Source organism: Fibrobacter sp. UWCM, from assembly GCF_900129735.1.
In the GTDB taxonomy this organism is placed as follows: domain Bacteria; phylum Fibrobacterota; class Fibrobacteria; order Fibrobacterales; family Fibrobacteraceae; genus Fibrobacter.
In genome coordinates, this window is the sequence record NZ_FQWR01000016.1 from 1 (window position 1) to 57,671 (window position 57,671).

Annotated in this window: 51 protein-coding genes; 38 read left to right on the forward strand and 13 right to left on the reverse strand. The window is 54.9% G+C overall.

The features are described 5' to 3' along the window. Positions 1–132 precede the first annotated feature (132 nt). The 8 genes from BUB22_RS10750 (at position 133) to BUB22_RS10785 (ending at position 7,956) form a co-directional block, all read left to right on the forward strand. Positions 133–795: a hypothetical protein gene (locus tag BUB22_RS10750; protein WP_139258969.1), complete on the forward strand. Its 663-nt coding sequence runs from the start codon at positions 133–135 to the stop codon at positions 793–795. 110 nt (positions 796–905) lie between these two features. Then, positions 906–2,759, forward strand: coding sequence for a polysaccharide deacetylase family protein (locus tag BUB22_RS10755; protein WP_073115130.1), 1,854 nt, complete (start codon positions 906–908; stop codon positions 2,757–2,759). A 3-nt stretch (positions 2,760–2,762) separates the two neighbouring features. After that, entirely contained in the window at positions 2,763–3,452 is a 690-nt protein-coding gene (locus tag BUB22_RS10760) for an STAS domain-containing protein (protein WP_072812453.1), read from the forward strand. After that, positions 3,442–4,128, forward strand: coding sequence for a transglycosylase SLT domain-containing protein (locus tag BUB22_RS10765; protein WP_139258970.1), 687 nt, complete (start codon positions 3,442–3,444; stop codon positions 4,126–4,128). Before BUB22_RS10760 ends, BUB22_RS10765 begins: the two co-directional genes overlap by 11 nt. 68 nt (positions 4,129–4,196) lie before the next feature. Next, positions 4,197–5,561 carry a TolC family protein gene (locus tag BUB22_RS10770; protein WP_073115132.1) on the forward strand — a complete coding sequence of 455 codons (1,365 nt, stop codon included), beginning with the start codon at positions 4,197–4,199 and terminating at the stop codon, positions 5,559–5,561. A 9-nt stretch (positions 5,562–5,570) separates the two neighbouring features. Continuing rightward, the gene (locus tag BUB22_RS10775) at positions 5,571–6,149 is read left to right on the forward strand and encodes an MlaC/ttg2D family ABC transporter substrate-binding protein (RefSeq protein ID WP_073115133.1); all 579 of its coding nucleotides are present in this window, start codon (positions 5,571–5,573) and stop codon (positions 6,147–6,149) included. After that, the gene (locus BUB22_RS10780; RefSeq protein WP_073115134.1) at positions 6,149–7,252 is read left to right on the forward strand and encodes a hypothetical protein; all 1,104 of its coding nucleotides are present in this window, start codon (positions 6,149–6,151) and stop codon (positions 7,250–7,252) included. The genes BUB22_RS10775 and BUB22_RS10780 overlap by 1 nt, the downstream gene beginning before the upstream one ends. Next, entirely contained in the window at positions 7,252–7,956 is a 705-nt protein-coding gene (locus BUB22_RS10785) for a pseudouridine synthase (protein ID WP_083535505.1), read from the forward strand. Before BUB22_RS10780 ends, BUB22_RS10785 begins: the two co-directional genes overlap by 1 nt. Positions 7,957–8,067: 111 nt before the next feature. Here the strand turns inward: BUB22_RS10785 and BUB22_RS10790 are convergent, their stop codons facing one another. Then, positions 8,068–8,415 (reverse strand): HU family DNA-binding protein, encoded by a 348-nt coding sequence (locus BUB22_RS10790; RefSeq protein WP_073115135.1) that lies wholly within the window; start codon positions 8,413–8,415, stop codon positions 8,068–8,070. A gap of 136 nt (positions 8,416–8,551) precedes the next feature. On the opposite strand from BUB22_RS10790, the gene BUB22_RS10795 reads away from it, so the two are divergent. The 5 genes from BUB22_RS10795 to BUB22_RS10815 all read left to right on the forward strand — a co-directional run bounded on the left by BUB22_RS10795 (position 8,552) and on the right by BUB22_RS10815 (position 15,106). Beyond that, complete coding sequence (locus BUB22_RS10795; protein WP_073115136.1) at positions 8,552–9,784, forward strand: tRNA dihydrouridine synthase; 1,233 nt, start codon at positions 8,552–8,554, stop codon at positions 9,782–9,784. Between the two features lie 88 nt (positions 9,785–9,872). After that, positions 9,873–10,706, forward strand: a complete 834-nt coding sequence (locus BUB22_RS10800; protein ID WP_073115137.1) for a TIGR02147 family protein — start codon at positions 9,873–9,875, stop codon at positions 10,704–10,706. A 12-nt stretch (positions 10,707–10,718) separates the two neighbouring features. Beyond that, positions 10,719–11,684, forward strand: a complete 966-nt coding sequence (locus BUB22_RS10805; protein ID WP_073115138.1) for a hypothetical protein — start codon at positions 10,719–10,721, stop codon at positions 11,682–11,684. A gap of 113 nt (positions 11,685–11,797) precedes the next feature. Beyond that, positions 11,798–14,764 (forward strand): glycoside hydrolase family 44 protein, encoded by a 2,967-nt coding sequence (locus BUB22_RS10810; protein ID WP_073115139.1) that lies wholly within the window; start codon positions 11,798–11,800, stop codon positions 14,762–14,764. 3 nt (positions 14,765–14,767) lie between these two features. Next, positions 14,768–15,106: a DUF1232 domain-containing protein gene (locus BUB22_RS10815; RefSeq protein WP_073115140.1), complete on the forward strand. Its 339-nt coding sequence runs from the start codon at positions 14,768–14,770 to the stop codon at positions 15,104–15,106. Between the two features lie 23 nt (positions 15,107–15,129). On the opposite strand, the gene BUB22_RS10820 is transcribed toward BUB22_RS10815, so the two are convergent. Beyond that, a complete protein-coding gene (locus BUB22_RS10820) occupies positions 15,130–15,678 on the reverse strand; it encodes a hypothetical protein (RefSeq protein WP_073115141.1) in 549 nt (182 codons plus the stop codon). A gap of 282 nt (positions 15,679–15,960) precedes the next feature. On the opposite strand from BUB22_RS10820, the gene BUB22_RS16740 reads away from it, so the two are divergent. Next, the gene (locus tag BUB22_RS16740; RefSeq protein ID WP_175547285.1) at positions 15,961–16,128 is read left to right on the forward strand and encodes a hypothetical protein; all 168 of its coding nucleotides are present in this window, start codon (positions 15,961–15,963) and stop codon (positions 16,126–16,128) included. Positions 16,129–16,202: 74 nt separating this feature from the next. Here the strand turns inward: BUB22_RS16740 and BUB22_RS10825 are convergent, their stop codons facing one another. From BUB22_RS10825 to BUB22_RS10840, 5 genes are all read right to left on the reverse strand, one after another. Continuing rightward, positions 16,203–16,382 carry a WCX domain-containing protein gene (locus tag BUB22_RS10825; protein ID WP_073115142.1) on the reverse strand — a complete coding sequence of 60 codons (180 nt, stop codon included), beginning with the start codon at positions 16,380–16,382 and terminating at the stop codon, positions 16,203–16,205. A 79-nt stretch (positions 16,383–16,461) separates the two neighbouring features. Continuing rightward, positions 16,462–17,895 (reverse strand): AAA family ATPase, encoded by a 1,434-nt coding sequence (locus tag BUB22_RS10830; RefSeq protein ID WP_073115189.1) that lies wholly within the window; start codon positions 17,893–17,895, stop codon positions 16,462–16,464. A gap of 135 nt (positions 17,896–18,030) precedes the next feature. Next, positions 18,031–18,168 carry a hypothetical protein gene (locus tag BUB22_RS16745; protein WP_175547286.1) on the reverse strand — a complete coding sequence of 46 codons (138 nt, stop codon included), beginning with the start codon at positions 18,166–18,168 and terminating at the stop codon, positions 18,031–18,033. Between the two features lie 140 nt (positions 18,169–18,308). Further along, positions 18,309–19,598, reverse strand: a complete 1,290-nt coding sequence (locus BUB22_RS10835; RefSeq protein WP_072812425.1) for a citrate synthase — start codon at positions 19,596–19,598, stop codon at positions 18,309–18,311. A gap of 33 nt (positions 19,599–19,631) precedes the next feature. Beyond that, positions 19,632–20,924, reverse strand: a complete 1,293-nt coding sequence (locus BUB22_RS10840) for an aminotransferase class I/II-fold pyridoxal phosphate-dependent enzyme (protein ID WP_073115143.1) — start codon at positions 20,922–20,924, stop codon at positions 19,632–19,634. A gap of 282 nt (positions 20,925–21,206) precedes the next feature. Here BUB22_RS10840 and BUB22_RS10845 point away from each other — a divergent pair, with 282 nt between their 5' ends. From BUB22_RS10845 to BUB22_RS10855, 3 genes are all read left to right on the forward strand, one after another. Continuing rightward, entirely contained in the window at positions 21,207–21,785 is a 579-nt protein-coding gene (locus BUB22_RS10845; protein WP_254794725.1) for a fibrobacter succinogenes major paralogous domain-containing protein, read from the forward strand. A gap of 117 nt (positions 21,786–21,902) precedes the next feature. Further along, entirely contained in the window at positions 21,903–22,436 is a 534-nt protein-coding gene (locus BUB22_RS10850; RefSeq protein WP_073115144.1) for an ORF6N domain-containing protein, read from the forward strand. A gap of 135 nt (positions 22,437–22,571) precedes the next feature. After that, entirely contained in the window at positions 22,572–23,594 is a 1,023-nt protein-coding gene (locus BUB22_RS10855; RefSeq protein WP_088638563.1) for a branched-chain amino acid aminotransferase, read from the forward strand. A gap of 180 nt (positions 23,595–23,774) precedes the next feature. On the opposite strand, the gene uvrB is transcribed toward BUB22_RS10855, so the two are convergent. After that, entirely contained in the window at positions 23,775–26,027 is a 2,253-nt protein-coding gene (gene uvrB / locus BUB22_RS10860) for an excinuclease ABC subunit UvrB (protein WP_073115146.1), read from the reverse strand. Positions 26,028–26,108: 81 nt separating this feature from the next. Here uvrB and BUB22_RS10865 point away from each other — a divergent pair, with 81 nt between their 5' ends. After that, positions 26,109–26,378, forward strand: coding sequence for a hypothetical protein (locus BUB22_RS10865; protein ID WP_097036909.1), 270 nt, complete (start codon positions 26,109–26,111; stop codon positions 26,376–26,378). 116 nt (positions 26,379–26,494) lie between these two features. Here BUB22_RS10865 and BUB22_RS10870 read toward each other — a convergent pair whose 3' ends face one another. From BUB22_RS10870 to BUB22_RS10890, 5 genes are all read right to left on the reverse strand, one after another. Next, the gene (locus BUB22_RS10870; protein WP_254794726.1) at positions 26,495–27,700 is read right to left on the reverse strand and encodes an acyltransferase family protein; all 1,206 of its coding nucleotides are present in this window, start codon (positions 27,698–27,700) and stop codon (positions 26,495–26,497) included. Positions 27,701–27,791: 91 nt separating this feature from the next. After that, entirely contained in the window at positions 27,792–28,448 is a 657-nt protein-coding gene (locus BUB22_RS10875) for an MBL fold metallo-hydrolase (RefSeq protein ID WP_073115148.1), read from the reverse strand. Positions 28,449–28,590: 142 nt separating this feature from the next. After that, positions 28,591–30,045 (reverse strand): cysteine--tRNA ligase, encoded by a 1,455-nt coding sequence (gene cysS / locus BUB22_RS10880; RefSeq protein ID WP_073115149.1) that lies wholly within the window; start codon positions 30,043–30,045, stop codon positions 28,591–28,593. Positions 30,046–30,116: 71 nt separating this feature from the next. After that, positions 30,117–31,694: a hypothetical protein gene (locus BUB22_RS10885; protein ID WP_139258971.1), complete on the reverse strand. Its 1,578-nt coding sequence runs from the start codon at positions 31,692–31,694 to the stop codon at positions 30,117–30,119. Between the two features lie 75 nt (positions 31,695–31,769). Beyond that, positions 31,770–32,603 carry a TIGR02147 family protein gene (locus BUB22_RS10890; RefSeq protein WP_073115151.1) on the reverse strand — a complete coding sequence of 278 codons (834 nt, stop codon included), beginning with the start codon at positions 32,601–32,603 and terminating at the stop codon, positions 31,770–31,772. Between the two features lie 346 nt (positions 32,604–32,949). Between BUB22_RS10890 and BUB22_RS10895 the strand changes: the two genes are divergently transcribed. The 20 genes from BUB22_RS10895 (at position 32,950) to BUB22_RS10990 (ending at position 57,570) form a co-directional block, all read left to right on the forward strand. Beyond that, positions 32,950–33,585, forward strand: a complete 636-nt coding sequence (locus tag BUB22_RS10895) for an NADH-quinone oxidoreductase subunit B (protein WP_072812402.1) — start codon at positions 32,950–32,952, stop codon at positions 33,583–33,585. Positions 33,586–33,591: 6 nt separating this feature from the next. Further along, on the forward strand, positions 33,592–34,194 hold the full coding sequence (locus BUB22_RS10900; RefSeq protein ID WP_073115152.1) for an NADH-quinone oxidoreductase subunit C: 603 nt from the start codon (positions 33,592–33,594) through the stop codon (positions 34,192–34,194). After that, on the forward strand, positions 34,191–35,384 hold the full coding sequence (locus BUB22_RS10905; RefSeq protein WP_072812398.1) for an NADH-quinone oxidoreductase subunit D: 1,194 nt from the start codon (positions 34,191–34,193) through the stop codon (positions 35,382–35,384). The genes BUB22_RS10900 and BUB22_RS10905 overlap by 4 nt, the downstream gene beginning before the upstream one ends. Then, positions 35,381–36,442: an NADH-quinone oxidoreductase subunit NuoE family protein gene (locus BUB22_RS10910; RefSeq protein ID WP_073115153.1), complete on the forward strand. Its 1,062-nt coding sequence runs from the start codon at positions 35,381–35,383 to the stop codon at positions 36,440–36,442. The genes BUB22_RS10905 and BUB22_RS10910 overlap by 4 nt, the downstream gene beginning before the upstream one ends. Before the next feature lie 2 nt (positions 36,443–36,444). Further along, positions 36,445–37,752 (forward strand): NADH-quinone oxidoreductase subunit NuoF, encoded by a 1,308-nt coding sequence (nuoF, locus tag BUB22_RS10915; protein ID WP_073115154.1) that lies wholly within the window; start codon positions 36,445–36,447, stop codon positions 37,750–37,752. Positions 37,753–37,756: 4 nt separating this feature from the next. Continuing rightward, positions 37,757–39,349 (forward strand): NADH-quinone oxidoreductase subunit G, encoded by a 1,593-nt coding sequence (locus tag BUB22_RS10920; RefSeq protein WP_073115155.1) that lies wholly within the window; start codon positions 37,757–37,759, stop codon positions 39,347–39,349. Continuing rightward, positions 39,349–40,704, forward strand: coding sequence for a complex I subunit 1/NuoH family protein (locus tag BUB22_RS10925; RefSeq protein WP_072812390.1), 1,356 nt, complete (start codon positions 39,349–39,351; stop codon positions 40,702–40,704). Before BUB22_RS10920 ends, BUB22_RS10925 begins: the two co-directional genes overlap by 1 nt. Then, positions 40,704–41,270: a NuoI/complex I 23 kDa subunit family protein gene (locus tag BUB22_RS10930; protein WP_073115156.1), complete on the forward strand. Its 567-nt coding sequence runs from the start codon at positions 40,704–40,706 to the stop codon at positions 41,268–41,270. Before BUB22_RS10925 ends, BUB22_RS10930 begins: the two co-directional genes overlap by 1 nt. Continuing rightward, positions 41,270–41,812, forward strand: coding sequence for an NADH-quinone oxidoreductase subunit J family protein (locus BUB22_RS10935; protein ID WP_072812386.1), 543 nt, complete (start codon positions 41,270–41,272; stop codon positions 41,810–41,812). The genes BUB22_RS10930 and BUB22_RS10935 overlap by 1 nt, the downstream gene beginning before the upstream one ends. Continuing rightward, positions 41,812–42,126, forward strand: a complete 315-nt coding sequence (gene nuoK, locus BUB22_RS10940) for an NADH-quinone oxidoreductase subunit NuoK (RefSeq protein WP_072812383.1) — start codon at positions 41,812–41,814, stop codon at positions 42,124–42,126. The genes BUB22_RS10935 and nuoK overlap by 1 nt, the downstream gene beginning before the upstream one ends. 1 nt (position 42,127) lies before the next feature. Further along, positions 42,128–44,164: an NADH-quinone oxidoreductase subunit L gene (gene nuoL / locus BUB22_RS10945; RefSeq protein WP_073115157.1), complete on the forward strand. Its 2,037-nt coding sequence runs from the start codon at positions 42,128–42,130 to the stop codon at positions 44,162–44,164. Continuing rightward, entirely contained in the window at positions 44,164–45,966 is a 1,803-nt protein-coding gene (locus BUB22_RS10950; RefSeq protein WP_073115158.1) for a complex I subunit 4 family protein, read from the forward strand. Before nuoL ends, BUB22_RS10950 begins: the two co-directional genes overlap by 1 nt. Beyond that, on the forward strand, positions 45,959–47,434 hold the full coding sequence (locus tag BUB22_RS10955) for an NADH-quinone oxidoreductase subunit N (protein ID WP_072812376.1): 1,476 nt from the start codon (positions 45,959–45,961) through the stop codon (positions 47,432–47,434). Before BUB22_RS10950 ends, BUB22_RS10955 begins: the two co-directional genes overlap by 8 nt. A 206-nt stretch (positions 47,435–47,640) precedes the next feature. Beyond that, on the forward strand, positions 47,641–50,565 hold the full coding sequence (locus tag BUB22_RS10960) for an FISUMP domain-containing protein (protein WP_073115159.1): 2,925 nt from the start codon (positions 47,641–47,643) through the stop codon (positions 50,563–50,565). Between the two features lie 18 nt (positions 50,566–50,583). Further along, complete coding sequence (locus BUB22_RS10965) at positions 50,584–51,168, forward strand: hypothetical protein (protein WP_073115160.1); 585 nt, start codon at positions 50,584–50,586, stop codon at positions 51,166–51,168. Positions 51,169–51,198: 30 nt separating this feature from the next. Further along, on the forward strand, positions 51,199–51,684 hold the full coding sequence (gene ispF, locus BUB22_RS10970) for a 2-C-methyl-D-erythritol 2,4-cyclodiphosphate synthase (RefSeq protein ID WP_073115161.1): 486 nt from the start codon (positions 51,199–51,201) through the stop codon (positions 51,682–51,684). Between the two features lie 233 nt (positions 51,685–51,917). Then, the gene (locus tag BUB22_RS10975) at positions 51,918–53,603 is read left to right on the forward strand and encodes a Na/Pi cotransporter family protein (protein WP_254794727.1); all 1,686 of its coding nucleotides are present in this window, start codon (positions 51,918–51,920) and stop codon (positions 53,601–53,603) included. Positions 53,604–53,801: 198 nt separating this feature from the next. Beyond that, positions 53,802–54,479 (forward strand): response regulator, encoded by a 678-nt coding sequence (locus tag BUB22_RS10980; RefSeq protein ID WP_073115163.1) that lies wholly within the window; start codon positions 53,802–53,804, stop codon positions 54,477–54,479. Further along, a complete protein-coding gene (locus tag BUB22_RS10985; protein ID WP_073115164.1) occupies positions 54,476–55,867 on the forward strand; it encodes a sensor histidine kinase in 1,392 nt (463 codons plus the stop codon). The genes BUB22_RS10980 and BUB22_RS10985 overlap by 4 nt, the downstream gene beginning before the upstream one ends. Then, a complete protein-coding gene (locus tag BUB22_RS10990) occupies positions 55,864–57,570 on the forward strand; it encodes a Na/Pi cotransporter family protein (protein ID WP_073115165.1) in 1,707 nt (568 codons plus the stop codon). The genes BUB22_RS10985 and BUB22_RS10990 overlap by 4 nt, the downstream gene beginning before the upstream one ends. Positions 57,571–57,671 lie beyond the last annotated feature (101 nt).

Genomic DNA, 57,671 nt, shown 5'->3' on the forward strand with positions numbered 1-57,671 from the left:
GCCGATGGTACCTGGCCCCCGGGCCCGGGAGAGTAGGGCGCCGCTGGATTCTCGGGCCCCTTGAGCTAACGCTCGAGGGGCCCTTCTTTTTTATATACCGTTCGCGACAATCATCTAATTATTATTTTATTAGTGATGTTGCTTGCTTTTGCAAAAATTCGGTGTGCCATTCTCCTTGCGCTTGTATGTAGTGCATGCTGTTTTGCTGCGTTTGATCCTTCTCCAGTTCTTTCTGATACTGTTTTCGTAGAGGATTCCAATGCGGTGGAGTATGGCATTTCCGGCTGTGATGAGGGCGCACAGTCTTGCATCGTGGTTGCTCGCGGTTGTCGCGAGGAATATTTTGCGGTAAATGAAAAGGTAGACTCCAACGAACCCAATGAATCTCTGCTTGCGAGAGTGTATGGAGCGGAGCCCTTGCAGGATAGTTCAAAGGTTTACAGCCAATGGGCATCGGACTGCAAACAAGAAGAATCCAGAAGACATACTGGCACGTGGCTATATAGTTTCTTGGTTGGTGGACTTTCTACTGCAGCGGGTATTGGACTGCTTTACGTTGATTACGACAATTCCGCTACAAAGATTTTGGGAAGGGGCACCGGTGTGCTTTTCCTGGTAACAGGGATTGCATTCCTGTCTGTGGACATTATTGCTCCAATCTATTGGTTGTTCAAGTCGCCTGATGAGCGGGTTCAGAAATACGAGGAACGCGAAAAGGCCTGGAAACTCCGCCTTGCACCGGCGATAAACTTGCAGGAACCCGGTGGCGGTTTACTATTGCAACTCGGTTTTTAATCGCAATTGTCATCTCCGACACCCTCAATAAACATCCCGAGACCCACAGTTGCTAATAACCAATGGCTAATGACCAATAACCAGCAACTAAAATTTCTATTCTTCACTACATGAAGCCGACAATTTCCTTTGTCTTGCAACTTTCACCGTCCACTGCCTACGAAAATCTCGAGGCGGTTGCCCGCAACGTGCTTGACGGGCTTGACGTGTTGCTGAATTCGGGGCTCGTCAAGTGTTCCGTGTTCATGGACGGCCCGACTCTCAAGATGCTTCGCAAGGTGGCGAAGCCGCTTGCATTCGGCAAGATAAGGAACGGCATTCGCGAGGGAATACTGGAATTTCTCGGTGGCGGGTTCTATGACCCGATGCTACCGCTCTTCCCGGAAGAAACGCAATCCCAGCAGTTGGACCAGCATCGCGATATCCTCAAGAAGTATTTTGACATAGAGCCGCAGGGCTACTTCAATTCCTCGTTCGTGTGGGAGATGGGCATGACTGCCGTCCTCGAGAAGTCGGGATTCGACTACGCGCTCGTGAGCGAGGCCGCCATCCAGGCTACGGTCGGGCGTTCCACGCCTGTATCGGGCTGGTTTACGGTCGAAGACCGCGGAACGCTCATGCGCGTTGTCCCTGTGGCAGATAGCCTGACGGAAGCCATCGAGAAGGACGACCTGAGGTGGAGGGTGATTGCGGAATCGTACTGCCATGGCGGAAAGTCTGCGGTGGTGGTGCTCGACCTGCCTGCGCAGGCAAGCGAGATTGTGGCGTTCTTCGAGCGTCTTGTTGACTTTGTAGAGACAAATGACGTGCAGACCTGGCCCGTGGGTTACCTGGTGAACCAGCTCCCGCCGGAAGGTTCGCTCAGTTACCTGATGTCGGCAGGCCGTAAACTCGGGCTGCCTTCCTCCGCGATGACATGCCGCGAGACTCTTGTGCGCAGGCCGGAGATTAACTTGTTCCAGAAATCCCTCCTGAACCTGTACCGTCGCGGGCGCGACAAGCTTGCGGGCAAGGACTTCACGGAATTCTGCGACGCGCTGTTGCCGGCGATGTCCCCGATGTTCTTTCGCGACCTCGCGAACGAAGAGGGCATGCGTAGCCTGAAGGTGCGCGAGTGGGGTTTCCGCTACCTGGTGTTTGCGTCCAGCACGCTCGATTCGCTGATGAAATTCAACGGGCTCCGTATCGAGGTTTGCGACTACCTGCTGCAGGGCCGCAAGCAGATATGGGTCGAGAACCCGGACATGTCGCTGTTGCTCGATTACCATGCGGGCGGTGTGCTGCGTTCCCTGTACCACAAGGATTCCGCGGTGAACCTGCTGAACGCCTGGCGCGACGATGCGGAACCGACCTTCGGCTTTTTGGACTGCCTCTTGCCGAATGCGGACATGACCGCGCAGCAGATAGAGCAGGCGCTCTCGATGCGTGAATACCTTTTGCGCGACCCGTACGAGTACCGTATTAAACGCCTTGATTCCGGAGCGGAGATTGAACTCCTGGAAGAGCAGGGTTTTGCCGTGGGGGCAAAACGCGGCGTGTTCCATGTGGACAAGAAGTTCACGCTGAACCCGTCTACATCTGAGATTGTCGCAAATTACCAGCTGGGCAATTCCACCTACATGGATTCCCGTTGCTTCTTCGGTTCCATATTCGAATTCGGCCTGATGGGCGAGACCGGCGGGCGCATCGTGGTGGATGGTTTCGATATGAAGTGGGACGGCAAGAACCCGTTAGTTTATCCGGAAGCCAACAAGCTGGAAATACACGATTATGGCACGAAGTGTACCGTCACGATGTCCTTTGTAAAGCCTGCTGCGGTATTTATCGGGGCAATTTTCGGTGCTTCTTCTTCGGCTGCGCCCGAGTTGTTCCAGGGCGTGAGGGTGTACCCGTTCTGGCGTACGGCGCTTTCCGTTGCCGACGAGATGAACTTCAAAATTACTGTTTCGGTATCGAAGGGGTAACACGTGCGCGCGGACTTGATTGACATACAGGTCGAGGACCACGGCGACGATGTGGAGATTACGCTCTCCGGTTCGCTCGGGTCGTACCAGCTTGCCGCCGTGCGCGAGAAGATAGAAATGCTTGCCGATGGCCCCGGTTGCTTTATCTTTGTGAACCTGGAGCATGCGCATTTCAAGGTGGGCGACTACCTTGACTTGTTCCTAGAACTTTTGAACAAGCTGCAGGCGAAGGATTCCAAGCTGATTCTCATTTTCAAGAACGAGGAACAGGAAGCATACTTCGCGAAGTACAGGAATATCTTCGAGATATACGAGAGCCGCGAGGCCTACAAGGATTCCGGACTTTCTAAGCAGTTGCTGCAGATTGGCGTGCATTACGGCTCCAAGACGGGCATACGCCTGAGCCCGAGCGTGGCTATCGCGCTTTCGCTATTGATTGTCGGCTGGGCAATTACTTTGTTCTTGATAATCGCTGCGCAGGGGCGCGACATTGCCGATAAGCAGGCCCAGATTGTAGCGTTGCAGAGCCAGAAAGACCGCTACGTGCACGAAATCGAGCGCTTGGAAACTTCCATTGGTCCGCTCCGTAAGCTGGGCGTTATTGAAGACACCACGATGCTTACGTCGTTCGGTGTAATTCAGGACTGGGTGTCGTATCTCGAATTCCTGGAGAATAGCCGCCGTGAAAAGTAGCGTGCGGATTCCCGGCCCGCTCGTGATCGCGTTGTTCGCGGTCGCCTTCCTGACGATACTCGTGTTTGCCGACATCTGGCTTGTGAGGCAGCGCCACATGGCGGACCTGGGCAAGCAGGAAATGAGCCTGCGGAGCGACTTGCAGAGGCTCGATACCTGGGGCCGCTGGACCATGGAGTACGTGAAGATAGACAAGGCGCTTGCCTACCTTTCGAAAGGCCGCCTTACCGAGGATACCCGCCGGGAACTTACGGAACAGATTTGGCAGATTTCGCATTCCTATACGACCGACCCGCTCATGATTTTGGCGGTGGTGGCGCAGGAGAGCCACGGGAACCCGAATGCCCGCGGTCGCTTGCAGTCGGGGGCCTTTTCCGGTGCGTTGGGGCTCATGCAGATTAAGCTCGAGACGGTGCAGAAGATGGCGGCCCGCTTCGGGATGCGCATTGAATCTACGGAAGACCTGCTGAAGCCCGAGGTGAACGTGACCGTGGGTACAGCCTACCTGATCCGTCTCATAGGCAAGTACGGCAACTGGAAGGAGGCGCTTATCGCCTACAACATCGGGCATTCCGCCGTCGACAGGATGCTAGAACAGGGCCAGCCGCTGCCTACGGGCTATTACGAGAAGGTGCTCGCGAAGTACAGGAACCTAGCGAACAAGTCGTTCCTTTAATCCGATATTTTTTTAGTTTCGTCGGGTGGGGGCAGAAAGTGCGCCTGCATTTTAGTAAATTTAGGTTGATGAATTTTAGGCTTCTTTTTCCGCTCGTTTTTGCGGGGCTCGCCCTGGCCGGAGAAATCCGGTACGACTGCCTGCATTTTGTGGAAGAGGGGCTTGCGAAGGACCCGCGCCTTGTGGAGGCCAAGTTCGCGACCGAGGCGAAGAAAAACAGCCTCAATGCGCTTACTTCGGAGGTAATCCTCCCGACGCTCAACATCGCGATGATGGTGGGCCCCGCTCCTGGCTTGAAGGAATCCGTGGACAACTGGGGCGATACCGTGGACGTTTACGACTTTACCAAGATGGGCCCGTTCTGGGGTATCGAGGGCAAGTTTATCCAGCCGCTCAACTTTGGGCAGTACCGTACGGGCAAGAAGGCCTTGGAGGCCGACTTGAAGCAGAAAACGTACGCCATCGAGCAGGAAATCCACAAGAAGGATGTGGAACTGCAGTCGTATTACTACAACTACCTGCTCGCGCGTGAAATGCAGAAACTGGCAAGCGATGCACAGAAGCGGGTGGACGAGGCCTACGAGAAACTCGAGGAGGCGCTCGACGACGATGACCCGAACGTTTCGCAGATGGACCTTTTGAACCTGAAGGCTAAACTCCATACGGTGAAGGAAGGCGTCACCGAGGCGAACCTGGGCATGAAGCGGGTGCAGCTTGCCATAAGGTTCTCGCTCGGGCTTAATGAAGATGACGTGTTTACCGCCGAGGATACCTGCCTCACGGAGCGTCCTGAACGCCTGCCGAGCCTGGAAGAGGTAGAACAGTTTACCATGCGCTACCACCCGGAACTCAAGCAACTTGCCGCAGGGCTTGATGCCCGCAAGCTCCAGATGGACCTTGCCGAGGCAAAACTTGCGCCCGAGTTCTTTATCATGGGCGAAATCGAGTACGTGAAGAGCTGGGCCGGCAACCGAAAGGTGATGGTGAAGGACGCCTTTGCCGAAGATGCCGTGAATAAACTTTCGGGCCTTATTGGGGTGGGGCTGCGTTACCGCCTGAACTTCTGGAAGAGCTGGTCGGATTTCCGTGCCGCACGTACGGAATACCGCGGACTTCAGCTCAAGGAGAACTATGCCGCCTCGGGCCTCGTGGCGCAGGCGGTGGAACAGTATTACCAGGTGGAAGCCGCCAAGGAGAAGATGGACGCGCTCAAGGAGAGCCTGCGTGCATCGGAAGCCATATTGAAGGGTGCCGCGATGCAGTACGACCTGGACAAGTCCAAGACGGGCGACCTGGTGAATGCATACACGCAGAACGTGACGATGCAGAAGGACTATTACTTTGCCGTGTGCAAGTATAACGTGGAATTCGCGGAACTGATTTCCCGCATGGGCATGTCGCTCAGGGAATTCCGCGGGGAATTTAACAAATAGGAGAAGTGTATGATTAGGAAGATGTTTGCCCTGCTTACGGTGTTTGCCGTAATGGCGTTTGCAGCCGAAGACCCCGTTGCTGCCGTTAAGAAGAAGGATGCAGAACTGCAGGCCTTGCTCAAGAAGTCGAGCCGCAACGCGAAGGAGATTGAACGCGTGAAGTCGCTGTTGAACGACTCGTTCGATTTTGCGCTCCTGGCGAAGAAGTCGCTTGCGAAGGGTGATTGGGAAAAGCAGGATGCCGCCTCGCAGGAAAAGTTTGTCGCGGAATTCCAGCGCATGGTCCGCAATTCCAGCGCGAAGAGGCTTGAACTCTACCGTGCCGATTCCACGATTTACGAACCCGCGAAGATGAAGGGCAGCGACGAGGCCCGCGTGGTGGCACACCTGTGGAACAAGGGCAAGGAATCCGTGCTCGAGTACAAGATGAGCCTCGTGAACGGCAACTGGAAGGCATGGGACCTGGTGATTGACGACCTTTCGACCGCACGCAACTACAAGGAACAGTTCGGCCAGATCCTCAAGACGAAGAGCTTTGCCGAACTCATCGACATTATCAGCAAGAAGGCTGACGAAGCCGAAAAGTAATGGGCGGTGTTCTTCTTGGCTTGCTGATTTTCGCCTGCGCTGTTGCGCTGGTTGTGCTGTTTTTCCCGATTCGGTTCCGGATAGACTTCGGGGCGGACGAGAATGGCGGCGGTGCGAAATTCTACATATACAAGAAGAATTTTTACACATGGGAAAAGTTCCGCAAGGGGAAGAGCCACGGCTCGGATGAGTCGCTGGACGACGATGAATTTGCGGGCAAGTTGCATGACGATTCCACGGATAAGTCGCGCGAAGATTCTTCGAGTGAATCGCATGACGAAGACAGCGCCGTGCCGGAGTTTGTCGCGACGGCCCCTGCAAAGCCTGTGGAGAAGAAGACTGCCCCTTCGGCTAGTTCGGCAGGCTCACTAACCGGCTCAGGGACCTCATCGCCAATCGAAGTGAAGGCCGATGCGCAGGAAAAAACTGCGCCGGTTGAAGTTGCAAAGGATGCTGCGCCGGTTGAAACGGCAAAGGAGGCTGTGCAGGAGAAAACTGCGCCGGTTGAAACTTCGCCGAAAGCGGATGACGCGCAGCCTGCGGAAGTTAAACAGCCCGCGAAGGTCGAAACGCCTGCTGCGTCTGCAGAATCCGCGCAGCCTGCTGAATCCAAGAAGACAGCTGCGCCTGCCGGTGACAAAAAAAACGAAAAACGCGACCTTACGGATTTTGAATTCTGGACGCTCGTGCTCACTCCGGATTTGGACGAGCGCGGCTTCCGTTACGTGAAGCGCCTTCTGGTGGACCTTGTCCGCCTGTTCAATGTGAAGTTCGAGAACTGCTTTGTGGAAGGCATCCGTGCCGACTACAAGACCATGGGCTACGGTGCGGCACTCAACGGCGTTATCAAGGGCTTCCCGTTCCTTAGGGATTGGGACTTGCGCATGGACTGGTGCAACGAGAAGGATTTGCGGGTGCAGGGGAATATCCTTGCCCGCACGAACCTGTGCCGCGTATTGTTCTACCTGCTTGAATTGGCGCTGCTTGCGGGTATCGTGTTCCTGATTTTCTGGCGTCGTCGTGCCCGCGTGCTCAAGACCGGCGAACTGCCGGAGCTCGGGTTTGTCCGCCAGAAGATTCGCGCCTTTTTCGTGGAGGATTGATGCCCGCTTTGACTTTGGACCGCCTGTTGGCGAGTATTGGTTTCGGGAGCCGCAAGGAAGCGCGCGCCTTGGTACGCATGGGTTTTGTGGAACTGGACGGGAAGGTCCTGGAGGACCCGTTTATGGAGTTCAAGGAACGGCCCGAGTGCATTACCGTGAACGGCGAGGAAGTCACCACGCAGGAGAAGCTCTACGTGATGCTCCATAAGCCTGTTGACGTCGAGTGCAGCCATAATCCGCGTGACCACGAATCGGTGTATTCGCTCTTGCCCGACCGCTTTACCGCGATGGGAATCCAGAGCGTGGGCCGCCTGGATGCGGATTCCGAGGGCCTTTTGCTCCTGAGCAACCAGGGGGACTTTATCCACAGGGTCGAGAGCCCCAAGAAGGGCTTGTTCAAGTATTACCGCGTGGGCCTTGCGCGCCCGTTTACTGCCGAGCAGGAGGCCGAACTCCTGAAGGGCGTCATGCTCAAGGACGAACGCCGTCCGGTGCTTGCACGCGAAATCCGGGTCGAAGGCGATACCGTGGTGATTGCGATCGGCGAGGGACTCTACCACCAGGTCCGGCGCATGTTTGCCGCCGTAGGGAACCACGTGGTGACGCTCAAGCGGGAGGCAATCGGTCCTGTGGCGCTGGATGAGACTCTTGGGAAGGGCGGATGGCGCTTCTTGACCGACTCTGAAGTAGCTTCGCTGATGTAGCCTCGCTATAAGCGTCGCATAGCTTCGGCTTGGAAAACACGGGAAAAATGAAAGCCGGCGCAAGTGCGTCGGCGTTTGTGTGTCCGGGTGGCTCTGCGGAACCTTGCCGGACTAAATTTCGGACTGGACGGTCTCTTCTTCGGGTTCTTCGACGGCTTCACCGATGACACCTTCGAAGGCGTTGATCTTGTCCTTGATGTCGTTACTGAACTTGAAGGTGGGCACCATGCGTTCTTCGATCTGCACCGTCTCTCCGGTACGCGGGTTGCGTGCGGGGCGCGCCTTGCGCGGCTTGCAGGCGAAAGTGCCGAAGCCACGGATCTCGATGGTGTTTCCTTCGATGAGTTTCTCGCCGACCAGGTCGAGGAACTGCTCGACAACGGTCTTGATATCGTTCCGCACAAATCCAGTGGACTTGGCGATCTCTTGAATAAGGGCTTGTTTTGTTATATTGGGCACGACTTCAATCTTGGTTGATAGAATTGTTGACGACTTAAATATAAGTTTAACAAAGAGTTAGCGGAAGGCCTAACCGAAAATTAAATATTTTTTTGGGGCTCTCGTTGCGGACAATGTGTGAATAATTGTGGTTTAAATGTTGAAAACTGTTGAAAGTTCAAAAAACGCAGAAAAGCCTGCCCGGATATCGTTCCGGCTGCGCGGTCTGGAAGTATTCCCGAATACCATCCTCAGCCCGATGGACGGCGTGACGGATGCGCCCTTCCGCAGGCTCTGCCGCGTGCTTTCGGGCAACCGCATGGGGCTCCTGGTGTCGGAGTTCGTGCCGACGGATGGCGATGCTGTTTTTAATTTGGACGGACACAGGCAGCTCAGGTTTTTCCCGGAGGAGAGGCCCTTCGGGGTGCAGATTTTCGGGCGTTTCCCCGACAAGATGGCGGATGCCGCCCGGAAGATTGCTGTAGCGCTCAGGCCCGACTACATCGAGGTGAATGCGGGGTGTCCGGCGCCGAAGGTGGCGGGCAAGGGCAGCGGCTCGGGCCTGTTGCGTGACCTGCCCCGCCTGCAGGAGATATTGCACGACGTGCGTGCCGCGCTGGACGGCTGCGGGGTGGATATGCCCCTCACGCTCAAGTGTCGCATCGGCTGGGACTCTGAGAGCATCAACGTGCTGGAGACGCTCCGGATTGCTGAAGGCGAGGGCGTTGAAATGCTTACGGTGCACGGCCGCACCCGCCTGCAGGGCTATAACGGCCTCGCCGACTGGGACTGGATAGGGAAGGTCGCCGCTGCCGCGAAGATTCCCGTTATCGGGAATGGCGACGTGAACAGCGTGGAAGTCGCCCGCGAGCGAATTGAAAATTATGGCGTGTCCGGCGTGGCCATCGGGCGCGGCGCCATGCACAACCCCTGGATTTTCGGGCAGATTGCGGATGCTTGGGAAGGCAAGCTGAAGCGCGTGATAACCGCGGGCGAGGCGCTCGACGTGTTCAAGCTTTACTACGGTTTCAAGATTGAGGACGGCAGTACCGACAAGGGGGCCGAAGGCCGGCTCAAGCAACTCGCGGCAAGGCTCTGCAAGGGGTTCTGCTTAAATGAAGATGGGGCTGCCTCGCCGGAATGTCATCCTGGAGCCGAAGGCGATAGGATCCAGGTGCTGAACGGCGCGGAGGATGGCGCGGAGGATGTCGCGATGCAGGTGCGCCAGGCGCTCCTTTCGAGCAGTTGCGCCGCCGAACTCCTGGACCGTGCGCAGTCCCTCAAGGAAGGCTTGGCAAAGGACCTGGTGTTTGACCCCGGCCGCCTTGTGAACCTGAACGGCGCCAAGGAAACTGAACTCAAGTTCGGTGACCAGTTCAAGGGCCGTTAGTCCATAATCACAAAATGTACTCAAAAAAAATCTCAAATTTTTACGAAAATATCTTGACGCTGAGTCAAAATTTGAGTACATTTAGGACATGGATAAAATTATTGACATATTTCAGTTCACAAATTTCCGCAAATACCTGGACGAGTACCAGGCGGCCCGCGTGTTGACAGACCCTGATTTTACAAGGGCTGGGGCATGTGTGCTGCTGGGGCTCCCCAAGACTCGCAGTTACTATAACGACATCGTCAAGGGTAAAAAACTTTCCAGTCGCATGATTCCCAAGTTTGTTGAAGTGCTTGGCCTGAACAAAAAAGAGGCAAGGTATTTTGAAACTCTAGTGAATCTGGACCAGGCGAAGACCGCGACGGAACGGAACGCTTTTTTTGAGGAACTGCTGAAACAGCATCCGGATTCCCACCGCATCCTGAACGAAGACGCCTACGAATATTACAACCACTGGTATAACAGCGTGCTGTTTACGGCGTTGGAAGTCGTGGATGTTTCGGACGACCTTGAACCCGTCCAGAAACTGATTTTCCCGAAGGTTTCCGTGGGTACCCTGAAACGTTCCCTGGAATTGCTGGAACGCCTTGGTTTTGTTCGGAAGAACGAAGACGGCTTCTGGAAAAGTTGCCGTGAGTCGGTAAGCAGCGGTGCCTATAACAACAGCGATCTGGTTCGCCAGTATCAGTTGCAGTGCTTCGAACTTTCCAAGCAGGCGTTACTTGCGAATAATGAGAATCCGTCGGATATGGGAACGTTTACTTTCAGCGTTTCCGATGACGCTTTCAAGGCGATAGCCAAGGAAATCCAGGGCCTGAAGGCCAGGGTGCGCAAGATTATTGCGCAGGACAGAAAAAAGGCGACTGGGGTCCACCAGTTGAACATTCATTTATTCACAAATTTGAAAAAAGTAAGTTAAGGAGAAAACGATATGTTTATTAAGAAGTTGACAAAGACGGGCCTCGCGTTTGCGGTCCTTGGCATCGGAATGTTCGTCGGCTGTGGCGGCGACAATGGCAGTACTGCTTCGACATCTAGCGAAACGAGTTCTGGAACTCCCATTGCGGACGTGGATACGTCGCTTGTTCGAAAGAAAGTTGTCGAGGGCATCCCCTGCGATGAATTATTGGATGAATTCCATGCGCTGGCTAAGACGACGTATGAATTCAGTCTCGGTAGGAATATGTGCGGAGGATATGCAGATATCTATATGTACATGAACGCGAGAGTCCGGGTGGTGGATGCTGCGGGCAGGCCTGTGGTGGGAGCGGATGTCTACGAAGGCCGGTGTGCCTATGGTGATGAAGGTTGCCATTATACTACGGACAAGAAAGGCTATATCTATCTGGATAGCGTGAATTACCTGACATATTTGGAATTGTACGAAGGAGCCTTGGAGGAATTGGGACCGAATAAGGCCTATGAATCTCGCTATGAGGAATTGCAGTTGCGAGCCATTTCGGCAGATTCGAGCCTAGGTGCCAATGTGTACTCCTCTTTTGAACATGCTCGTGTGGTGATGATAGGCGGGGAACCCGTGGCCGAATTGGAGGATGTTGTTCTGGAACCGGTATATTCGGCAAAACTGTATTTAGATTCTATCTATGCGCCGGGAGAAGATGATGAATGGTACCACGATAGGCTCGATGAAACCATCGCGGAAGCTGGTTTTGGCATTTGCGTACAAGTGGAGGACGCTTACCTGGGGTCGCCCGATGAATGGAATACCCCTTTTGAATTCTATCCTTGCCAGATGGTGACAGAAGAGGACAAGGAGAACGGGTTTGTCTATGTGTATGGATTGCCCGAGGGAAAATATGAATTCGCAATTGGGTCGCCTAATTCGCAATTTGGTACGGGGTGTTTTTCCTTTGAGGTTACGCGCCCGGCAGAATAACGGAAGTGGAATATATTTGATACACTAATTTGTTTTCGATTATAGAGACTGTGGTGCATGACTGCGGTCTTTATTTATATATTCAAGGAGAATAGTTTACACCGTAGGTAGTTATGAATAAGAATCTCCGCCGTATTTCGAAAACGGCTGCTGCCATCCTTGGCCTTTGTGCGGGCGCTTCTTTTGCCGCCCAGAACGCGGTGATTGTCGATGACCTGCATCCGGGCGTCGTTATCGACAAGCAGAACATGATGGCGGCGGACCTTGCGATTTGGAACCCGCCCAGCCGCTACTACGACATGACGAACGCGCTCGTGGATGGCGGCTACACGCTGTTCCGCTTCCCGAACGGGAGCCTTTCGAACGATTATCACTGGAACGGAATCGGCAGCTACGATAGCACCGGGCTCTGGACCGCGGATACTACGAAGTGGGCGCGCGGATTCTTGGGCGAGACGATTTACCGCGGCACAACGAAGGACAACTACGGCTTTGTTCGCAGGAGCCACCTCGCCGACGGCAAGAAGGAAACGATGTGGTGGGGAGAGGTTCTCGACCCGGTGGACCCGCCCTGGATTGTGGTGGAATTCCCCGAGAAGATGAATCTCGATTCGCTGCAGATTGACTGGGGTGAATTGCGCCCGAAGGCGTTCGAGTTTGCGTACTGGACTACGGATTACGCCGAATATCCGGGCGTGCACCAGGCGCTCGAGAACAAGCTGAAGACGGAATCCGTGGTGCGCGTGAACTCCGAGACGACCAAGTACAAGTTCGCGCAGATCAGGACACGCTATGTGGCCATCCGCTTCAAGACTCCCGACCTGCCGAGCAAGGGCGTGCAGATTCGCGAGATGAAGCTGTTCAGCGGCGAGAGCGACTTGCTCGAGGGCAACAACTACAAGTTCTACGCGATGTCTACGCGCAATGGCGACAAGGCCCGCACGGACTGGACCGACATCAAGTGGGATTTCGAGGAGTTCATGAAGTATATCAAGACGCTCCCGAACGCGCAGGCCGTGATTTGCGTGAACGCGGGCACGGGAACTTCGAAGGAAGCTGCCGCCTGGGTGCGATATGCAAACAAAGTAAAAGGCTATAACATCAAGCAGTGGCAAATCGGTAACGAACTCGACGGCGAGTGGGAAGAATCGGGCCCGATTTCGGCAAGGCATTATGCGGCGCGCTACCTGGAATACGCCCGCGCGATGAAGGCCGTGGATTCTACGATTGTCTTGCATGGGCCGCTGTTCAGCACGCACAAGATGCAGCAGAAGGGCGCGGGCCTGCTCGATGGCAAGTACTGGATGGAAGAATTCCTGCGCATTGTGGGTGAGGCCGAAAAGAAGGATGGCAAGCGCTACCTCGACGTGGTGGACTTGCATAATTACCCGTACTGGACGCCCAACGAGCCGAAGCCCGCAGAGATGCTCAAGGCGATGCTTGACGTGGGCCCGAACATGGACACACTCGATGTGTGGATGAAGCGCCACCTCGAAGGTGAACGCCGCGTGTTCCTCTCGGAATTCAGCACGTGCGTGCAGGGATTTAGTTTGCTTATGGATTACCCGCAGGCGACCGCGGTGGCGAGCGTCTTTGCCCAGCACGCGATGCGTTTTGGTAACCGCCTGCAGGTGCTCCCGTGGGATGCGTTCGGCAACCTGTTCAAGGGCCCGGACGATACCTGGGGTACCATCAGCATGACGGCGCTGTTGAAGGAAGGTTCCTGGAACTACTGGAAGTCGCTGGAACCGACCGCGGAATATTACGGTATGTACATGACGTACAAGCAGTTCCTGGAAGACGGCTTTGCCGTGCTGCCCGTTTCGAGCACGAGCCCCGACGTGGAGGCGTATGCGATTGGCAAGGGCGATTCCGTGCGTGTGATGCTTGTGAACTTGTCCGAAGTCCCGCAGGTGGTGCAGATTGACCGCGCGAGCGTTGCCGCTACCGGGAGTACCGAAGTGGGCAAGGGCGATCTGGTGCGTACCGAGGTGGATATCTTTGGCGCAGAGCAGTTCAAGTGGGTGGGGACCCGGCAGGATGCCTTCCCGTACCCGAAAATGGGCCCGAGCGGGCGCCGCATAAACCCGAGCAAGTCGAAGGACATCACGATTCCCGCGTTCGGGCTTGCTGTGGTGCGCATCAACCCGAAGGTTGTCGGGCTTGACGAGGCCAGCAAGGCTCAGGCATCGCAACCGCAGATTATTGCAGCCGCTCTCGAGAAGAAGGTGCTCCTTGCGGGCGATACGATAGACCTGTTCGTGACGGCGGTGCAGGAAAACGGCCAGCTTACGAATGGCTCCGTGAGCGTGGGCAACTGGGGCAAGCGCGGCATGATCGAGGTGGCCGCCGTTCCCGATGACGGCAAGTGGAATGCGTCCATCGAGAGCTTCCACGTGAAAATCCCGATTCCGCCCGAAATGTATTCCGCCCCGCGGGAACTCCGCGTTGTTGTACGGGGGCTTGGCGGGAAGGTTGCCGTACTCAACATCCCGTTCCGCGTGCGTGGCGCCTACCGCACGACGATGGCCATGCAGAATTTTGACAACGGGCTCGATGCGGTAGACTGGTTCCCGGTCGCGAACGGAGACAACTCGACAACTATTGGCGCGAAGGTGTTCAACGGCGCTCCCCCGCACGGAGGCTTTATCCGCCATGACTTCCAGATTGAGCAACCGCCTGCACAGGGCTGGCCGAACTTCGCGGGCGCCTACTACGTGATACCCGAAGAAGTCCACAACTCCGTGGGCATCGTGTTCGACTACGCGACGAACCACAACAATCCCGATGGCTACTTCGAAGTGCAGATTGCGAGCAGCCAGGTGGAAGACTACGATGAGTTCATGGTCCGCCTCAAGAACACCCGCGGTTCATGGGTGCGCGACACGCTCATCTGGGAAAACATGAAACAGGAAGGCTGGGGCAAGACTATCCCGCAGCTCGACCCGAAAAAGATCAAGAACTTCGCCTTCCGCGCACGCCATAGCGGCATGGGCTACATCAGCCTTGACAACATCTACCTGCTCGGCGAAGACGGCGAGGAAATCCCGATGCCGCGTGGGCTGAGGAGACTGAGGTAAGATATGGATAAAGAACCCGAAGTTTTCGATGTGAAGGATATGAACGGCGCTTCGCCCCTGCAAAAGGGGCTCGCTGTGTTTTTCGTCATCATGTCGCTTTTGTACACGGCATCGCCCATCGACTTGGCGCCCGATGCAATCCCCGTTGTGGGCTGGATTGACGACATCGGATTCCTCGTGACTGCGACCATGAATGCGGTTCAGCAGTTCACAAAGGACCAGAATAGCGCCATGGTGAAAATCCTGAAATACGCCAAGTGGTTCATGGTTATCGCCGTCGTAATCGCTGCGCTGTTGCTCGGCGGTTTGATTGCCGCGATTGTGGCGCTGATTGTGAAGTAAGAAATCTTTTCCAAAAGTGGGTTTTATCCCCTTACTAAGATAAGGCGAATGTTGGCGCCAAAGTCGCTATTTGCCTCCAATGCGTCGAGCATGCCGAGAATTCTGTACCCTTTGAGTGCGCCAAAGTCTGCTTCCTGCAATTTTGAGAAGAGTTCTTTTGCGACGGGATGTGTCAATGGATTCCAGTTTGGGTCTATGTTGCCATTGGAGTCGTACTTGTCATCGAGAACGTCTTCGTATTCGTCATCGGTGTATTCTGGAAGCCCTAGTGCGGCCCAAATTGTCTTTTTGATGGCTGTACTTTTTTCTATAAGGGAACTTGCATAGGAATACATTTTTGCGGGAGTTGTCTTTTTGACTGAACAAAAGGCGAATAAATCGTCGGAATCCGATTCACTATATGCTGCTTTTAGTTCGTTAGACACGTTGTTGAATTCATTGGCAGGAAGGTCTTGCAGATTTTCAAAATAATCATAGTCAATTAACCATTTGAAGTTATCGTGTAGCGGCATGATGTAATTCCATGCTCCATTAATATGTTGTTCGGCATATACAGATATGTTCCAGGACATGCGTGACTCCTTGACTCGCGAGAGCGCTTGTAGTGTGTTCCTTAATCTATTTTATTCTGTGCGTGCGCACAAGAGCTCGGAGTGGAGTGCTGCTTTGATGGTGACGAGTAGGGAAAAAAAGCAAAAAAGGGGCTTTCGGACCATTTTTTTTTGTTTTTGTTAGTTCCTTTACGTAAAAATTAGATTATATTGGTGAGAAAAGAGGCTTTTATAAGGTAATCGCATTTTAGACATAAGTTTGAGCTTTGCTCTTGGCTTTCAATCGAAATCGGCAATATTGCGATGATTGAAAATAGTACCCGCCGTCGTTTCGATTACTCGTTGGAGTTTTTCTCGTTCAGCAAGAGTGAACGCATTGCGATTTGGCAGTCCGTTCTGAAAACACAACAGGTGGAATCGATGATGCATAGCGAAGAAATTGAATGTGTTGCCAAGGAAATGGACGAATGAGCTTATCTTGCAGAACATGCTCGAAGAACTTGCCAATAAAGACGACCATCAAGGCCGTAAGCTGGGGCTGTAGCTTACTTCTCGTACATCCCTACTAGTTCCTTCGCGCTGTCAAGTATCATTTGGCGGAGCTTGGCGGGCTTCAGCACTTCGGCGATTGAACCGTAATACATGACCCATTGCTTGAGTAACGCGTTGACCGCGACATTCATTGTCACGTGCAAGTCGCCGCATGCCAGTTCCTTGATTTTCATGCTGGGGTGGTAGGGGCGTGCCTTGCAGAAAGTTCTTGGCGTCGCCGGGGAAGTAGATGACGATTTTTTGTAGCGTTACTTAAGCAAACAGCTGATTTGCGGTGATTTCTCCGTCAACGACTCCAGAATTTTTGCCTTGCACAATGCCGAATGTCGTGATGAATATATTGGCTAGTCCATACCGGGTCTTGCTTTTCATGCGGAACAATGCCGTCCTGTTCCGTATGCGTTCTGCGTAGCTTTTGTCTATAGAAAATTTTTCGGTGCAGAACTTGATTTCGCATAGGTCTATAATCCTGTCCGCCCGCTTTATCAAGAGGTCTATCTGCGCTTTGCCTTGCTCTGGGTCGTTGCAACGCCAAATCGATGCTTCGGTCGCCATCCCGGAGATGCCCAAAGCGGTTTTTATCTGGTCCAAATGTTGCAGGCAAACTATTTCAAACGTTAGACCTTGCCATGTCCGGAGTCTGGGTGATTGCAGATGGTGTGTCCAGAAATTTTCATCTTTGGAGAAATTTTCCGCAATAAAGTTGAAGTAAAATAGCGAATAGAAATCGCAAAGCCTATATACCGAGCCGTTCTTTTTCGTGTTGAATCTGGAATAACTGAGAATAAAGTCGCACCGTTCCAGGTTTGTGAGGATGGTCGTAAGCATTCCTCCGCTAATTCCGGTTGACTCCGAAATTTCTGTACGGTCGAGGCCTTCCTTCTTTTGTGAAAGTGCGGCCACGACGGTTATGTATTTGTTGGCGTTGGTGAATAGCGAATTGTAGAGTTCGTTGAATTCTTGTGACAACAGGGCGTTCTTATTGAAGAACAGACGGTCGACATTCTGAGCCAAACTTTCTTTTGGGTCAAGTAGGCTCAAATAAAAAGGGACTCCGCCCAAAATCATATAGCATTCTACAATTTGGTAGCGGTCCCACGGACAACCGATGGAGTCAAGATATTGTTCGGTTTCTTTTAGCGTAAAAGGATGAAGATAGATTTTATTCGTGATTCGGTTGTGCAAGCCGCCCTGGTTTTCCATCAGGTTATCAACCATCCAGGATGTCGCGCTGCCGCATGCGATAAAGACGATGTCATCGCGGAGGTTGGCCCAGGCGTTCCAGAAGTCTTCCAATGCCTTGACGAAGTCGCATTGCTTGCGGTCAATCCATGGCATTTCATCGATAAAGATTATCTTGCGTTTTTTTGCGTCTAAGGAACCAAGATATTTTTTTAGCGCGTCGAAAGCCTCAAACCAGTTTTTGAAATCGGGAACATTATCAAGTCCTGCGAAATTCTGCAGGGCGAGAGCAAAACGCTGAAGCTGGACAGCGTCGGTAACATCCCTTTGCCCTACGTACGAAAAATGGTAGCGGTCTTCAAAAAACTTGCGGACGAGGAATGTCTTGCCGATGCGCCGTCTTCCGAAAATAACGACGAATTCGGAACGGTTTGAATCGACGATATGCTTCAACTGGGCGATTTCTTTTTCGCGGCCGATAAGAGGGTTTTGGTTGGCTTTCATAACCCAAATATACAAAATCTTCCCCAAAAGTGGGTTGAAATTTTGACTTTTGGGGAAGATTTTTGAAAAATAGTGTCCAAAAGTCGGTCAAAATATCGAGTTTTGGAGAGAATTCTCAAATTTCGTCAAAAATGCCTATTCCCGTTCGTACATCCCTACCAGTTCTTTCGCGCTGTCGAGTACCATTTGGCGGAGCTTGAGGGCGTATGTTTTGTCGGGGTGATGCTGCGATACGCAGCCGATGTAGATTTCGCCGTGGTTGATGGCGACCATCAGCGGAATGCGCGGCTTGTTGTTTAGTGCGCATGGCCACCAAGGTGGGGAACCCCTTCAATATACAAAAAGCGAACGACAATAATTGTCGTTCGCTCGTTTTGCTTTAAAGTGGTCTGCAGGGCTGGCGAGCCTATTGTTTATCGCTTGTCCCTGTCAATCCAGGGCCGTTCCGTGTAGCCGGTGTAAATCTGGCGCGGACGGTTAATCTTGGAATTCGGGTCGTCGTGCATTTCCTTCCAGTGGGCTATCCAGCCGGGGAGTCGCCCGATGGCGAACATCACGGTGAGCATGTTCGTCGGGATGCCCATGGCGCGGTAGAGGATGCCCGAGTAGAAGTCCACGTTCGGGTAGAGCTTGCGCGCGATGAAGTAGTCGTCCTTCAGGGCGGCTTCTTCGAGCTTGATGGCGATATCCAGGAGCGGGTCGTGCACGTGCTCGCGCTCGAACACCTGGTACATGAGTTTCTTGAGCACCTTGGCGCGCGGGTCGTAGCTCTTGTACACGCGGTGGCCGAATCCGGAAAGGCGGAACGGGTCCTTCTTGTCCTTGGCCTTGTCCATCACCTGCTCGATGGTCATGCCGCTCTGCTGGATGCGCAGGAGCGTTTCGAGCACGGCCTGGTTTGCACCGCCGTGGAGCGGGCCCCAAAGGGCGCAGATACCTGCACAGATACTCGCGTAGAGGTTCGCCTGCGAACTGCCCACCATACGCACGGTCGAGGTGGAGCAGTTCTGCTCGTGGTCGGCATGCACGATAAGGAGCGTGTTGAGCGCGCGTTCCATGATCGGGTCCGGGTGGTAGGGGCGGGCCTTGCTGCTGAACATCATGTTGAGGAAGTTGCTGCAGTAGCTGCGTTCAGCTTCCGGATAAACGAACGGTTCGCCGATGCTTGCCTTGTAGGCGAAGGCGGCGATGGTGCGAATCTTGGAAATAAGGCCCGCGGTCGTGAGCTCGAAGGCGCTCGCGATGTTTTCGTCGTCGTAGAAGCGCGGGGTAAAGAGGCCCACGGCGTTCACGATGGAACTGAGGATGCCCATCGGGTGTGCACTCGGCGGCATCTCGCGGAAGAAGTGCAGCAGGTTCTCGTGCAGGAGCGCATTCTCGGTAAGGAGCGTGCGGAAGTGCCCGAGCTGTTCCTGCGTGGGGAGTTCTCCGTAAATCAGGAGCCATGCGGTCTCGGGGAAGGTGGCCTTCTCGGCAAGATCTTCGATGGAGTAGCCTCGGTAGCGGAGGATGCCCTTTTCGCCGTCAACAAACGTAATGGCGCTCTTGGTGCTGCCCGTGTTCAGGTAGCCGTAATCCAGCGTGACAAGCCCGGAATCCTTGCGCAGCGTGCTGATGTCGAGGCCGTGTTCGCCCTCGGAACCTTCCACCACGCTTAGTTCGTAGCTCTTGCCATTATAGTTCAGTGTAGCCTTTTCGGACATTTATCCTCCGGAGGGGCGGGTTTCAACCGCCAATTATTTCATCTTCAAAATGCAATTATAAATATTTTCGAACAGCTTGCCGAGTTTTTCGGTCGGGACGGCGCTGAATGCGATGCGGATAAGGCCCGAAAGCATGATGGTGCCCGTGCTGTAGTCCTTGATGAGCTTCTGGCGGAGTTCCTCGGCATCCACGCCCTTCGGCTTGATGCACATAAAGTAACCGCTGTTGCACGGCATGGCCTCGAAGGCCTCCTTGTATTCCGGGTGGCTTGCGAGCACGTCCTTGATGATGTCGTAGCGCTTCTTGAGGGTCGCGTACTTCTCGGCCTTCTGGTCCAGGTATTCGGGGCTCTGGTAGGCGGCGAGCAGAATCCTTTGGCTGATGCTCGGGGCGTTAGAGATGTTGCCGCGGACCGTACCGGCGGCCTTGTCTTCGAGGGCCTTGAGCTGGGCTTCGCTTGCGCCCTTGAAACCGAAGGTCATGAACCCGACGCGGAAGCCCCACACGTAGTCTTCCTTGGTGGGGCCGTCGAGCTTGACGGCGAGCAGGTTCTCGTTGGCCTCGAGCAGCTTCACGAACAGGGATTCCTTGGTCACGCCTTCCTCGTAAACGAGTCCGAAGTAGGCGTCGTCGAGCAGGGCCACGACCTTGTTGCCCGCGGCGGCGCTGTCGGTGAGGATCTTAGCGATTTCGACGGCTTCCTTCTCTGTTGCGGTGTAGCCGGTCGGGTTGTTCGGGAAGTTCAGGAGCACGACCTTCTTCTGGCTCTTGCTATTGGCGAGGGCGGCCTTGAGGGCTTCGGTATCGAACCCGCCGTCCTTGAAGGTGTTGAATGTCTTGATTTTCGCGCCGCAGCTGTTCACGAACACGAGCTCGTAGTTGTCCCAGTACAGGTCCGGGATGATGACTTCGTCACCCGGGTCGAGGAAGAGGTAGCCCGCGCAGCTGATGGCGTGGGTCAAAGCACAGGTCACGACCGGGTTGCTGAACTGCTTGCCGGCGAGGCTCGGGTTCTTGCGGACAATCTGTTCCTTCCAGGCTTTGCGGAGGTCGGGGTTGCCGAAACTCGGGGCGTACAGGAACGCCTGCTTGGGGAGGTTCAGGCTCTTGAGCACGCAGTCGAGCACGAGCGGGCTCCCGTCGTCTTCGAGGGCGGTGCCGATAGTCGCGTTGATTTCGGAGCCCTTGGCTTCGGCGCCCTGGCCCAGGATGCCCTTGCGCGGGAAGAAGATCGCCTTGCCCCTTTCGGAAAGCATGGAGAGAACGTTGCAGCCGTTTGCGGAGAGTTCCGCGTTTGCCTGTTCGGCGAGAGGATTGTAGCTCATGACCTTGGTCCTGTTAAAAATTCCGCGCGCAAAGATAGTTTTTTTAGGGGGAGTTTTCAAGTTTTCTGTAGGCAAAAGGGGGAAGCCCCTAAGACCCTGCTGTACATTTTCTGTAATAAAAATGCAGAAATCATGGTTTTGAATGTATATTTCATATGCTTACTTGGAGGAGCGTTTATGGCTTTGATGCGTTTTCTGATGATTGGTTTTGTGGCGGCGGTGCTGGTTGCTTGCGGCGACGATGGCAGTAGTAATCCTGTGAGTAATTTTAATGTGGGTTCTATGGTTGATGAACGTGATGGTCAGATTTACAAGACCGTAAAAATCGGCGACCAAGTGTGGATGGCGGAGAATTTGAACTACGAGACAGAAAACAGTTTTAGCCAGCCTAATCGCGCAAAATATGGTCGTTACTACTTATGGAGTACTGCGATGGATAGTGCGGGTATGTGGTCTATGAACGGCAAGGACTGCGGCAATGAAATAGAGTGCTCGCCGGCTTATCCGGTGCGTGGTGTTTGTCCCGAGGGTTGGCACCTGCCGGATACAACAGAATGGAAAACGTTGTTTACCGCAGTTGGCGGTTCCAGTACGGCGGGCAAGATGCTCAAGTCCACTAGCGGTTGGTGTAATAGCGGCTCTGGCAATGGTACGGATGATTATTCTTTTGCGGCACTGCCTGCTGGCGAATACTTCGGAGGCTACTACGGAAGTGAATGTGCTAATGCGTATTTCTGGAGTTCTACGGAGTTCACCAGTAGTCGTGCGTACTCCATAGGCTTGAGTTTTGAAACAGGTGGAGTGTACTTGTATAACGCCTTAAAGTACGAAGGATACTCTGTCCGTTGCCTCAAAGACTAGCAAAGCCTCCGCTCAAAAAAAGTATCAGAATGTCATCTTTTGACATCTGAAATAAATTATATTGCTCGCAAGGACTTTAACCCCGCCTTTTTTGCCTTGTAGGCGGATGGAGGATTTATGAAAGATGTAGAAAGCAAAATAGTGACAATCCGTAATGAACGTGTAATTCTGGATTGCGATGTGGCGGCCCTATATGGTGTGCCAACCAAGGAAATAAACCAAGCTGTCCGAAATAATCCCGAGAAATTTCCTGCGGGATACACTTTCCAAACTACAAATGAAGAGAAAAAGGAGGTGGTAAAAAATTTTGACCACCTTGAAAAGCTAAAATTCAGCCCGGTCAATCCAACAGCGTTTACGGAACGTGGTTTGTATATGCTTGCTACCATTTTGAAGGGAAAAACAGCAACGCAGACGACAATAAACATTATAGATACGTTTGTGGAAATTAGGGAATTGTCTAGGATGGTTGCGGACATTCCCAATACCACAGACGATGTGGAAAGAAAATCCTTGCTGAAACGAAGCGGAGAGATTATATCGAATGTCCTTACGAGCGATTTGGAACAAGCGGAATCCGAAACTGAAATTGAGCTGAATTTTGCAATGCTCAAGATAAAACATAAGGTCAAAAAGGAACGGAAAAAGTAGAGATTGCCAATATTTCTTTAATTTTTCACGACAAATCGTGCCAAAAACGCGTATATAATTGTATTTTTCTGTGCGGTACCGAACGATACCTTTAAAAATGCACAAATTGCACAAAAAGGTGAATATATGCTTGATTTGAACACTGTCGATTGGAAGACGCTCCCCTTCGGTTATTACGATACCGATTACAATGTCCGCTGCTACTACCGCGATGGCAAGTGGGGCAAGGTTGAACTTTCTTCTTCCAAGGACATCAGCATCCACATGGCCGCTACCTGCTTGCATTACGGCCAGGAAGGTTTCGAAGGCCTCAAGGCTTACACGGGCAAGGACGGCAAGGTCCGTATCTTCCGCGTTGACGAGAATGCGAAGCGCATGCAGAACACCGCGAACCGCGTGCTCATGGCCGTTCCGCCGGTCGAGCTGTTCCGCGAGATGGTCCACACAGTGGTGAAGGCTAACGCCCGCTTTATTCCGCCGTATGGTCATGGTGCAACGCTCTACATCCGCCCGCTCCTCATCGGTACGAGCCCGGAAGTCGGCGTGAAGCCCTCCGACGAATACTTGCTGTTGATGTTCGTGACTCCGGTGGGTCCGTACTTCAAGGACGGTTTCAAGCCTGTGGACATGATGATTAGCCGCAACTTCGACCGCGCCGCTCCGCAGGGTACGGGTACGGTGAAGGTCGGCGGTAACTACGCTGCCAGCTTGCTCTCCCTCGCCGAGGCCAAGAAACTCGGCTACTCCAGCACCATCTACCTGGACGCGAAGGAAAAGAAGTACATCGACGAATGCGGTCCGGCAAACTTCTTCGGCATCAAGGGCAAGACCTACGTGACCCCGAAGTCCGAATCCATCCTGCCGTCGATTACGAACAAGAGCCTGCAGCAGCTTGCTGAATACCTCGGCTACACCGTGGAACGCCGCCAGGTTCCGTTCGAAGAACTCGCTGAATTCAGCGAAACCGCCGAATGCGGTACCGCCGCCGTGATTACCCCGATCAAGAAGATTGTGGATCCGGTTGCCGGTAAGGAATTCACCTACGGTGACGGCAAGAATCCGGGCCCGGTCTGCACGGAACTCTTCACGAAGTACACTGCTATCCAGTTCGGCGAAGCGGAAGACCCGTTCGGCTGGACTGAAGTGGTTGACGTGTAATCGAATCGCATGTGTCATCCCCGCGAAGGCGGGGATCTTTAAGATGTTCGCCTTCGCGAACATGACGAATGTGAAGGATTCTTGTATTCGCGAACATGACGAATGTGAAAAATCCCGCGGAGAAATTCGCGGGATTTTTTTATGGGAGATCCCCGGTCAAGCCGGGGATGACATGAGGGTTTATTGCATGCCGCGGATGATGTCGCGGAGGCGTGCGGCTTCTTCGAAGTCGAGGCGCGCGGCGGCTTCTTTCATCTGGCGCTCGAGGTCGGCAAGTTTTGCCGATAGATCCTCGCCTGCGCGAGGATGACGTGTTGCGGTGGCGCCGACGGCCGCACTCAGTTTGGCGTTCTCCGCGCGCTTGGAGTAATTAGAACCTTTCTTTCGTCTTTCGTCTTTCGTCTTTCGTCTAGAACTGGGTTGCAGCGGTTCCATCGGGCGGATTCCGGGTTCGTTCCCTTCGGTAGGCTCAGGGAACTGATCGTCGTCGACGGAATCGTCTCCGTCTATTCCCAGCGGGTCGTTAATCCTCAAATCATCTTCAATCTTGCGGGTCACGGACTTCGGCGTGATGCCGTGTTCCTTGTTGAATTCTTCCTGCACGCTGCGACGGCGGGCGGTTTCGGTGATGGCCTTTTCCAGGCTGTCGGTCATGTTGTCTGCAAAGAGCAAGACTGTGCCGTTCACGTTGCGGCTTGCGCGGCCCATCGTCTGGATTAAACTGCGGTAGTTGCGCAGGAATCCTTCCTTGTCGGCATCGAGAATCGCGACCATGCTCACTTCGGGCAGGTCCAGACCTTCGCGCAACAGGTTGATGCCCACCAGTACGTCGAATTCTCCGGTGCGCAAGCCCCGGATGAGCTCGTGGCGTTCCAGCGTCTTGATGTCGCTGTGCAGGTAACGCGCGCGGATGTCCGCTTCCACAAAGAAGTCGGTAAGGTCCTGCGCCATCTTCTTGGTGAGGGTCGTGACCAGCACGCGGTCGCCGTTCTTGACGACCTCCTCGATGCGGTACAGGAGCACGTCCATCTGGCCCTTGATGGGGAACATCTCGATTTTCGGGTCCAGAAGTCCGGTTGGCCTGTTAATTTGTTCGGTAACGACGCCGCCGGTCTTGGTAAGTTCGTAATCGCCGGGCGTGGCGCTCACAAAGAGCACTTGCTTCGGGTACATGTACTCGAATTCGGCAAAGTTCATCGGGCGGTTGTCGAGCGCGCAGGGGAGGCGGAATCCGTACTGCACCAGCGTCGTCTTGCGGCTCTTATCGCCTTCGGCCATGCCGCCCACCTGCGGAATGCTCACGTGGGATTCGTCCACCATCAAGAGCCAGTCATCGCCGAAGTAGTCGATGAGCGTGAACGGGCGCGTACCCGGGGCGCGGTTCTCGATAATGCGGGAATAGTTCTCGATGCCGCTGCACATGCCGGTCTCGCGAATCATTTCCATGTCGTAGCGGGTGCGGCTCGAAAGGCGGGCCGATTCCAGCACCTTGCCTTCCTTGTCGAGTTCTGCAAGGCGCTCGGTCAGTTCCACCTGCATGCGCTGCAAAATGCCCGCGCGGCCTTCTTCCTTGGTCACAAAGTGCTTCGCCGGTGCAATCGTCATCTCGTCCATTTCCTGCGTGACTTCGCCGGTAATGATGTTGAAGCGCACGAGGCGGTCCACCTCGTCACCGAAAAGTTCGATGCGGAGGCCTTCTTCGTCGTAGCTCGGGTGGATTTCAATCACGTCGCCGTGCACGCGGAAAGAACCGCGTTCCAGGCTGAAATCGTTTCTCGTGTATTGAATTCGCACGAGGTCATGCAGAATCTTGTCGCGGTCGTAAACGTCACCCTTTTTGATGCGAACCATCAAGTCGAAATATTCGCTGGGGCTACCCAAACCGTAGATGCAGCTTACGGAGGCAACGATAATCACATCCCTGCGGGTCAATAAATTTGCGGTGGCGCGCAGGCGGAGCTTGTCAATCTCGTCGTTGATGCTTGCGTCTTTCTCGATGAAGGTGTCCGTGTGCGGGATGTACGCTTCGGGCTGGAAGTAGTCGTAATAGCTCACGAAGTATTCCACCGCATTGTGCGGGAAGAACGCCTTGAATTCCTGGTAGAGCTGGGCAGCGAGCGTTTTGTTGTGCGTGAGGATGAGCGTCGGCTTGCCCACGTTCTTGATGACGTTCGCCATCGTAAACGTCTTGCCGGAACCAGTGACGCCAAGGAGCGTCTGGAACTGTTCACCGTGCTTGAAACCTTCCGTCAGTTCTTCGATGGCCTTCGGCTGGTCGCCCGCCGCCCCGTAAGGGCTCACGAGCTCGAAGTTCGCGCGAGTGGGTGACTGGAACTGTTTTAAATGCCCGGGCAGACTCTGCTCCGGCGGTAGCGGCTTCGCTATCGGTTTCGCATACGGGTCAGGTGTGATTGTCTTGCGTGCGCGTGCCATATTTCATTGTGAAAGATAGAAAATGTCAAGCCGACAACTAATCGCGAATGGCCGATGACTAAAAATTCTATATTGCGCCGCATGCACTGTAACAGAATTCTCGGCACGACACATCACGGTACTTACAAGAAAGTCGTTGACGTTCCTCTTTTGCACGAGGAACTGACGGCGCGTTCTATCCGCTGCATTGCCCGCGATGGAGTCGAGGTGGAAATCGAACTGAACGAGGATTTACAGGAAGGCGATATCGTGGCGGAGACGGAGCAGAATGTTTACGCCATCAAGGTGTATGTGCCGAAAAAGAAGCCCGAAGAGGCCGAGCCCGTTCGCCAGTGCAAGAGCTACCTCTAGTTTTTTTAGTGGCGCGGAATGCGCTGTTTGCGGTTAAAGGAGGCGCGCGAAATTTGAGTATAAAATGCGCGGGCTAGAGTGGCGCAGTTTAATGTGCAGGCAAGAACTGCGTGGCCCTAGTCCTTGATGTTTAAGCTCTCGCGGACGCTGATTTTTTGTTTGCCGAGCAGGCGGTAGAGCTTGCAGCGGAACAGCGGAATTGCCCCGATAACCACGGTTGCAACCACGGGAATGGCGAGGTAGGCAATGCCCGGCTTGTTGAACGTGTCGCGGAAGAGCAACCGCATGACGAGCAGGGTGTACCAGTGAACAGCGAGAATTACGAGCGCGTTGCGCGAGATGTTACGCAGGATTCCCTTGATGATGCGGAATGGCGCAATGTTTGGTAGTTTGTCTGCAAACATGAATGTGGCGACAAGGCCAGCGATGCCGAAAAAGGAACTGGTGAGGAATACGGGGAGGGATTTCCCGAGATCGTTGTTCATGATGCTGAAGTTCGGGTCTGGAACTTCGAGGTATGCGTAGGCGGCGAATGCGACGATGGTGGCGGCGACGAGAGCCAAGATGTTTTTGCCTCGAACGTCATCCCCGCGACCTGTGGTGAGCGTCGCCGAACCAAGGCGGGGATCTTTCAACGCGCCCTTGCACAGCCAGCCGTTCGCGAAGAAAAAAAGCACTGTCAAATCGCGCTCTATCCCGAGCGGCAAGCGGATGTGGTTGACATACAGGAACCAGCCGCCTGCGAGGCTTGCGATTGCGGTAAGAGCGATGATTCCCGTTGTCATCCCCGCGCAGGCGGGGATCTCCCTTCCTCGGCGCACAGAAATACGGCCCGCAACTTTTTGCACCCCGTAAAACAGCAAACTTACCGAGTACAGCGTGAACACGAACCACAGCGGCCCCGACCCGATGGAAGATTTTCCGGCCACAAATATTTTCGCGAGGTTCCAGTAGATATAATCCCACACGGTCGCGATTTCGGGCTTGATGTTCATGACCGTCATGCGCGGCGCCTTCGGGAACAAGTCGAAATTGTAAAGCACCGGGTCCAGCGCCAGAAACAGGAGCGAAAGCAGGATGTAGGGGACGAGCAAGACGCGCGTCTTGTGAACAAGGTAGCTTTTGAAATCAGGAAAGCGCCGCGTGCTGAATAGCATTCCTGAGATGAAGAAGAAGGCTGACATGCGGAGCGCACTCAGGTGGAGCATTCCCATTTGCGCCTGCGGGAACGATTGCTCCACGTGATAAAGGCACACGAGCAACAACACGAATCCCTTGAACTCGTCAATCCACCCAATTCTTGCCATCGCCTTGTCGCTCATGCTCTTGGCTTGTCATCCCCGCTATACGATACTTGGCAACTTGTTGCCATAGTAGAGTTATCCTCTTTGAGGAGAAGGCGGGAATCTTCAATCAATACCATCTTCTCTCATCTGCAATTGTAGTCATGGGTCCGTGTCCGGGGAACACGACGGTTTCTTTCGGGAGCGTGAGCAGTTTGCTCTTAATCCCGCTTACAAGTGCGTCGTCGTCCCCGCCGAAGAGGTCGCTCCGGCCTCTGCTACCCGCAAACATGATATCGCCGGGGAACAGCAGGGGAGGAACATCTTTCTGCCCGTTCACTTCGCCCGGGTTTTCGCAGTAAAACGCGATGCCGCCGGGGGAGTGCCCTGCGATGTGGAAAACCTGCAACTTGATGCCGGGCACCTCGACGGCATCGCCCTCGGCAAGGTAGTTGCCGAGTCCGGGCGAATGTTCCCGCAACGGGAGTCCGAACATCTGGCTCTGCTCTTCCTGCAGGTCAAGCAAGAAGGCGTCTTCTTCGTGAGCCTCGGGCTGCACGCCGTACTTGCGGGCGATAAACGCGTTGCCCAGCACGTGGTCCAGGTGCAGGTGCGTGTTCAGCAGGTGGCGCACGGTCAGGTTGTTTGTGGCGATATAGTTCGCCAACGCCGCTTCCTCCTGCTCGCTCGAAACGCTCGGGTCAATTAGAATCGCATCGCCGGCGTCGTTGCTTAAAACGAAACCGTTCACACCGAAGGGATTCACGACAAATTGCTTGATGTTCATGACGCCTAATATAAAAAAAGGAAAAATCAGGTCTGGATCCTTCGACTACGAACCTAGCGGTTCTTCGCTCAGGATGACAATGAAAAAATGCCCGCACGACGGCGGGCGAATTAACTAATGACCAATGACTATTGACTAATCACTATCCCTTTATTTCCCAGGTCGTGCCTTCCTTACTGTCCTTGATGACAACATTCATCGCGGCGAGTTCGTCGCGGATGCGGTCACTTTCGGCCCAGTTCTTGGCGGCGCGCGCTTCCTTACGGGCGGCAATCAGCGCTTCAATCTTTGCGACATCCACGCCGTCGTTCGCGCCCTTCTTGGCGTATTCTTCACGAGGCTGGTCGAGCTTCAAACCGAAAATCTGGTCGAAGTCGGCCACGAGTGCAGCCTTCTCGCCGTCATCGATATCGCTCTTGAGCATCGTGTTCATAATACCGAGGGCGCGCGGCATGTTCAGGTCGTCGCCGATAGCGTCCTTGAATTCCTGCTGGAAAGCCTTGGCGGCATCGCTTTCAATCGCGGTAGCCTTGCCAATCAGCGGGTCCGTCTTCTTGTGCAAGCTCTTGAGGCCTTCCTTCGCACCTTCCAGGGCTTCCCACGTGAAGTTCAGGTAGTTGCGGTAGTGGCTGCCAATCGCGAAGAAGCGGTAGTCGAGCGGGTTGAAGCCGCGGTCCATCAGGAGAGATACCGTCAGGAATTCGCCGCTGGACTTGCTCATCTTGCCGAACTTCTGCTCGGTGGTGCCGTCTTCCAGCTTTTCTTCGCTGGCGGTGCGCAGGAATTCACCGTGCATCCAGAAGCGGGCGAACTGCACGCCGTTCGCGCATTCGCTCTGGGCGATTTCGTTTGTGTGGTGCACGCGGATGTGGTCCGTACCGCCGCAGTGGATGTCAAGCGTCGGGCCATTGTACTTCATGGCCATGGCGGAGCATTCGATGTGCCAGCCGGGGAATCCAACGCCCCACGGGCTGTCCCATTCCATGGCGCGCTTCTTGTCCTTCGGGCTGAACTTCCACAGGGCAAAGTCGGTGGCGTTCTTCTTTTCGCCCATGTCGATGCGGCTACCTTTGCGCAGGTTTTCCACGTCGAGGCGGGCAAAGTCGGCATAGCGCGGAAACTTGAGGCTATCGAAGTAGATGCCGTCGGATGTGCGGTAGGTGTAACCCTTTTCTTCTAGGGTCTTCACCAGGTCAATCTGTTCCTGGATGTGCTGCGTGGCGGGAGTCCAGCGGGTCGGTTCCTGGATGTTGAGGCGGTGCCAGTCGGCCATGAAAGCGTCGGTATAGAACTTAGCGATATCCCACACGGACTTGCCTTCGCGGGCGGCGCCCTTTTCCATCTTGTCGTCGCCGGAGTCCGCGTCGCTGGTGAGGTGGCCCACGTCGGTGATGTTCACGATGTGGTTCACCTTGTAGCCGTAGTACTTGAGCGTACGCACCAAAAAGTCTTCGAAAATGTAGGTGCGGAGGTTGCCGATGTGGGCGAAATGGTACACCGTCGGGCCACAACAGTACATGCGCACGGCGGGAACGCCTTCGGGGAGTGTGAATACTTCTTTCTTGCGCGATGCGGTGTTGTAGAACTGTAGAGCCATTTTAGCCTCCGTTAAATGCGGCGCGACATGCGCCAAGCGGGGGCAAATATAGAAAAGTTAGGCGAACTAGTCTACTTTTGAAGTTCGTAGAACGCCATGAGCCATGCCTGGAGGCGGATCCAGTCTTTTTCGCCATCCTTGCGAATGTAGCTGCCGAAGGAATGGACGATAAGGTTTTCTAGCGGATAGTCGCCGACCAGCATTCCAGAGAGACCGTAGAATTCGCTGGAAAGCTTGAGGTCGGTATCGTGGATTGTCTCTCCGTCTACGGCGATGGCGAGGTGTTTCTTGTGGATGACGAACGAAACGTGGTGCCTTTCGCCGTCAAGGATTTTCGCCTTGCCGTAGATGACGCTGTCTGTCGCGGCGGAATTGAGCCCGCTGTAAATCCTGGAACAGACGTATTCAGCGTCCTTTTCGCATTGGGCTATTTTGAAACCGGTACTTTCTGAACCCAGGGAAAGAATGCTGTGGCGAACGCTGTCTTCTGTACCCACGGCGCGAATCCAGAATCCGACGGCTATGCTGGAATCTTCGGAGAATGTTGCCCTGTACAGCGTGTCGCCCGAGGCGAACGAGTCTGAATACTGGATGCGGTTTGTGGCTGCCACAAGGGGGTAGATTTCGCCGTGTACCTTGTAGATGGTGACAGCAGAATCCATAGGAGGAAGCATTACCCAGGTGGTGATGGAGTCTGCCCCCCTGTAGTTGGAATTGCTCCAGGGAAGGCTGTTTTGACTCTTGTCCATGAAGTCGGATGTGGTCGTGCTCCCGAAGGCGCATACGGTGTAGTCGTCTTGTGTGACGGGCCTTTTGACTGGAATCGGTGCGATTAGCGAATCGAGCGTCTTGTCCTGGAGGCTGTCGAGAAGACTTATGGATGGGAGCGTGAAGGACCATTCGGAGACAATATCGACGACAGCGTTCTTGTTGGCGGTGCGGTCGTCTCCAGGGAAAACACGCCAGTAGACGGTATCCTTGCGGGCGGCTCCGTCATGGATAATTTCGACCTGGTCATAGTCTACGTAGGAGTCAGAATATGTTGATGCTGGGATATTCTCGATGCTGATGTATCCGGATTCCTGTGCGGTTTTGTCGTAGACTCCACAAGACAGGGTGCCCGTGATGCAGACAGAATCGCCTGGGGCAATTTCGAGTGCCGCTGCGTTCAGCCTGATTTTTGCTGTCTCGTAAAGGTTGATCTCGAGGTGGGTCTCTACAAACCCGGTGTCGTTCAGCAACTCTTTGGACTCAAGAATTTTGTCGGTGATGATATTGCCAAAGGTGACGGCGCCGGAAGGATCCATACCCATGGCCACGATGCTAAAATCACTGTAGGGCACGTTCTTGAAGGTGACTTCGTTGTTCGTGTCGGTGACGGCGGAGTCTATGATTTCGCTGCGGTCGTTAGCGGTACGCATCAAGGCGACTCTGGGGCGACTACTGATTTCGGAGGGGTCGCCAACTTCAAGATTCGTGTTGACGCTGATGGTCAAACTTGCCGTCTGCCCCGATTCCGTCTCGGAAATCACGCCCGCGGTGTCCGTGCCGTTGCTGCATGCGCTGAGGAGCGCGAAAACCGCCCCCGCGAACAGGATGACACTAGAGCACATCTTTCGTCTATCGTCTATCGTCTTTCGTCCAAACATAAAACCTCTTTTGGATCCTTCGACTTCGCTGCGCTTCGCTCAGGATGACGTAGGAACTTATCTTTCGTCTATCGTCTATCGTCTTTCGTCTAAAAGTGAGAACAGGTGGATGTTCATCTGGTAGACGCCGTCGGCATGCTCCTTGTCTTCGCCGATGATGCGCCTTGCCTTCGCCTTGAATTCCTGCAGTTCGGCCTCGAGCTTCTTGTACGCATCGCTCGAGATGCTGAACGTGAGCGTGCTCATGACGGTTGGCTTCTTGGGCGGCGTGATGAGCGCCTGCTTCGAGAGTTCGAAACACTGCAGCTGGTACTGCTTGATGAGTTCCGCGTTGTTGTACGGCCCGCTGCTGATGCTTTCCTTGGTGGGTTTCCAGAAGCCTTCTTCGTTCTTGCGGGCAAGCCCGAGGCGTTCCAGCAGGGCGAGCGAATCCTTCAGCTTGCCGAGCGGGACCTTCGGGAAAATCCTCTTCTGCACGGGCGCCATGTCGTCGCCCACGTCCATCGCGTCCAGTATGGCGAAGAGCGCGCTGTGGTACCAGCGGCTGTAGTATTCGTAGGCGTCTTCATTTAATATATGCTGCGGGTTCGGGTGCAGTTTCAGCAGTTCCTGCATCGCGGCGTTGCGGGCGGCGTCGTTTTTCGCCTGGTCGAGTTCCACCATCGTCTCGAAGTACTTCGCCTCTTTCTTGTCGAGTTCGAGGATTTCGATGAACTTTGCCACCATGCGGGGGCTGACCTTCTTGCCCCTGAGGACATCGGCAAAGTAGCTGCGGCTCTTCTCGAGCCCGAGCAGGTTGCAGATTTCGGTACGCGTGAAGCCCGGTTCCGCCTGTGCGCGGGCGGTCTGGTATTCTTCCAGGAACTTGCGGAAGTGCGTAAACTGGTATATGTCTAAAAAACGATTCATGCGTCATTAGTCATTGGTCATTGGTCAATAGTCAATAGTCAATAGTCGGTGGTCAATAGTAAATGGGTGTTGGTTGTTGGCCAGTAATCTTGGGTCTTTAGTTATAAATATACATTTTTAAATCGGGAGTGAGAAATATTTTGAGAACATTTTTTGTAGTGGCATGGCCGTGGGCGCTCCCGGGGCGTTACAAAACGTGAAATATGTCGTAACGTATTGATACTCTTAGGATTAACAGAAAATTATAAGCATTCCGTAATGGCAGACGGGGCTCCGTTTGGGCGGAAAATTCCGCCGATAATGGCGTTTTTTCTATCTTTTGGCGCGAATTTTATGAGGTAACATCATGGGTAATGAGGCAGAAAAGCCGAATATCATAACGACCTCCCTTGACTTTTTGGTCAACTGGGGCCGTACCAATTCCCTGTGGCCGTTCCCCTACGGTACGGCATGTTGTGCAATCGAGTTCATGAGTACGGAAGTGGGCCGCTACGACCTTTCTCGTATCGGTTCAGAGTATGTGCGTTTTACGCCCCGCCAGTCCGACGTGCTTTTGGTCGCTGGCACGATCACCTACAAGCAGGCTCCGATTCTGAAGCGTATCTACGAGCAGATGGCCGAACCGCGCTGGGTTATCGCTATGGGCGCATGCGCCTGCTCGGGCGGTTTTTACGACTGCTACTGCACGGTTCCGGGCATTGACCACATTATCCCGGTGGACGTGTATATCGGTGGCTGCCCCAGCCGTCCGGAAGCGTTCTTCGATGCCATGTTCGACCTGCAGAAGAAGATCAAGGACGAATCGTTCATGAAGCAGCGCGCCGAACAGGTGAAGGACCAGCTCGAGATGATCAAGGCGAAGACTGCCGAAGCCAAGGCCAATGCGAAGGCCTTTGCCCAGGAGAAGGTTACCGACATCAAGGACTTCGTCGTGGAAAAAGAACAGAACCTCGTAAAGAAAGCCCAATTCTGGAAGGAGTAGAAGATAATGACTGCTGAAGAAATCTTCGCTTGCCTAGAAGAAAAGTTCGGCGCGAAGCGCGAGACGCTCGACAAGTGGGGCGTGACCGCCGTCGTGAGTGCCGCCTACCTGCGCAATGCGGTGCAGTTCCTCAGGGATGAAGCCGCCGTGAAGTTCGACATGCTCATGGATATCGCGGGCATCGACTACCTGACCTACCCGAACCACGAGGGCCCGCGTTTTGCGGTTTCTTACTCGTTCAAGACGGTCGCCGCCCCGTGCGTGCGCGTGCGTCTCAAGGTGCTGGTCGGGGAGGATAGCCTCAAGGTCCCGACCATCAGCGACCTGTATGCGAACGCCAACTGGTACGAACGCGAAGTCTACGACCAGTTCGGAATTGTGTTCGAAGGCCACCCGGACCTCCGCCGCCTGTTGAACCACGTTGAATTTGTCGGTCACCCGCTCCGCAAGGATTACCCGGCCCAGAAGCGCCAGTGGCTCTCCACCAACGACTACCTGCTCCCGGAACTTGAAAAGCGCCTGCAGGACCTCGGCTACAGGGTCATCCAGCGCAGCAAGGAAGTGGAGACAAACGATAACGAATTCTTGGAAGGGAGTATCAAGGAATGATTGTACTGGATAAGAATGGCGATAAGCTGAACCTGATGCCCCTGAACGTGGGCCCGAGCCACCCGGCCACTCACGGCTGCTTGCGCTTTTTGGCCGCGATGGATGGTGAGACGATTGTCGCAAGCGTAGAAGAAATCGGATACCTGCACCGCGGGTTCGAGAAGATGGTGGAACGCGGCACCTGGCAGCAGGTGGTCCCGTATACCGACCGCCTCAACTACTGCTCGGCCATCATGAACAACATTGCGTACTGCCGCGCTGTGGAAAACATGTTCGGCGTCGAGATTCCGGAACGCACGAAGGTGCTCCGCGTGATTGTGAACGAACTTAGCCGTATCAACGACCACTTCGTGTGCGTCGCTGCCGCATTCCAGGACCTAGGCGGTACGACTCCGTTCATGTACGCGTTCAACCCGCGCGAAGAAATCATGTGCATCTGGGAAAAGCTCACGGGTGCGCGCCTTACCAACAGCTTTGCCCGCATTGGCGGCCTCTACCGCGATAGCTACGAAGGCTTTGAACAGGATGTGCTCGCCGCCCTCGATTCTACCGAGAAGGCCCTGAAGGACCTGCACGCCTGCTTGGACCGTAACCGCATCTTCCTCGACCGTACGGTGGGAATCGGCAAGATTTCTGCAGAACGCGCCATCAGCTACGGCTGGACGGGCCCGTGCCTGCGCGCTTGCGGTGTTGCATCCGACCTGCGCAAGGACGAACCCTACTACGATTACGAGACCTACGACTGGGAAGTCGTGGTCGGCACCCAGGGCGACTGCAACGACCGCCTCCAGGTGCGCCTCGCCGAAATCGAGGAATCCGTGAAGATCGTGCGCCAGGCCCTGAAGCGCCTCGCTCCGGGCCCGGTCGACATCGTCGACCCACGCATCCGCGTGCCGGCGCACAAGCTTGCCTATCAGGATATGGAAGGCCTTATCGGGCGCTTCAAGAGCGTGTACGAGGGCATCCGCGTCCCCGAGGGAGAATACTACTGCGGGAGCGAGTGCGCGAACGGCGAACTCGGCTTCACGATTGTTTCTGACGGCTCGGGCCATCCGTACCGCATCAAGGTGCGCCCGCCCTGCCTCACGCAGTTTGCCGCATTCCACGAACTTGTGGAAGGTGGCCAGCTTGCCGACTCCATGGCCGTACTTTCGGGCCTCAACATCATTGCTGGAGAACTTGACCGATGAGAGAACATATTCAAGGTGCAGTCCAGTTCGTTTCGAACAACCATTTGAAGTTTGATGGTCCGAGCGAAGCTATTGCGGCTCTTCCGGATCCGGGTCAGACTTTTGGCTATGTGAACAAGCCTGTTCCGCAGCCTGCCCCGAAGGAAGTGCTTGCGAAACTCGATACTCCCGAAATCAAGGAACGCTGCGCGGACCTGCTCAGCCGTTACCCGGTGGGCCAGGGAGCACTCCTCGAAGTGCTGTGGCTCGTGCAGGGCGTGTTCGGCTGGGTGCCGACGGAAGGCATCCGCTGGGCGGCCAACGTTTGCGGTTGCGCTCCGGCCCATGCGCTCGGTGTTGCGACGTTCTATACCATGTACAACCACGCCCCCAAGGGCAAGTTCCTGCTGCAGTTCTGCCGCAACATCAGCTGCTCCATCAAGGGCGCCCAGCCGCTCATCAAGTATGTGGAAAACAAGCTCGGCGTCAAGAGCGGTGAGACTACTCCCGACGGCATGTTTACCGTGCTCCAGGTGGAATGCCTGGGCAGCTGCGGCAACGGCCCGATGATGCTCGTGAACGATGACTTCGCGACCGACGTCGTGGACGGCGAACTCAAGATGAAGCGCGGTACGACCCTTACCGAAGCAAGCATCGACCGCATTATCGACTGGTGCAAGGCTCACACGAACAACGTGCCGAAGCACGATGTGCTTGGCGGAATCGTGAAGGGCCACGGCGGCCACCCCGGTGCTCCGGGAGCAACTGCCAAGCCGCAGGTGCCTGACTACGCTCCTCCGTCCCCGGTGCTGAACGTGAAGGCCGAGGCCGACGAGACGGGTGCTACCCTCACATGGAAGGGCGCTCCCGAATTCACGAAGATTGTGGTGGAAAAGAAGAACGGCTCTTCTTGGGTCGCGGTGGGCGAGCCCGGCGTGAAGGACAAGGCTTTTGTGGATGCTGCCGGCAAGGTCGGCGACGTGTACCGCATGATTGCCACTTCGGGCGAACGCACGGCCAAGCCCTCTAACGAGGCCGTGACCACCCAGAAGCCGGCTCCGGTCGAGGAGGCTAAGTAATTATGGCTGAATGTGTAAAAGTTTGTACAGCGAATTTCGGCAAGGGCGCCCAGGACATCGAAGTCTACAAGAAGCTGGGCGGCTACGCGAACATTTCGGAACGCCTGTTCAATATGAGCCAGTTCGAACTCATCGACTACGTACAACGTTCTAACCTCCGCGGTCGTGGCGGCGCAGGCTTCCCGACCGGCATGAAGTGGAGCTTCGTGCCCCGCAATTCCGGCAAGCCCGTGTACATCGTGGTGAACGCTGACGAAGGCGAAGGCGGTACGTTCAAGGATCACTTCCTGATGATGGAAGATCCGCACCGCCTTATCGAAGGCCTGATTATCGCGGCTTGGGCGCTCGGTTCCCGCGCGGCATACATCTACTGCCGCGGCGAGTTCCTGCCCTGCATCGAGAGCATCAACAAGGCCCTGAACCAGGCGTACGCCGCCGGTTACCTCGGCGAGAACATCATGGGCACCAAGTTCTGCTTCGATATCTTCGTGCATCGCGGCGCCGGCGCCTACATCTGCGGTGAAGAAACTGCTCTTATCAACTCGCTCGAAGGCCAGAAGGGCCAGCCCCGCCTCAAACCGCCTTTCCCGGCGGTAAGCGGTGCCTGGAAGTCCCCGACCTGCGTGAACAACGTGGAAACCATCATGGCTCTCCCGTGGATTCTGCAGCATGACCCGAGCGAATACGCCAAGATGGGTACGCCCCGTGCCGGCGGTACGAAGGTGTTCTGCATCTCGGGCGACGTGAAGAACCCGGGCGTGTACGAGGCTCCTCTCGGAACCCCGATGATGACGATGATTAACGAATATGCCGGCGGTATCGTGGGCGGGAACCTGAAGGCTGTGCTGCCGGGCGGTTCTTCCTGTGCTCCGCTGAACGCGGGCGAATGTGCCGTAGCCACGATGGACTACGAATGCCTCGCCTCCATGAAGACGATGTTCGGTTCGGGCGCCATGATCGTGATTAACGATACGCACAACATGGCGGAACTCCTGAACGTGCTTGGCAACTTCTACAGCCACGAATCCTGCGGCCAGTGCACTCCGTGCCGCGAGGGTACGGGCCTGTTGCACCGCATTCTGAACCAGATTGTGGAAGGCAAGGGTCACGATGGCGACGTGGAACTGATGCAGAGCCTGTCTGGCGGCTTTGGCGGCGTGACGATTTGCCCGCTGTCCATTTCGCTCGGTGGCCCTGTTGGATCTTACACCGCAAAGTTCCGCGAGGACTTTGACGAACTGATTGCAAAGAACCCCGACCACGCCAAGCCGCGTGTTCAGGAAAACTATCGTCCTGGAATTTTCTGGTAATAATATGAGTAACTACTACAACATGCCGAAACTCCCGACCGAGAACAGCCCGAAGGTGGAAATCTTCGTGGACGATAAGCCGGTGATGGTTCCTGGCGATACGAACCTGCTCGAGGCCCTCAAGGCTGTCGGGATTGAAACTCCTCACGTATGTTACCATCCTTACCTCCCGGTATCGGGTAACTGCCGCCAGTGCCTGGTGGAACAGGAAGGCCCGCGTGGCCGCATGCTCGTGATTGCATGCTACACGCCGGTTTCTCCGGGTATGAAAATCTACACGCCGGCATCCAGTGCCCGCGTGAAGAACGCCCGCAAGGCCACCCAGGAATTCATGCTGGTGAACCACCCGCTCGATTGCCCCATCTGCGACAAGGCGGGCGAGTGCACCCTGCAAGAGAACTACATGGAAGCGGGCCAGAACGAATCTCGTATGCGCCCGGAATACGGCAAGAACTACCACGGCAATCCCGCGCACCAGTTCATTGATGCGAAGGGCCAACTCCGTGGCGGCAAGCACGTGGACTTGGGCCCCCGTGTGTTGCTCGACGAGGAACGCTGCGTGCAGTGCGACCGTTGCGTGCGCTTTATGCGTACCATTGCCGGTTCCGAACAGCTGCAACTTGCAGGCCGTGCCGACCACACTTACATCACCACGTTCCCGGGCGAAAAGCTCGACCACGAATACGACCTGTGCGTGACGGACGTGTGCCCCGTGGGTGCGATGACCGCGAAGTATTTCCGCTTCCAGAAGCGCGTCTGGTTGCTCAGCCACACGCCGACTATTTCGATGGACGATTCCCTCGGTGCGAATATCTGGCTCGACTACGCCGACGGTCACATTTACCGCGTGATGCCGCGCTGCAACCCGGTGGTGAACCGCAGCTGGCTTTCTAACACGAGCCGCCTCGCGTTCCAGCAGTTCGACAAGAACCGCCTTCCGGCAATGGATGTGCATACACCGGCTTTCGGGAACGGCAAGATTGCCCTCGTTGCGGGTGGAACCTGCACGCTCGAAGACCTCGCCGCAATCCGTATGCTCAAGGAAACTCTCGGTGACCGCGCTGAAATCTTCGGCGGCTCCCTCCTGAAGGTGAACGCTCCCGACGGTATCGCGAAGAGCGGTGACCCGGTGGCGAACCGCGCCGGCATGAAGCTCTTGGGCTTTGCCGATGTGGCCGACTTCATGAAGCGCGCCACTGAATTCGAGACCCTCGTGACGGTGAACGCCGACCTGTTCGGCGAGGACCCGGCTGCGGCTGGCGTTCTCGAGAAAATCAATTGCCGTATCGCCATTACCCCGTTCGACGATGCTACCGCGAAGAAGGCGACCATCGCGATGGGTGTACGCCACTGGAGTGAAGTCCAGGGCACGATGGTGAACAGCCTCAACATGCTGCAGAAACTGAACGCCTGCCCGGTCTGCCCCGACGAAAATCTCTGGGCTGCCTACCAGGTGGTATCTTACATGGCCGGGTCCAAGTTCGAGGCCGCAGCCGACGCCTTCAGACAGGCGGGCGAGTATGCGCCGGTCCTCGCCGGGCTCACGTACGATGCCATCAAGAGCACAGGCAAACTCCTCGAAGGAGGTGAAGCATAATGGATATTATTGAATCCAAAACCTGGATAGAATGGCTCATCACGATTGCGAAGTTCGCCTTCTGCTTCGTGCCGGTGCTGTATATCCTTCTCCTTATCCCGATGGAACGTCGTGGTGCGGGCTTTATGCAGGACCGTCAGGGCCCGAACCGCTCGTACATCAAGATTCCGTACTTCGGCAAGATCCGCTTGCTCGGTTACGTACAGAACATGTGCGACGGTACCAAGCTGTTCTTCAAGGAAATGTTCGCCCCCGCGGGCGTGAACAAGGTGCTCTACTACGTGGCTCCGGCAATCCCGTTTGCCATCGTGTTCCTGAGCCCCTGCGTTATCCCGTGGTTCGGCCCGATGGTGTTCGAGTGGGGCGGCCAGATGGTCCGCATCCCGGGTTCCATCATCGATTCCGACGTGGGCGTGCTCCTGCTGTTCGGTTTCAGCTCGCTTTCCGCGTTCGGCGCCGTATTGGCCGGTTGGGCGTCCAAGTCCAAGTACAGCTTCCTCGGTGCGCTGCGTACGAGTTCCATGACCATCAGTTACGAAGTGTGCCTCGGCCTTTCTATGATGGGCATATTGCTCCTCGCGGGTTCCTTCAACCTGACCGATATCGTTAGCTGGCAGGAACATCACGTCTGGGGTATCGTTGCCCAGCCGGTGGCGTTCTTCTGCTTCCTGATTGCAAGTATCGCCGAAACCGGCCGCGCCCCGTTCGACGTCGCCGAAGGCGAGCCCGAACTGGTCGCCGGTTACCATACCGAATACGGCGCCATGCAGTTCGGCCTGTTCTACATGGGTGAATACTCGCATATCTGCATCAACAGCTTCCTCATTGCAACACTCTTCCTGGGTGGCTACTCGGTGCCGTTCATTACGACCGAGACGATGCAGGCCCACATGGGTGGTTCCCTTGCGGTGCTTTGCGGCGTGCTCGCGTTCCTCGCGCTCGCCTTCTTGCACATGATTCACCGCTATTCTAAGAAGCTCGCTGCGACGAACCTCACGAACCGTTTTGAAATCCTGCGCGAATACAAGCTCTACAACATTGTGGCATGGACCGCAGTCGTGGTGCTCGTGATTCTCGCCTTCTTCGCCTGGTTCTTCTACAATCCGCAGTCCATGGTCATCGGCGGCGTCGCCGTCGGCAGCCTCTCGACTGCCCTCGGAACCGCGCTCATCCACCTGCTGGTGCTCGTGGTCAAGAGCGTGTTCTTCTGCTGGGTGTGGATCTGGGTGCGCTGGACACTCCCGCGCTTCCGCTATGACCACGTGATGAGCCTCGGCTGGAAGATTATTCTGAATATCGCCCTCATCAACCTTGTGGTGACTGCGGTCATCGCGAAGCTTGTAGGAGGTAACTAATGCGCGTTATTAGACAGAAACCCATGACTTTGGGCGAACGCCTCTACATTTTCGAGGCCCTGCGTGGCTTGTTCACGACTCTCAAGCACGCTGCCCGCGGTCTGTTCCGCTACGAAGAACTCCCGACGATTTCTTACCCGGAAGGCCAGCCGGAAGTCCGCAATACCTACCGTGCCAAGCACCGCCTGATGTTGCGCCCCGATGGCACCCCGCGCTGTGTCGCCTGCGGCATGTGTGCGGCTGCCTGTCCGGCCCACTGCATCTTTATCGAGGCAACGGCCAGCGATGATCCGCGCATCGAGAAAAAGGTCAAGCGCTTCGACATCGATCACTTGACCTGCGTGTTCTGCGGCCTCTGTGCGGAAGCCTGCCCGGTGGATGCGCTGCGCATGGACACGAAGAAGATTTCCTTTGAACACCGCTCCCGCGAGGAGTTTGTCGCCCACCTCGAGGACCTCACCAACTGGGATCCGAAGGATTACCCGGACGACGAACAGAGCCAGGTGGCTCCGGGCGGTACCAAGAATGCCGAGGCCAGAAAGGTCTGGGGAATGGAGGTTAAGTAATGTTAGCCCTGATTTATTTCATCATTCTCGCGGTGATTACGCTCGGTGCCGCTGCGTGCGTGCTCCTGAGCCGTCATCCTCTCTACGGCGGCCTTTCGCTCATCGTTTCGATGGTCTCGCTCGCCGGAATCTACGGCCTTATCGGTAGCCCCTTCCTGGGCGTCGTGCAGGTCATGGTCTACGCCGGTGCAATCATGATGCTCGTCACGTTCGTCATCATGGTGCTGAACGGTGCCCGCGATTCCAAGACTCCGATGTTCGACAAGGTGTCGCTCTTCATTATCCCGGCGGTTATCGTGCTCGCAGGCCTCGTGGGCTTTGCGCTGGTGCGTAGCCCGCTCGCGTTCGATACGACGACGCTCCGCGGTTCCGTTGCCCTCACGTCCAAGACTCTCTTCGACGTGGCTCAGACTGGCCCCGGCTACTTCGTGCTCTTCGAGGCACTTGGCCTGCTGCTGCTTTCTTCGATGGTGGCTGCGGTGCTTCTCGCGAAGAAGCGTCTCGGATCCGTTGAATCTGAAAATATGGAGGATAAACACTGATGGAACTCCAACCCATTTTCATCCAGCTGCTTGCCCTGGCGCTCTTTGCCATCGGTATCATGGTGGCTATTTCCAGGCGGAACCTGTTCTTTGTGCTCATGGGCATTGAACTTGCCCTGAACGCGGTGAACCTCTCCTTCGTGGGCTTCGCGAAGACGCTCCCCGATACCATGAGTGTCGCGGGCCAGATCATTCCGCTGTTCTCCATCGCCATTGCCGCCGCCGAGGCGTGCGTGGGCTTTGCAATGGTCATCTTTATCTTCCGCAACCGCGAAAGTATCGATGCCGACACCTATTCCGATATGAGGGGCTAAGATGACGAATATTCCTTTATGGCTCATTCCGCTTTTCCCGCTGCTCGGAACCATCATCCTCGGGAGCATCGCCGTCGCTTCTTCGTCTAACAAGAAGGGCGCCCCCGAAGGTATCGTGGGTGCGATTGCCGTGCTGCTCCCGGCGATGTCGTTCGTGAGTGTCGCTGCCCTCGCTACGAATATGCCTGTCTCCGGCATCCGCGAGACGCTCTGCAACTGGATTGATATTCCGCTCCTCAAGGTGGATATCGGATTCCTGTTCGACGCTCTCTCCCGCATCATGCTCCTGTTTGTGACGGGTATCGGCACGCTCATCGCGCTGTACTCCATCGGTTACATGCACGGCGACCGCGGCTTTGCCCGCTTCTTCGCTTACATCAACCTGTTCCTGTTCAGCATGATTGTGCTTGTGCTTTCCGATAGCCTGCTTCTCACGTTCCTCGGCTGGGAAGGCGTGGGGCTCTGCTCCTACCTGCTCATCGGCTTCTGGAACAAGGATATCAAGAACTGCAAGGCCGCCAACAAGGCATTCATCGTGAACCGCGTGGGCGATATCGGGTTCTTGCTCGGTATGCTATGCCTCGTTACGGTTGGCGGTGCTGGCGCCCTCAACTACGACCTGCTCAACCAGTTTATCCAGATGGTCATTGCTGGCGGGCACGTGGAACTCGTGCTCCCGATGCTCACGCTCGCTTCTGTCATGTTCTTCGTGGGTTGCACCGGCAAGTCCGCGCAGATTCCGCTCCTTACGTGGCTGCCCGATGCCATGGCGGGTCCGACTCCGGTTTCGGCCCTCATCCATGCCGCGACCATGGTCACGAGCGGTGTCTACCTGGTGGCGCGCCTCTCCAACATGTTCGTGCTCTGCCCCGACGTGCTGAACCTCATTCTCGTCGTGGGTGCGTTGACCGCCTTCTGGGCTGCATTCGCGGGCCTCTTCCAGAACGATATCAAGAAGGTGCTTGCCTACTCGACGATTAGCCAGCTCGGTTACATGTTCATGGCCGCGGGCGTATCTGCGTTCGATGCTTCCATCTTCCACGTGTTCACTCACGCATTCTTCAAGGCGTCGCTCTTCCTCGGTGCGGGTGCGGTTATCCACGCGCTTGCGGGCGAGCAGGACATGCGCCGCATGGGTGGCATGATCAAGAAGACTCCGGTCACTGCCTGCGTGATGATTTTCGCGTTCCTCGCGATTGTCGGGTTCCCCGGCTTTGCGGGCTTCTGGTCCAAGGACCTGATTCTTGAACGCATCTTTACGAACTGCAACTGGGTATTCACGGGAACCTGGCTTGCCGATGGCGCCGTTCCCATGAACAAGATTTTCTACGTGACGGGCCTCTTCACTGCGGTTATCACTGCGGTGTACATGGGTCGCCTCATCATCATGACGTTCTTCGGCGAATACCGCGGCGACAAGGAAACCGAATCGCACATCCACGAGGCACCTGCCGTGATGCTCATCCCGATGGTCGTGCTCACGTTCGGTTCCATCTTCGCGGGTTACCTGTGGGCGGAATCCATCGGCATCACTTTCTTTGCCGATTCGCTCGCTCCGGTGCTTGGCGCCGCGCAGTCCTTCGACCCTGCACGCATGTTTAGCCCCGACATGATGCTCGAGGAATTTGTCCCGCGCGTCACGACGCACGTGAACCCGATGCTCTTTGCCGCGCTCGGTACGCTTGCTGCTCTCTTCGGCATGTTCGTTGCCTGGAAGGGCTGGGGCAAGGCCGACATCAAGGCTTCTGCGAAGGGCTCTTCTACCGCTCCCGAGGGCTATGCCAAGGGCTGGACGTTCCTTTGGGACTACGTCCACCTGTTCTTTATCAAGGTTGTGCTTATTGCCGCCTGGATTTGCGACGTAGTTGTCGACAAGGTGCTGCAGGCGTTCCAGTGGACGCTCTCGGCCATCGTCTCCATCGTGGGCGACGGCGCGACCGTGTTCCAGGTTCGCAAGGTGCGCCTGCAACTTACGCTTAGCCTGTTCGGCGTGGCGCTCCTTGTGCTTGTTGTTCTCTTGACTGGAGGTTTGGTCTAATGCTTTTACATCTCCTTGTCTTTGCCCCGTTTGTTGCCGCCATCCTGATGGTCCTCAACTCCAAGGAAGACTTCAGGTCGGCGACCCGCATGGCGATTCTCTTCGCCGTCGTGTTCCTCGGGCTTTCCGTCGCTCTTGTCTCGGGCGGGAACATCGCCACCACTCCGGTGGAATGGTTCTGGATTCCCGGCTGCAAGGGCCCCACGTACTACTACCTCTACAGCCACGGTCTGGGCGCCTGGATGGTGTTCCTCTCTTGCGGGCTTTCGCTTGTGGCCCTCATCTCTGCACGCGGGCTTTTCGGGAACAACTACCGTAATTTCGCCATCGGGATTTTCTCCTTGATGGGTGCGATGAACGGTACGTTCCTTGCCGCCGACGCAGTGCTGTTCTTCTTCTTCTTCGAAGCGATGGTTATTCCGGCTGCCGTCCTGATTGCGGGCTTCGGCGGCGAGAAGCGCAAGGAAGCGGCCATGACGTTTGCAATCTACACGCTGGTCGGTTCTGCCCCGATGATGGTGGCGCTCTGGTACCTGCTCACGATTGCGGACAACTCGCTGCTCCTCTCCGTGGCGCTCGCAGTGCAGAGCCTGCCGGAAAACACGCAGCTCGTGCTGCTCTTGTGCTTCCTGATGGCGTTTATCGTGAAGACCCCGATTTTCCCGTTCCACGGCTGGCAGGCGATTACCTATTCCGAGGCTCCGGCTCCGCTCTCGGCTATCCTTACGGGTGCCATGAGTAAGGCAGGCGTGTTCGGCTTCATTGCCTGGGTGCTTCCGGTGTTCCCCTTCAACATGACCGAAATTTCCACGATGGTGTGGCTCGGGCTTGCTTCCGCAATCTACGGCGCCCTGATGGCGCTCCGTGCGTGCGACGGCAAGAAACTGCTTGCGTTCAGTTCTATGAGCCACTTGGGCATTGCGGTCGCGGGCGTGTTCAGCCTTTCCGAGGCGATGCTCCCGGCGGTTCTCGTGTTGCTGGTGGCCCACGGTATTTCGGCCGGCGTGCAGTACTACCTGATTGGCATTGCCGAGCGCATGACGGGCACGCGCGACATCAACGAAATGGGCGGGCTTGCCCACAAGGCGCCTGCGTTCAGTTTCCTGTTCGGTGCTGCCGGCGTGATGGCTCTTGCGGTTCCCGGAACGGCGGGCTTTATCGGTGAATTCACCGTGCTGCTTTCCCTGTGGGACCTGAGCCCGGTTTGCGCGGGCATCATGGGATTCTCCATGATTCTCTCTGCGGCCTACGTGCTCCGCTTTATCCAGAAGGTCATCTTCGGCGAGGCGAAGCGCGAATGCAAGGAAGGCGTGAAGGTCTCGGGCCTTGAGGGTGTTGCCTACGGTGCAATGCTTCTGCTTCTCCTCGTGTTCGGTTTCCACCCGTCGTTCGTGACGGAATCCCTGCTTATCAATGACGCATCTGCAGTCGAACAGACCGAGGGCGCGCCTGTTGCCGAAGAGCTGGTCGTTGAGGAAGAAGTCGAAGAAGAGGAGGAAGGCGAGGTCGAACCGCTCGAATCCCACATCGTTACTTCCAGCGATATCGGCAAGCTCGATTCCTCGCTGGTGAAGGCGGGCTTCTCCGAAGAAGAACGCAAGGAACTTATCCGCCAGGTTATTGAGACCGAGGCGAACATTGCGCGCTCCACGGTGCTTGCCCAAGAAAAGCAGGCTCGCGAAGAAGAAACTCAGGTCCGCGGCGTCGAAGACAAGGACTACGAACTCAATGATGCCGAAATGGACGCTCACCCCGCGACAGATGCCGCTCCGGTGAACGAGAAGGAGGCTTCCAATGACTAGTATCGTCAACTTTTTCCCGGTAATCGTTGTCGCTCTCGGTGCCCTCGCTACCCTGGTGATGGAACCGTTCCTTAAGGACGACAACAAGCACAAGATTATCCCCTGGTTTGCTGCCGTATTCGTGGCTCTGGGCATGGCGTCTTTCGCGCTCGTGACAACCGATACGTGCCACGACCTGTTCGCCATGGACCCGGTCCGTCGCCTGCTCGGACTTGCCGTGCTGCTTTGCACGCTGCTCGGCGTTTCGGGCCTGCAGTGGACCCTCGGTCACGAAGGCCACAAGGGTGGCGAGGCCTACGGGCTCATGCTGCTTGCTTCGACCGGCGCACTCCTCATGACTCAGGCGATTGATTTTGTCGCCCTGTTTATCGCCATGGAACTCACGAGCTTCCCGGTGTACGCCCTGGTGGGTATCCGCCGCAAGGATACGAATGCGGGCGAAGGCGTGTTCAAGTACTTCGTTTCGGGTTCCATCTTCAGTGCCATATTCCTCTACGGTGTGGCGCTTGTTTACGGTGCGACCGGCACGACTCACTTCAGTGCGCTGATTCTGCAGGGCCGTGAACCCATCTATGCGATTGGCATTCTGCTCACTATTTTCGGGCTCCTGTTCAAGGCGGGCGCCGCTCCGGTGCACTACTGGGTGGCTGACGTCTATACGGGCGCTTCTGTCGCGGTCACGGGCTTCATGGCTGCCGTCGTGAAGGTGGGGGCGCTCGCCGCTCTCGGTTCCGTGTGGCTCGGCATGCTCGTTACCCGCGCCGGTGTCGCCGGTGCCTGGAACCTCTCCGAGCAGGTTACTGCCGCAGGGCAGTCCAAACCGGTGTTCTACCTGGTGGTGATTGTCGCCGTGCTCTCGATTCTTGTCGGTGCGTTTAGCGGCCTTGCCCAGAAGTCCATCCGCCGCATTCTTGCGTTCTCCGCCGTGATGAACGCGGGCTTCATTGTGCTCGGCCTCCTGGTTCCGAGCTACCTGAAGAACGGTACGGTGCAGCTCGGTGCAATGTTCTACTTCCTGGTGACCTACGCCGTTGCGAGTGCGGGTGCCCTTACGGGGGTTGCCTACCTTTCGGGCAAGGGTGACCGCAAGGAAAATCTCGAAGACCTGCAGGGTGCAGGCCGCAAGCATCCGTTCGTGGCGCTCGGCGCTACGGTTTGCCTTGCTAGCCTCGCCGGTCTCCCGCCTGTTGCAGGCTTCCTCGCGAAGTTCGCGCTCTTTACCGACGTGTTCGCCGCGGGCCATGGCGCCATTGCGATATTCGCCTTCGTGCTTTCGCTGGTGGCGGCGGTGTACTACCTGCGCATTGCCTACGTGCTGTTTATGCCCGTGAAGGCGGAAGGCGAGTGCAAGTGCTGCTGTTGCAAGTCTCAGGCCGCGTTCACCTACATGCTCAAATTTGCGGTGGCTATCTCTGCGATTGCCCTCATCGCCATGAGCATGTTCCCCGGCAAGGCCCTGCTCGGCTAACGAAACCTGTAAAAAAGACCTTTAGGCTCGCCTTTGCGTGAGTCTTGTCATCCCCGCTGTCATTCTGGAGCCACGTAGTGGCGATAGAATCGCGGGGATCTTTTTTTTCATCGCGTCGCCCCTCCCTTGTCACGTATTTAAGCGTTTTGTCGGGAATACGGGCGACCCGTGCGCTTTTTCAAACATTAGAATCTATATTTATAACGATGAATTTGTTCAAGTTCGCATATGCCGCCAGCCTGCCGCTTGTTCTAGGCGCGTTATGCCTTATGGGCTGTGACGGCGGTTCGGACTATAACCGCGCGGGCGTAGACTCGATAATCGAGGACGAAGCGACTCCTGAAGACTACGCCCTGGTTGGCAAGTCGTTCCGCGTGCGGAACATGGCTCCCAATGCATGGTTTATCCCGGATTCACGAGCCGTAGCCTATCTGTTTGATTCTTCGCTCTATGTCATTGACTCGGTGGAAGGTTCCCCTGTCGATGCAAGCAGGAGCGAGTTCGAATTCCCTGCTCACGATTACAAGTCTCCCTACGTAGCAGTCTCGCTGTCCTATGCTACACGCATCATGTGGCCCACCACGGCGAACAGAATTTATTTCTCCGTGATAACGGACATTTCGGAAGTAGAAAATCCGAGGATTGACCTGATGACGGATATCGAAGTCCCGATGATTTGGGAATTCGTGTCAGAGGGCTACTCGTTCAGTGAGGCGAAAAAGAAGGCCATGCAGGATGTGGCGAAGGCGTTTCACTTTACGGAACAGGATACGCTCCCTGCAGAATTGTATGCGCGCCCGTTCGAGGAAGTTGCCGGACTGTACGCATACTTGTTGCGAGGCCTGTCGGAAGGTAGCTTTGCCCAAAACAAGTCCTACCTGAAAGAAGACCTTTCGGATGGAACTATCGACGATACTGATAAAAACATCGAGTTTGCCGAGTTCATTGTCAATAGATGGCTGAGTGTAGATTCCCTGCTGGATAAGCTGGATTCAACCGCTGGCGTTAACAAGTGGAAGTTCTTTGAACGCATGGTTGAAGAAGCCTTCGGGCTCCCGGACTGCAAGGACCGCCTGGGTAAGGTCGATTCGGTTGCAAACTCCAGATCCTCTTATTACAAGGATTCGCTGGTATGCGATGCAGTCCTTAACAGGAATGACTCGCTCGTGTATTTCAGGAGGTTCCTGACCGATTTGGAGAAACAGTTTGGCCCCTGCATTGTCGGTAGCACTCCTCGGCTGGAAAAGGTGAGCGAGAAACTTTCTTACAAGTGCACCGGCAATTATGCCTCGTACGGGTTGTCTGCGGACGGTTACCGCATGGAATTCAAGAACGGGTGGGAAGTAGCGGACGACGAGTTTATCCGGAATTATCACTTTGGCGCCTGCCATTCCGAAAACTTGGGCCAAAAGTCCTTGTTCCACGACTCGATATTCGTCTGCGAACACGTGGTTTCGGACGATACGTATTCCTGGAATTACGAGAGCCAGGATACCGTCGGTTTCTACCTGGGCGAATGCGATACGGGTAGCGTCTGGACGCTCGGGCGCATGCCGGATTCTTCGGAATATGTCTGTACGCACGATTCCCTGAGCATGCGGTGGAGCCCTGCGAACGATATCAATAAGTTCCTTGCGGAGCAGCGCAAGTGCAATAGGGAAACGGATGCCCTGCGTTCGTTCTCTTATAGCGACCTGTTCTATTACAGGTGTGACGATGTGAAGATTGGCGATATGCCTGCAATATATTCATTCAAGGGGGTTTCGAGTGGTGTCGCCGATTCGCTTGCGTTTATCGCAATGCAGGAACCGTGCAACCCGGTGAATGCGTACCAGTACGTGTACGACTCGACCGGTAACCACTTTTACCACTGCGAAACCAGGAATGACAAGTATCAGTATTACGAGGTTGAAGAAAAGGTTGGAAGGCTGGCCATGTGTGGCGAGTTTGTGGAAACGCTCCCTGCCTGTACCGCCGAGTCCGATACGCTCGAAATCATTGAATGCCCGTATAACGTCACAAGGTATGAATCTGCGATAAACGTGTTCTACCATTGTTCGAATGTCGACGGCAAGTATGGTTACGGACAGGTGGACTACTGGGACCTGAAACGCTACGAGAGCCTGAGGGAGGCGAGGGAGTCTAATTTCTGCGACGGTGCAGGTGAAGAGATTCTCTACATGAAGGATGACTACGGGTATTACTATTACTGCGTCGAGACTGGTGGCGAATACCACTTGGAACCAATTGAGGAAAAGGCCTTGGCTGACATGCTTGCCGACCAGTATATGGCGAGACTTGAGCCCTGCGATGCTACTGTCGCAAGGTGGAGGAGCGACAAGAACAACTTTATGTCCCAAAAGTATTATTTTGTATGTGACTACGATACGAATGCAAACTTTGTGATGATGCGGGTGGACGAACAGTATTATGGCCAGTATTCTGCAAGGAAGAACGTCGGCGAGAAAGGCGTGAAGATTGATGCCTGCGGCGAGGATGTGCTTGCGGCGCGTGGTGCTCCGGTAGAAGCGCATGATGGCTACATTACGGACCCGCGTGACAGCCGCAGTTACCGCGTGGTGACTATCGGCAAGCAGACATGGATGGCGGATAACCTGAATTACTACGACCCGGTGGCGAACCCGAACATGACAGACCCGCAAGGGTGCGCAAGCGATGCGGAACAGTGCGAAGCGACGGGAAGGCTTTACTACTGGTATGCCGCGGTTGGTGTCCCGAACTATTTTGACCAGGAAATTGTGAAAGAGAACCTTTGCCTGCCGGTGCAGGGAATATGCCCCGCCGGGTGGCATATCCCCACGGTAGAAGAATGGTCGCAACTGTTCCAGTATGTTTCGTACTACAATGACGGTGCGGGTTACGGTGGCGGCTTGAAGGGCAAGGATGGCTGGAGCTATCGCATTAACTGGTCTGGGGATTTGTTCGGATTCTCTGCATCGCCCGTGACGTGGACTACCGACGAAAGGGCCTATTTTGCTGCCGCAGATGTTATTACGAATCTTACCAACCGGCAACCTCTTGGAATCCGGTTTACCTATGGTGGCGACAATCCGACGATATTCACGGATGAGGTGAGCCGCTCGTATTCCGTGCGCTGCGTGAAGGACTAGCGGGCTAGGGAGCAGTAGATGATTTGTCCGGAATGTGGAGAGCGATATAATTTTTACGAGCCGCAGTGCCCGTGGTGCGGTGCGGCGAAGCCTGTAGAAAAAGAGAAGTCTGACGAGGGGGCGGAACCTTCCGGTTCTCAAATTGAAAATGCCCCGGAGAAGGAAGTATTCTTTACGTACAAGGCCCGCAAGAAACGTGACGGGAAAATTCTGTTGGTGTGCAAATATTGTATAGCACTATTTGTCTTTATGGTCTTTGTTTGCATGCTTGGTGAACTCTTTAGGCAACCGATTACGAAGAATCTTCTTTTAACAGTTTTTATACCTCTTGCTGTATCTGTTGTTTTTTTCTTTGATGCCGGCTACTCCATCAAGGCCGTGCGCGAAATAAAATGTCGCAAGGACGATTTTGTGTTGTACAGGCTCAATGACGAGGCTGTCCTTCCGTTTGGCAAGACGGATATACTAAAAAAGAGGTACAGAACGGGGCTTTTCCGTCATATGTATGTTTTTGTTATTGACAAGGAAATCTTCTTCGTCGACGAACACGATTTCCCCGAAGTTGCCGAAATGATGGACAGGCTTTATTTTGGAAAGGGATGATTTTTTTAAATTTGCAAAAAAGGATTTATCATGGATAAGATTTATCGTTCGGGTATTGGTTTTGACGTTCACAAATTGGTGGAAGGCCGCAAGTGCATTATCGGCGGGGTGGATATCCCGTACGAGAAGGGCCTCTTGGGCCATAGCGATGCCGACGTGTTGCTGCATGCGATTAGCGATGCCCTGCTCGGGGCCGCAGGTCTCGGCGATATCGGCACGTACTTCCCGGATACGGACCCCGCGTTCAAGGGCGCCGACAGCCTGGAACTGTTGCGCAAGGTGGGCGAGGAAGTTCGCAAAGCCGGTTACGAGATTATCAACATCGACAGCATCGTGATGTGCGAACGCCCGAAGGTGAACCCGCACAAGGACGCCATGAAGGCAAACATCGCCCGCGTGCTGGGGATTGACGTGAAGCAGGTCGGCATCAAGGGCACCACGACCGAAAAGCTCGGGTTTACGGGCAGGGGCGAGGGCATTGCCAGCCAGGCCATTGCGATGGTCCGTACGCGCTAATTTTGAAACAGAAATTCTCGGACTGTTGCGGATAACCTGTTTGAAATAATTTTTTTCTTTTTCAAAGTCTTGTTTTTACAGCAAGGCTTTTGAGTTATTTCTATATTTTACGCAGACTTTACAAGAAAAACAATTTACCGCCATGAGTCCGGGCTAGCTGAAAGGCAGCGACGATGATCCGGTAGTGGCGCTCCATAGGTAGGTCCTATTATATGGCTTGGATGGCGTTTAAAATGTTAGGGTGCCTGGCGCTCCTCATGTTCGGCATGAAGTCGATGAGTGAAGCCTTGCAGAAAATGGCGGGTCCGCAGCTCAGGCATGTGCTCGGAACCATGACCACAAACCGTTTCACGGGTATGCTTACCGGCATGTTCGTCACAGCATCAGTACAGAGTTCGACCGCCACCACGTTGATGACGGTCTCTTTTGTTAATGCGGGGCTACTTACGCTGATGCAGGCGATTTCGATTATCCTCGGCGCCCACATCGGAACGACCGTTACGGCATGGATCATGAGCCTCGGGTTCTCGTTCAACATTGCAAACTTCGTTTACCCGGCGTTCTTCGTGGGCATCATTCTCGTTTACCTCAACAAGAAGCGTGTGTTGGGCGAGTTCCTGTTCGGTGTGGGTTTCCTTTTCCTTGGCCTTACCACCCTTAAAGAAACCGGTTTTACCGTGGTGCAGGACCCGGGGGCAAGCGCGTCTATCAGCCAGTTCTTCGCGCATTTCAGCGAACCGAATTTTTTCAACTCGCTGTTCTTCCTCGTGATGGGAACAATCCTCACGTTGTGTGTGCAGTCTTCTGCCGCCATCATGGCCATCACGATGATTCTCTGCTCCACCGGTGTGCTTCACATTGACCAGGGCATCATGCTCGTGCTCGGCGAGAACATCGGTACGACGATTACCGCGAACATCGTAGCTCTCTCAGCCAATACGCAGGCGCGTCGCGCGGCTCTAGCTCACTTTACTATCAATGTTATCGGCGTGATTTGGGTGGTGATTGTGCTCAAGTGGTTTCTCGCCGCCGTGTGCCACGTGGTGGGTTACGACCTTTCCATCCATCCGGGCGATGAAGGCTATGCTGCAAACCTCGCGAAGATTTCCGTGGTGCTCGCCTCGTTCCATTCTGCGTTCAACGTGTCGAACACCTTCATTCAGATTTGGTTCATCAAGTTCATCGAGAAGTTCGTGTGCAAGGTCATCAAGTCCAAGAATTCCGAAGAGGAAGAGGACTCCCGCCTGCACTTCATCAGCTCCGGCCTCATGGGTACTCCCGAACTTTCGCTCCTTGAAGCCCGTAAGGAAATTAGCCTCTTTGCGACCCGCACTCGCAAGATGTTCAATTTTGTGCCTGACCTTTTGACAATGAAGGAAGAGAACGATTTCGTGAAACTGTTCGCCCGCATCGAAAAGTATGAAGGTATCAGCGACAACATGGAAATTGAAATCGCGAAGTACCTGAATCAGGTGTCGGAAGGCCGTCTGAGCCCCGAAAGCAAGACGACCATCCAAGCGATGCTCAGGGAGATTTCTGAAATCGAGAGCATTGGCGATGCCTGCTACAACATGGCCCGCGCCATCAACCGCAAGTTCCGCAGCAAGGAAGACTTTACCGAAGAGCAGTACGACCACATAAAGCATATCATGAACCTGTGCGACAAGGCGCTCGAACACATGATTGCCGTGCTCGACGACAACCAGCAGGTTGACCTGAACCGTACGTTGAACCTTGAAAATGAAATCAACGACTACCGCAAGCTCCTCAAGGGAAAAAATGTCGCCGATATCGAGAACCAGAAATACAGCTACCAAATGGGCGTGCACTACATGGACGTGGTGAACGATTGCGAAAAGCTTGGCGACTACGTGGTGAACGTGGTCGAGGCTCATGCGAACAAAAAATTCTCTACATAATCCCGCTTGCTTTGTGCGAATTACGGTACGAACCTTGTAAATACGGTGTCAAGAAATCTTTTGTACCGCAAGTTTTTCGTGCCAGTTTTTACAAGTAAAATTTGTGTAAAGTGTAGATAAAACCTTTGCGAAGCCGTTGCTTCAGGTATTGGATAAACGCTGTGGTCTTTTTATCTTGTTGTTGGGTAAATTGTGAATATGATTTACATAGTTGAAGACAATTCCGAAATCCGCGAAATGGAAGCCTACGCTCTCAAGAGTAGCGGTTTTGAGGTCAATGCCTTCGATTGCGGGAAAAGCCTGGACGAGGCTATCAAGACCCACATACCAGACTTGTTTGTCTTGGATATCATGCTGCCGGGCGAAGACGGTCTCAGCATACTGAAGCGCCTCCGCACGCAGGAATCTACTAGCAATGTCCCCGTCATCATGCTTACCGCGAAGAGCTCCGAACTGGACAAGGTCAAGGGACTCGATTTGGGGGCCGACGACTATATCGCAAAGCCGTTCGGTGTCCTGGAATTTGTTTCGCGCGTCAAGGCGCTGCTCCGTCGTTCGGGCATGGTGAATGTCGAAGCGGCTGAACCGAAAATTATTTCGCTCGGGGATGTGTCGCTCGACGAGGCCAAGCACGTCGTCACGGCGGGTAGCGAGAATGTGGAACTCACCTACAAGGAATACGAACTCCTGAAACTTCTCGTGTCACATCCGGGGCTTGTCTATTCCAGGCAGCAACTCCTGGAAAAAATCTGGGGCATCGATTTCAAGATGGATACGCGGACGGTTGATATGCACGTCAAGACGCTCCGACAAAAACTGGGCGAGCGAGGCGCGATTATCCAGACTGTCCGAAACGTAGGGTACAAGGCGCAATGAAGGACCGCATCCGCTACAGCCTGATATACATGGGAGTGATTGCGGCGCTCTTGGCGGTTTTTTTTACCGTGCGTGTATTTGAAGGCGAAATGGCGGAGCAACTCAAGGGACTCCTGCGCGAAAACTTGCGCCTCATTGAAACCTCGTACGCGAATGAATCGCTTGGGGGCGAACCCCAGAAACTTGCGAAATTTGCAAGCAAGGATCTCCGCATCACGCTTGTCGATTCGAAGGGCGGGATTCTCTACGACAGCGATGCCGAAGCGGCCAAGATGGAAAACCACAACGACCGCGAAGAGATTATCGATGCGCTCGCGAAAGGCGTGGGCGAGGACCTGCGTTACTCTTCCACATTGCAGGCGAAGGCGTTCTACTTTGCGAAGCGCCTGAATGACGGAAACGTGCTCAGGCTCGGCATGCGCCAGGCGAACTTGCAGAAGGTGTATTCCAAGACAATCCCGTATCTTGTCGTACTGCTTGCGGCCATTGTGGCGGCAGCCATCCTGATAGCCATCGGGCTCAGCCGTACCTTCGTGAGTCCGCTCAAGAAACTTGTGGATCAGCTCGGTACTCCCGAATGGATGAAAATCGAGAACGTCTACAAGGAAATTGCGCCCCTCGTGAATACCATCCGCAAGCAGGACTTGGAACTGCAGCTGACGATAGAACAGCTTTCGAACGAAAAGCAGAAAATGACTCACCTGAAGGATGAATTCACCGCGAATGCCTCGCACGAACTCAAGACACCGCTGACCTCCATTTCGGGCTATGCGGAACTCATCGAGAGCGGCTTGGCGAAACCCGAGGATGTCAAGATGTTCGCGGGTAAAATCCATAAGGAGGCAAGCCGCCTGCAGTCCATCGCGAACGACATCATCACGCTGTCGAAACTCGACAACCATGGTGGCGAACCGTTCGAGCTGGGCGAAAAGGTGAACCTCTGGAACGTTGCGCATTCCTGTGTAGAGAGCCTCGGCCTGAACGCGAGCAAGAAGTCTATCTCGCTTTCGCTGGAAGGCGAAACATCCGCAGAAATCATCGCGAACTCCAAACTGCTTTACGAAATGATTTTCAACCTGGTGGACAACGCCATACGTTACACGGAGTCGGGCGGCAAGGTCGTCGTGCTCGTGGAACAGGACTCCATTGCCGTGAAGGATACCGGTATCGGAATCCCGGAGGAATGCCAGTCCCGCATCTTTGAGAGGTTCTATCGTGTAGACAAGAGCCGCTCCAAGGAAACCGGCGGAACGGGTCTCGGGCTTGCTATCGTAAAGCACATCGCCGAAGTCCTCCATGCGACAATCCACTTGAATTCGATCGTTGGTCTCGGTACCGAAATCAAGGTCGGTTTTACAACCCTTTCAAAAACGAATAAGGTTTTATGACACTTATGATTCTCAAAATGATTGGTTGCCTTGCGCTGCTCATGTTCGGCATGAAGACCATGAGCGAAGGCTTGCAGAAACTCACCGGCGGGCACCTCCGCGCAGTCCTTGGCACCATGACCAAGCACCGTATCGGAGGCCTCCTCACAGGCACGTTCGTCACGGCCTCGGTGCAGTCTTCTACCGCTACGACCGTCCTTACCGTAAGCTTCGTTAATGCTGGCCTGCTCACATTGAGTCAGGCCATTCCTGTTATCATGGGCGCAAACATCGGTACAACGGCCACGGCTTGGATCATGTCCATATTCGGGTTCCAGTTCAACATGAGCTCGGTAGTGTGGCCCTTCTTCGCCCTCGGCATCATCCTTTCTTACACCAAGAAGAACTCGACCAAGAGCCTGGGCGAATTCGTGTTCGGTTTCGCGTTCATGTTCCTGGGCCTTACCACGCTGCGCGAAAATGCTGTGGCTATGGATTTGGCCCACAACCAGGCCGTCATCAACTTCTTCTCGACGACCGGCGGCTGGGGCATCTTCAGCACGCTCCTCTTCCTGTTGCTGGGTAGTGTCCTTACCATGTGCGTGCAGTCGTCTGCCGCCATCATGGCGATTACGCTCTTGCTCTGCAGTAGCGGCGTGCTCCCGATTTACCAGGGTATTGCGCTCGTGATGGGCGAAAACATCGGTACCACGGTGACGTCGAACCTTGCGGCCCTTTCGGCAAGTACGCAGGCAAGGCGCGCGGCCTTGGCGCATATGCTCTTCAACGTGTTCGGCGTGGTGTGGGTATTGATAGTGTTCCGCCCGTTCGTGAACATGGTGTGCAGCATCGTAGGGTTCGACCCGACGTTCGTGCCGCATACCGAAGAAGAAGTTGCCCAGGCAAGCGTCCGTGTGACCTACGCGCTATCTGCCTTCCATACGGCATTCAACCTCTGCAACGTGCTTATCCTCATCTGGTTCATCAAGCCGATGGAAAAAATCATCTGCAAGATTATCCGCGAAAAGGAAGACGGCGAAGATTTCAAGGTCAAGTTTATCAGCGCGGGCCTCATGAGTACCGCAGAACTTTCGCTCTTCGAAGCCCGCAAGGAAATTAACTTGTTTGCAGCCCGCACGCAGAAGATGTTCCGCATGGTGCCCGAACTGCTCGAGATGAAGGACGAAAACGACTTCGTGAAGCTGTTTGCCCGCATCGAGAAGTACGAAGGCATCAGCGACAACATGGAAATCGAGATTGCGAACTACCTGAACAAGGTTTCTGAAGGCCGCCTGAGCCCCGAAAGTAAGACTAACATCCAGTCGATGCTCAGGGAAATTTCTGAAATCGAAAGCATCGGCGACTCCTGCTACAACATGGCCCGTGCCATCAACCGCAAGTTCCGCAGCAAGGAAGACTTTACGGAGAACCAGTACGGCCATATCAAGCATATCATGCAGCTGTGCGACAATGCGCTTACGAACATGATCGATGTCATTAGCGATCTGGCATCGGCCGATGCGAACCGCACGCTGAACCTGGAGAACGAAATCAACGACTACCGCAAGCTCCTCAAGGAGAAGAACGTCACCGATATCGAGAACCAGGAATATAGCTACCAGATGGGCGTGCACTACATGGACGTGGTGAACGACTGCGAGAAGCTGGGCGACTACGTGGTGAACGTGGTCGAGGCGCATACCAACAAGAAGTTCTCTACCTAGTCTAATTCGCCTATAAGCTTCGCCATACTGCATCTCGCTCGCACTCGCTGTATTCTTATACAGCTTCGGTTCGCGTTCTTTGTCTGGCTCGCTTCTAGGCG

What these genes read in the sequence shown, in the direction of transcription:
- BUB22_RS10755 (WP_073115130.1), top strand. Translation starts at nt 906, where the DNA reads ATGAAGCCGACAATTTCCTTTGTCTTGCAACTTTCACCGTCCACTGCC.
- BUB22_RS10770 (WP_073115132.1), top strand. Translation starts at nt 4,197, where the DNA reads ATGAATTTTAGGCTTCTTTTTCCGCTCGTTTTTGCGGGGCTCGCCCTG.
- BUB22_RS10775 (WP_073115133.1), top strand. Translation starts at nt 5,571, where the DNA reads ATGATTAGGAAGATGTTTGCCCTGCTTACGGTGTTTGCCGTAATGGCG.
- BUB22_RS10780 (WP_073115134.1), top strand. Translation starts at nt 6,149, where the DNA reads ATGGGCGGTGTTCTTCTTGGCTTGCTGATTTTCGCCTGCGCTGTTGCG.
- BUB22_RS10785 (WP_083535505.1), top strand. Translation starts at nt 7,252, where the DNA reads ATGCCCGCTTTGACTTTGGACCGCCTGTTGGCGAGTATTGGTTTCGGG.
- BUB22_RS10795 (WP_073115136.1), top strand. Translation starts at nt 8,552, where the DNA reads ATGTTGAAAACTGTTGAAAGTTCAAAAAACGCAGAAAAGCCTGCCCGG.
- BUB22_RS10800 (WP_073115137.1), top strand. Translation starts at nt 9,873, where the DNA reads ATGGATAAAATTATTGACATATTTCAGTTCACAAATTTCCGCAAATAC.
- BUB22_RS10805 (WP_073115138.1), top strand. Translation starts at nt 10,719, where the DNA reads ATGTTTATTAAGAAGTTGACAAAGACGGGCCTCGCGTTTGCGGTCCTT.
- BUB22_RS10810 (WP_073115139.1), top strand. Translation starts at nt 11,798, where the DNA reads ATGAATAAGAATCTCCGCCGTATTTCGAAAACGGCTGCTGCCATCCTT.
- BUB22_RS10815 (WP_073115140.1), top strand. Translation starts at nt 14,768, where the DNA reads ATGGATAAAGAACCCGAAGTTTTCGATGTGAAGGATATGAACGGCGCT.
- BUB22_RS10820 (WP_073115141.1), bottom strand. Translation starts at nt 15,678, where the DNA reads ATGTCCTGGAACATATCTGTATATGCCGAACAACATATTAATGGAGCA.
- BUB22_RS16740 (WP_175547285.1), top strand. Translation starts at nt 15,961, where the DNA reads ATGATTGAAAATAGTACCCGCCGTCGTTTCGATTACTCGTTGGAGTTT.
- BUB22_RS10825 (WP_073115142.1), bottom strand. Translation starts at nt 16,382, where the DNA reads ATGAAAATCAAGGAACTGGCATGCGGCGACTTGCACGTGACAATGAAT.
- BUB22_RS10830 (WP_073115189.1), bottom strand. Translation starts at nt 17,895, where the DNA reads ATGAAAGCCAACCAAAACCCTCTTATCGGCCGCGAAAAAGAAATCGCC.
- BUB22_RS16745 (WP_175547286.1), bottom strand. Translation starts at nt 18,168, where the DNA reads ATGGTCGCCATCAACCACGGCGAAATCTACATCGGCTGCGTATCGCAG.
- BUB22_RS10835 (WP_072812425.1), bottom strand. Translation starts at nt 19,598, where the DNA reads ATGTCCGAAAAGGCTACACTGAACTATAATGGCAAGAGCTACGAACTA.
- BUB22_RS10840 (WP_073115143.1), bottom strand. Translation starts at nt 20,924, where the DNA reads ATGAGCTACAATCCTCTCGCCGAACAGGCAAACGCGGAACTCTCCGCA.
- BUB22_RS10845 (WP_254794725.1), top strand. Translation starts at nt 21,207, where the DNA reads ATGGTTGATGAACGTGATGGTCAGATTTACAAGACCGTAAAAATCGGC.
- BUB22_RS10850 (WP_073115144.1), top strand. Translation starts at nt 21,903, where the DNA reads ATGAAAGATGTAGAAAGCAAAATAGTGACAATCCGTAATGAACGTGTA.
- uvrB (WP_073115146.1), bottom strand. Translation starts at nt 26,027, where the DNA reads ATGGCACGCGCACGCAAGACAATCACACCTGACCCGTATGCGAAACCG.
- BUB22_RS10865 (WP_097036909.1), top strand. Translation starts at nt 26,109, where the DNA reads ATGCACTGTAACAGAATTCTCGGCACGACACATCACGGTACTTACAAG.
- BUB22_RS10870 (WP_254794726.1), bottom strand. Translation starts at nt 27,700, where the DNA reads ATGAGCGACAAGGCGATGGCAAGAATTGGGTGGATTGACGAGTTCAAG.
- BUB22_RS10875 (WP_073115148.1), bottom strand. Translation starts at nt 28,448, where the DNA reads ATGAACATCAAGCAATTTGTCGTGAATCCCTTCGGTGTGAACGGTTTC.
- cysS (WP_073115149.1), bottom strand. Translation starts at nt 30,045, where the DNA reads ATGGCTCTACAGTTCTACAACACCGCATCGCGCAAGAAAGAAGTATTC.
- BUB22_RS10885 (WP_139258971.1), bottom strand. Translation starts at nt 31,694, where the DNA reads ATGTTTGGACGAAAGACGATAGACGATAGACGAAAGATGTGCTCTAGT.
- BUB22_RS10890 (WP_073115151.1), bottom strand. Translation starts at nt 32,603, where the DNA reads ATGAATCGTTTTTTAGACATATACCAGTTTACGCACTTCCGCAAGTTC.
- BUB22_RS10895 (WP_072812402.1), top strand. Translation starts at nt 32,950, where the DNA reads ATGGGTAATGAGGCAGAAAAGCCGAATATCATAACGACCTCCCTTGAC.
- BUB22_RS10900 (WP_073115152.1), top strand. Translation starts at nt 33,592, where the DNA reads ATGACTGCTGAAGAAATCTTCGCTTGCCTAGAAGAAAAGTTCGGCGCG.
- BUB22_RS10905 (WP_072812398.1), top strand. Translation starts at nt 34,191, where the DNA reads ATGATTGTACTGGATAAGAATGGCGATAAGCTGAACCTGATGCCCCTG.
- BUB22_RS10910 (WP_073115153.1), top strand. Translation starts at nt 35,381, where the DNA reads ATGAGAGAACATATTCAAGGTGCAGTCCAGTTCGTTTCGAACAACCAT.
- nuoF (WP_073115154.1), top strand. Translation starts at nt 36,445, where the DNA reads ATGGCTGAATGTGTAAAAGTTTGTACAGCGAATTTCGGCAAGGGCGCC.
- BUB22_RS10920 (WP_073115155.1), top strand. Translation starts at nt 37,757, where the DNA reads ATGAGTAACTACTACAACATGCCGAAACTCCCGACCGAGAACAGCCCG.
- BUB22_RS10925 (WP_072812390.1), top strand. Translation starts at nt 39,349, where the DNA reads ATGGATATTATTGAATCCAAAACCTGGATAGAATGGCTCATCACGATT.
- BUB22_RS10930 (WP_073115156.1), top strand. Translation starts at nt 40,704, where the DNA reads ATGCGCGTTATTAGACAGAAACCCATGACTTTGGGCGAACGCCTCTAC.
- BUB22_RS10935 (WP_072812386.1), top strand. Translation starts at nt 41,270, where the DNA reads ATGTTAGCCCTGATTTATTTCATCATTCTCGCGGTGATTACGCTCGGT.
- nuoK (WP_072812383.1), top strand. Translation starts at nt 41,812, where the DNA reads ATGGAACTCCAACCCATTTTCATCCAGCTGCTTGCCCTGGCGCTCTTT.
- nuoL (WP_073115157.1), top strand. Translation starts at nt 42,128, where the DNA reads ATGACGAATATTCCTTTATGGCTCATTCCGCTTTTCCCGCTGCTCGGA.
- BUB22_RS10950 (WP_073115158.1), top strand. Translation starts at nt 44,164, where the DNA reads ATGCTTTTACATCTCCTTGTCTTTGCCCCGTTTGTTGCCGCCATCCTG.
- BUB22_RS10955 (WP_072812376.1), top strand. Translation starts at nt 45,959, where the DNA reads ATGACTAGTATCGTCAACTTTTTCCCGGTAATCGTTGTCGCTCTCGGT.
- BUB22_RS10960 (WP_073115159.1), top strand. Translation starts at nt 47,641, where the DNA reads ATGAATTTGTTCAAGTTCGCATATGCCGCCAGCCTGCCGCTTGTTCTA.
- BUB22_RS10965 (WP_073115160.1), top strand. Translation starts at nt 50,584, where the DNA reads ATGATTTGTCCGGAATGTGGAGAGCGATATAATTTTTACGAGCCGCAG.
- ispF (WP_073115161.1), top strand. Translation starts at nt 51,199, where the DNA reads ATGGATAAGATTTATCGTTCGGGTATTGGTTTTGACGTTCACAAATTG.
- BUB22_RS10975 (WP_254794727.1), top strand. Translation starts at nt 51,918, where the DNA reads ATGTTAGGGTGCCTGGCGCTCCTCATGTTCGGCATGAAGTCGATGAGT.
- BUB22_RS10980 (WP_073115163.1), top strand. Translation starts at nt 53,802, where the DNA reads ATGATTTACATAGTTGAAGACAATTCCGAAATCCGCGAAATGGAAGCC.
- BUB22_RS10985 (WP_073115164.1), top strand. Translation starts at nt 54,476, where the DNA reads ATGAAGGACCGCATCCGCTACAGCCTGATATACATGGGAGTGATTGCG.
- BUB22_RS10990 (WP_073115165.1), top strand. Translation starts at nt 55,864, where the DNA reads ATGACACTTATGATTCTCAAAATGATTGGTTGCCTTGCGCTGCTCATG.